Here is a 55,492-nt window from a genome sequence, read left to right on the forward strand (position 1 = left end):
TACGCGGCGGGCGTTTCGATCGGCTGCCGCCGACCGAGTCACTTTTCTTTTGCTGGCCCAAAAGATCCCACGGGACTAGCTTCGCGTCGAAAGTAACCCAAAGAAAATGGCCTGATAACGCCCGCAGCATCGTGTTGGGATAAGCCCGAACGTTTGAGGCGCGTCGTTGTGGGACAACCTCCGAGGGTACACAGCGGGTACTGCAAAGCGCTGCGCAACGCGCCCGAATCGCTGAGGACTTAAGGCGGGGCCTCGCTGCGCATCGGCTTTAGCCCCGCACATTGCGAACTGGGTACCGGGCCTGGCGGTTGTCTGTGGGAGCGCACCCTGTGCGCGACCGTCACGCTGCGGTGTGCCGCTCCGTAGGCTTGTCGCGCACAGGGTGCGCTCCCACAGTTTTTTTCTCCCTCTCCCTTTTGGGGAGAGCTCTGGGGTGAGGGGGGCTCGTGGCGGCGTTGCAATCGAAGCCGTTTATCAGGCTTGGGCTTTTGCCGATATTTTCTGGTCTTGACCTCAATTTGCCCTGCGCCAAAGCCCCATGCGTGGCAGACTTGCTGCATCGCCACATGCGTCCCTTTCCATGCCTGTCGCTCCGATCGTGTTGCCTCCTTTGCCACGCCTGCCTGCGGCGGTGCCGCGTTCGGGTGTGTCGGCGGATGCGCGGCGGGCGCTGCGGCAGCTGCTGGGTGATGTGGATCGCGCGCTGGCGACGGCGTTTCGCGATGGTGCGGATGCGGCGGCGCTGGCCCAGCGGCGCGGGGAGTCGGTGCAGCGGATCGTGGTGCATGTGTGGTCGGCCTGCCTCGGCGACGTGAGCGATGCTGCGTTGTTTGCGGTTGGCGGGTTTGGCCGCGGCTTGCTGTTTCCGCATTCGGACGTCGATCTGCTGGCGCTGGTCGGGCCGTCCGAACCGGCACGACTGCGCGCGCTGGAGCAGTGCTTCGCTACCCTGTGGGACATCGGCCTGAAAGTAGGTCACGCGGTGCGCGATCTGCCGCAATGCCGCGTACTTGCCCAGCAAGACGCCAGCGTGTTCACCAGCCTGCTCGATGCGCGCCGGCTGGTCGGTGATCCCTCGATGGAGGAAGGGCTCAAGGCGATCGTCAACGATCCTGCCTTGTGGCCGCCGGCCGAGTATCTCGCGGTGCGCCTGGCCGAGCGCGATGCACGCCACGCGCGCTACAACGACACGGCGTACAACCTGGAACCCAATCTGAAGGATGGCCCCGGTGGCTTGCGCACGCTCGATGCGTTGCGCTGGCTTGGGCGTCGTCTCGCGCATGCGGACGACTTCGACGACATGGTTGAAGAAGGCCTGCTCGATCCCGCTGAAAAGGACACGCTGGAACAATCCGAGGCCACGCTGCGTCGCTATCGCTACGCGCTGCATCTGGAAGCGGGTCGTGCCGAGGAACGCCTGCTGTTCGACTATCAGCGTGCCTTGGCGGCGCGGCTGGGTTTCCAGGACGAGCACGAGAAGAACCTCGGCGTTGAACAGTTCATGCAGGGCTACTATCGCGCCGCCAGTCAGGTGGAGCGTCTGGGCGTGCAGATTGCCGAGCGCTTCGAGGAAATGCTGGAACCGCTCGCGCCGCCGCAAGCGGTAGGCGAGGATTTCGTGCGCTACGGCAAGCGACTTGCCGTGCGCGATCCGGACCTGTTCATGCGTCGGCCGGCAGCGCTGGTCGATGCATTCATCGCGCGATTGGGCGAGCCGGGCATCACCGGCTTCACCGCCGACACCATGCGTCGCATGCATCAGGCATCGGCCGCGCTGGATCGCGAGCTCGCCGACGATCCGGAGGTGCTGGCAGCGTTCCTGCGCCTGCTGCGCCTGGGGGCGCCGGCGGTCGAGGCGATGTGGCGGATGAATCGCCATGGTCTGCTGGCGGCGATTCTTCCGGCCTTTGGCAAAGTCTTTGGGCGCATGCAGTACGACCTGTTCCACGTCTACACCGTCGACGAACACACGCTGCGCGTGCTGCGCAATATGGCGCGGTTTGCCGACGCGGATGCGGTGAACGATTTCCCCATCGCCTGCAAGATCTGGCCAGGTTTGCCCAAGCCGGAACTGATGCTGCTGGCGGGGCTGTTCCACGACATTGCCAAGGGGCGCGGTGGCGATCATTCGGTGCTTGGCGAAGAGGAAGCGCTGGCCTTCGGTCGACGACTGGGTTTGCCGGAGGACGATACGCAGCTCATCGCATGGCTGGTGCGCTGGCATCTGTTGATGAGCACCACGGCGCAGCGACAGGACATTACCGATCCCGACGTCGTGCATCGTTTTGCCGAGACGGTGGACACGCCCGAGCGGCTGGACTATCTCTACCTGCTGACCATCGCCGACATCATTGGCACCAGCCCCAAGTTGTGGAATGGCTGGAAGGATCGTCTGCTGGCGGATCTCTATACATCTACGCGCTACGCGCTGCGCAGCGAAGACGAGCTGCCGTCCGATGCCGCCGCGCGTGTGCGCGCCTGCAGCGAGCAGGCCCTGGCGCTGCTGGAACAGGAAGGCTTTACGGCGGACGCCTGCCAGCGTGTATGGCGCGGCTTCCCGGAATCGAGCTTCCTGCGCCACCGACCCGAACAGATTGCCTGGCAGACCTCGGCGATCCTGCGCGCCAAGGGCGCAACGCCGCTGGTCGAGGTGCATCCGAAATCCGTGCGTGGCACCACCGAGTTGTTCGTTTACGTACCCGATCGCGATGGCTTGTTTGCCGCCGTCACGGCCATGCTCGATCGCCTGCATCTATCCGTGATGGAGGCGCGCATTCTCAGCTCGCCCACCGGCATGGCGCTGGATACCTTCCTGTTGCTCGAAGCGGACACGCAGCAGCCGGCCACGCCGGAGCGTGCCGACGAGCTCAAGCAGCGCCTGCATCGCGCCTTGTCGCAGCCGGGTCATGTGCACCAGCCGTCGCGCCGCAGCATGTCGCGGCACCTGAAGCATTTCCAGGCGGCGCCGAAGATTGCCTTCAGCACCGTCAACGGCCGCACACGCCTGGCCCTGGTGTGCAGCGATCGCCCCGGCCTGCTCGCGGCGGTGGCGCAGGGCATGATGGATGCCGGTGTGCGCGTGCACGACGCGCGCATTGCCACCTTCGGCGAGCGCGTGGAGGATTTTTTCCTTATCACCGACCGTCACGACGCGCCCTTGAGCATCGAGTTGCAGGATCGATTGCTGCATGCCTTGCTCGAACGGCTCGGGCCCGCCAAGGAAAAACGCGCCTGAGGCGGCGACGTGGCATCGACTCGCGGCGCACGCCTTTTCTTGTCAGAATCGCTTGTCCCTTGCGGCACCTTGCGTTGCCGCTCACTCCCGACCCCTTTGCCGTGACTGCCATGCAACCCATTGAAACCCTGATCAACGACGCCTTCGAACGCCGCAACGAACTGACCCAGGCCGAGATCGACACCCATCTGCGTCCCGCCGTGGAGCAGGTCATCGACCTGCTGGAAGCGGGCGAGCGCCGCGTCGCCGAGCCCGATGGCCATGGCGGCTGGACGGTCAATCAGTGGATCAAGAAAGGCGTGCTGCTGTATTTCCGCATCAACGGCAATCGAGTGGTCGATGGTGGCCCGGCCATGGCCTTCGACAAGGTGCCGCTGCGCTTTGCGCATGGCAACGATCAGGAATTGGAAGGGCTGGGCGCGCGCGTGGTGCCTGGCGCGTTGGTGCGTCGTGGCGCCCACGTGGCGAAGGACGCGGTACTGATGCCGAGCTACGTGAATATCGGCGCCTATGTCGGCGCCGGCAGCATGGTCGACACCTGGGCCACGGTCGGTTCGTGCGCGCAGATTGGCGCCGGCGTGCATCTATCCGGCGGCGTAGGCATCGGTGGCGTGCTGGAACCACTGCAGGCCAATCCGACCATCATCGAAGACAACTGCTTCATTGGCGCGCGTTCGGAAGTGGTCGAAGGCGTGATCGTGGAGAAGGGCAGCGTGATCGGCATGGGCGTGTTCCTCGGCCAGTCCACGCGCATCTACAACCGCGCCACCGGTGAAGTGAGCTACGGCCGCGTGCCGGCCGGCAGCGTGGTGGTGGCAGGCAGCCTGCCGGCGAAGGATGGTTCGCACAGCTTGTACGCCGCCATCATCGTCAAGCAGGTGGACGAGAAGACGCGCAGCAAGACCGGCATCAACGAGCTGCTGCGGAGCGCCGAATGAGCGTGACCCTGTATGGCCTTAGCACCTGCGATACCTGCCGCAAGGCGCGCAACTGGCTCGATCGCTTCGAGGTGGCATACACCTTCGTCGATTACCGCGCCCATCCGGTGCCGGCGGCCACGCTCAAAAGCTGGGCGCAGCAGCTCGGCGGCTGGGAGAAACTGGTGAACAAGGCGTCTACCACCTGGCGCACGCTGCTGCCGCAGCGCAAGAATCCCAGCAGCGATCCGGAGTGGACGCTGCTGCTCAAGGAATATCCCGCGCTTGTGCGCCGTCCGGTGGTGCTGCAGGAAGACGGTTCGGTCAGCGTGGGGTTCACCGACAACGGCTTCAAGAAACTGTTCGGGCGCTGAGGTCGCGATCGCCATGGTGGTGCGCCTGTCACGGATCCTGCTGCTCGCCGCCATCGCGCTCTGGCTCAGCCTGGTGGCGTTCGGCAACCTCACCGATTACGGCAGCAATTGGCCGTTCGTACGGCATGTGCTGGCGATGGACACGATCTTCCCAGGCGCGGGCATCCATTACCGCGCCATCACCTCGCCGCTGTTGCAGCACCTTGCCTACGGCCTGATCATCGCCACGGAAACGCTGGCCGCCGCGCTGTGCTGGCTGGGCGTGTGGCGGCTGTGGCGTACGCGCGCGGCGCCGGCTGTGGTATTCCATCGCGCCAAGCGTATGAGTGTGCTCGGCCTCACCATCGGCATCATGTTGTGGCTGGGCGGCTTCATCGCCGTGGGCGGCGAATGGTTCGGCATGTGGATGTCCACGCAGTGGAATGGACTGGAGAGCGCGTTCCGCTTCGTGGCGGTGTTGCTGCTGGCGCTGGTCTATCTGGGGCAGCGCGATGGCGAGCTCGACGAATGAGTCACATGGAGGCGGCATGACAGCCCGTCGCGCACGGCACTACCGTAGCAATCTTCGGATCGAGCGTGACAATGCGGCGCTGTATGAGCATCTGTCCGAGCTAGCCTCCGACCAGCGTCTGCGGCGGGCCTATCGACGGATTGCCGACGGCGAACGAGCCAACGCAACGTTCTGGGAAGAACAGCTCAAACACATGGGCGTCGAAGTGCCGCCGGTGCGGCTCGGCGTTCGCGTCAAGGTGCTGACCTGGTTTGCGCGACGCTTCGGCACTGAGTTTGTGATGCCCACGGTGGTACGGCTCGAACACGCCGATCATCTGCCGACTCCGGTCGACCGCGAAGGACACCGCGACCATTTCCTTGAGCCACACACGCCGTCGATGCGCAGCGGCCGTCATCGCACGCAAAGCGGAAACACTTTGCGCGCGGCCGTGCTGGGCGCGAACGATGGACTCGTTTCCAACGGCAGTCTGGTGATGGGCATGGCGGGCGCAGCCGCCGGCAACCACGCGATCCTGCTCGCCGGTTTCGCCGGGCTGGTGGCCGGTGCATGTTCGATGGCGCTGGGCGAATGGCTGTCGGTCAACAGTTCGCGCGAGTTCTATCAGGCGCAGATCGCGGCGCGCGCCGAGCGTCTCGCCGTATCGCCGGAAGACGGCAAGCGCAGCCTCGCCAGCCTCTATCGCCAGAAGGGCATGGACGCGAAAACGGCGGACGAACTGGCCGAACAGATCGCCGAACGTCCGCGCAATGCGCTCGATACCCTGGTGCGCGAAGACCTCGGCATCGATCCGGACGAACTCGGTGGCTCGGCATACGGCGCAGCCATTTCCTCGTTCTGCCTGTTCGCCCTGGGTGCGCTGTTTCCGGTGGCACCCTACCTGTTTCTGAAAGACCATACGGCCTTCGTCGCCAGCATCGCCTCGACCATCGTGGGGCTGGTGCTGATCGGCATGGGCACGGCGCTGTTCACCGGGCGGAGCATGGTGTTTTCCATTGCCAGGCAGTTTGGTATCACGTTGGCGGCCGCCGGCATCACCTATGTGGTAGGTCATGCCTTGGGAACGGTGTTGGCGGGCTAAGTGGCACAGTAGTTCACGGTTTGCATGATTTGAGGCAAAGCATGTCCAAGGTTCTCGATTTAGCCGTTGATCTCATCCGCCGCCCTTCGGTGACGCCGCACGATGCCGGCTGCCAGGCAGTGATCGGCGAACGCCTGGAGGCTGCAGGCTTCCAGGTGCAGCACCTGCGCTTTGGCGAAGTCGACAATCTGTGGGCTACGCATGGCAAGGGCGGTCCGCTGCTGATGTTCCTGGGCCACACCGATGTGGTGCCTACCGGACCGGTCGAGGGATGGGCGAGCGATCCGTTTGAGCCGGCGATACGCGATGGCCTTCTATACGGCCGTGGCGCGGCGGATATGAAAGGTTCGGTGGCGGCGATGGTGGTGGCGCTGGAAGCCTTCGTGGCCTCGCATCCCGCTCACAGCGGTCGAGTTGGTTTGCTGTTGACCAGCGACGAGGAAGGGCCGACCAATCTCGACGGCGTGCGTCGCGTGGCCGAGCATTTTCGTGCCACGGGCGAGCGCGTCGACTGGTGCGTGGTGGGTGAGCCGTCGTCGAAACAGCAGCTCGGCGACCTGATACGCGTGGGGCGCCGCGGTTCGCTTTCCGGCACGCTGGTCGTGCGTGGCATCCAGGGGCATGTGGCTTACCCGGAGAAGGCGCGCAATCCCATCCATGCGTTTGCTCCCGCACTGGCAGCACTGGCGGCGGAGCGTTGGGACGAAGGCAACCGGGACTTCCCGCCTACTTCGTTCCAGGTATCCAACCTCAATGCGGGTACGGGCGCCAACAACGTGATCCCCGGCACGCTCACGGCCTTGATCAACTTCCGCTACAGCACAGCCAGTCGCGCCGCGGATCTGCGCACGCGCACCGAAGCCATCCTCGACAAGCACGGCGTGGATTGGCAGATCGAATGGTCGCTGTCGGGCGAACCGTTTCTCACGCCGCCGGGCGGCGCGGTGCGCGATGCGGTGATTTCGGTATGCCGTGAGTTGTGTGGCATCGCACCGGAGGAGAGCACGGGCGGCGGTACCTCCGATGGCCGCTTCATTGCGCCGCTGGGCGCCGAAGTAGTGGAGCTGGGGCCGGTGAACGCCACCATTCACAAGGTGGACGAATGCGTGTCGGTGGCTGATCTGGAGAAGCTGCCGTCGCTCTACGAGGCGATCTGCGAACGCCTCTTGCGTTGACCCTGGCTTCCAGCATGGCGCATTGAAAAAGCCGCCCTGAGGCGACTTTTTCGCGTTTAAGACTTGGTGGGCACCAGTGTCAGCGTGTGCTGGTCAGGCCCCGGCAGCAACGGTGTCGGCCGACCGTTGACCCAATCCTCCTCGCCTGCACCGTGATACGGCGACAGCGGGTTGTCGCTCTGGCCGCCGGGCATGTGGAGGATGCTCTGCGCTTCATGGCCGGGCATGGCATCGAGACGCTCGGAGGCGCCAAAGCCGGGCGAGACGACCCGCGGCATATTGTGATCGCCAGCCACAGGCTCGTCGGGCATGTCCAGGTAGCGGCCGAGGAAGCCGGGCAGGGCGCGCGACAGCGGATGGCGGATGGCCGTTCGGTTGTATTCGCCCCAGGTGCGCGCCGCCAGGCCGCCGGGCTGCTTACCAAGCTCGTCGACCACGTCGTGCGCAGCGGCGTTGAGCAGGGCGTTCCAGTTGTCGTAGGCCGGATCGAGCAGGTTGGCGGGACGGTCGCGCAGCAGGGTCCACACGGCTGCCTCGGTGTCGACCAGACCGGGCCAGGCGAAGTCCTCGTGCCTGGCCTTCACCTGGGCGACGAACGGCGCCAGCACTTTTTCCTTCACCTTGTCGCGGAACGCGCGCACCAGGCGATAGTCGACGCTGTCCGTCGCGGCGCGGCCCGCCCAGCTGGCCGTGAGCTGGCGCAGCTGTTCCAGCCCGGGGTCATGCGTGCCCGCCAGCGTGTCCTGCAGCAGACGCTGCCAGCGCGTGAGCAACACGGCGCGGTTGTCCAGTTGCACATCGAGCATATTGCCCGGGGTGAAGCTGTTGCGCGCACGCAGGTCGTCGCGGATCTGCTGCGCACGCGCGCCCAGGTCGTGGCCGCCGTTGCCAAGCAGTTCGAGTTCGGCGCCGTCGACGGTGCGGTTGTTGGCGGTCCACAGGCGGCCATCGGCGGGATCTTCAACGCGCGGATACTGCGAGGCCTCGGCGCAGCCCAGCCAGCCCGTATCGGCGTTCGACCAGTCGGCAGGGAGTTGCGCATCGTAGCCCTTGCGCAGCGGAATGCAGGTGCCGGTGACGGTCCAGCCGATATGGCCGGCGCTGTCGCCCACCAGCAGGTTCTGCGGCGGCATGCCCATGCCGGGGGCGAGATCGAGCGCGGCATGCGCACTGTCGATGTGCTCCAGCTGCATCACGCCCAGGTTGTAGCCGCGCGGACGATCGCCGATCCAGGCCAGCGCCAGCGGCGTGCCGTCGATGTCCTTGCCCATGACCGGACCCCAGCGCGTCGCTTCCACTTTCAGCGTCTGGTCGGGCGCGTCCTTGATATGGATGACTTCGTCGTGGGTTTCGAGCGCGGCCCAGCCTTCGGGCACCTTGTAGCGCGTGGCGTCGTTGGGATCGCGCTGCACGCGCACCCAGTCCGCCCAGTCGCCGTAGCTGTTGGTGAAACCCCAGGCCACCTGGCCGTTCGAGCCGACCACCAGCGCGGGCGTACCCGGCAGCGACACGCCGTTGGCATCGCGCTGGCCGCCCGGCGCCGTGGCATCGGGATAGCGCAGGCGCACGCGGTACCAGATATTGGGCACGCGCAGCGTCAGATGCATGTCGTTTGCCACGATGGCGGCGCCCGATTCGGTGAGGCTGCCTGCGACGGCGAAGTTGTTGCTGCCCGGTCGCGCGGCATCCAGCGCGGGGAGCAAGGCGGCGGTCAGAGCCGTCTTGTCGCCGGTGGTGGACGGTGCGGCCTTGCGCAGGTCGAACACGTCCGCGCCGGGAATCACCGGCGGATGCGAGAGGTCACCCTGCAATGGTGCTTCCCAATCCGGATCGGGCGACAGCAGGAAATCGGCTACTGGCGCGGGCAAGGCATCGCGCAGCTCGGCCATGTGCAATTCGCGATCGTTGCGGCCGTCGCCATTGAGATCCAGATACATCGCGGCAATCACCAGAAAGCTGTCCTCTGGGCGCCAAGCCTGCGGCTTCGCGTTGAGCAGCAGGTATTCCCACGGCTTGACGTGCAGGTGCGCGAGGCCGGCGTTCACGCCGGCGGCATACAGATCCAGCGTGCGCTTCTGCTCGGGCGGCAACGCGGCATAGGCGGCCTGCGCCACGCTGCGCAGGCGATGGCGACGATGATTGAGGTCGGTATCGAGCGCCTTGGCGCCCACCAGTTCCGACAGCTCGCCTGCGGGCAGGCGACGCATCAGATCCATCGCGAAAAACCGCTCCTGTCCGTGCACATAACCCATGGCATAGGTGACGTCGTCACGACTCTTGCCTTGCAGCGTAGTGGTGCCGAGCGCATCGCGCGTGATGGCCACGGCGTCGCCCAAGCCGTTGATCTGCACCTCCCCGTCGAGTTGCGCGCGGCTGCCGGCCAGCAGGAACCAGGCGGCGATGAAGACGCCCAGTGCCAGCACCAACAAGGTGCCAAGCAGGTAACGGAGCCAGCGGAAACGGCGGGGTTGATTCATGGCGCGAGTGACTCGATGCGTTGGAAGAAAACCGCCAGCGTGCGCGGTCAGGGCGTGGTTGACGAGAACACCGCGAAAATGCCGGCATACGGCTTCACCATGAACGTGGGCGCGCCGGCATAGCCTTCACCTTCCACGTAGAACTGCGAAATGGTGCCGTCCAGGTAAAGCGCATCGCGGCAGCCGAGTTCTTCCTTGAACAGCCGCGCGAAGGTATGGAAATTCACCGGCGCCTCGCTCACCGCAAACACCACGTGGTGCGGCGTTTTTGCGCACACGCCGCTACGCCACTTGAGGCTGTTGGAGTCGTCGATGAACTGCTCGTTGAGCTTGCCGTCGATCACCAGCATGGGGCCGGACTGGCTGGCCCATTGCGCGGGCTTGCCGGCCGCCTTGAACGCCGCGCTGGTCTGCACGGCAGCGTGGCCGTCGGCATAGATGGCGAACACGCCATTGGGCAGCAACGAGAAATTGCCCGATGCCGGGTTGCCGTGCGCGAGGTTCAACGGCACGGCGGTCTTGCCGTTCTCCACATACAGGCCCAGTGGCGCAAACTGGCGGTCGTAGATGCCGGCGTTGGCGGCAAACAGCATGCGGCGGCTGTGCGTCATGCCCCATTGGCGCAGCGCGTTGATGGTGCCGAACGGCTCGCCGCTTTCCGGGTCCTTCCAGTGCAGGCTCAGCGATTCGCGTTTCAGGTCGATACTGACTACGCGGAAGTTCTGGTTGTCGAACACCGTCTCCCTGCTGGCCACGGCCTGCGCCTGGCGATCGCAGCCGGCCACCAGCGCCAGTGCCAGCAGCAGCCAGCACAGTGAGGGGCGCAGACGGGATGACGGACAGCCTGGAGCGGTGGACATGTCCTGATGGTCGCCGCCCGGGCCGGGCCGGCGCAAGCCCATGCAGATGCATCGGCAGAAATTTTGTCGCAGCGATTGCCTGACGGGTGGGCGACTGCCCGCACGAATCGAGCAGCGGCAACGGGTGCGTGACTATACTGGCCGCTTTCCTCCCCAGCACTGCAGCGTACCGATGCCTTACACCCCCATCGTGGCGACCCTCGGCTATGTGTTGTCGCCGGATCGTCGGCAAGTCCTGATGATTCACCGCAATTCGCGCCCGGACGACATGCACCTGGGCAAGTACAACGGCCTGGGCGGCAAGATGGAGCCGGGCGAAGACATTGCTGCCTGCATGCACCGCGAAATCCTCGAAGAGGCCGGCATCACCTGTGAGTCGATGTCGCTGCGCGGCACGCTCAATTGGCCGGGCTTTGGCAAGCAGGGTGAGGATTGGCTGGGCTTTATCTTCATCATCGATGGATTCAGCGGGACGCCGCTGACTTCTAATCCCGAGGGCACGCTGGAGTGGGTGGCGGTGGACCGGCTGATGGAACTGCCGATGTGGGAGGGGGATCGCCATTTCCTGCCGCTGGTGTTTGACGAGGATCCTCGGCCGTTTCATGGGGTGATGCCGTACAAGGATGGCCGCATGCAGTCGTGGTCGTACTCGCGGTTTTGATTGGGGTGGTGATCGTGCGCATCGGGTAGCGCCAACGCCCGCTTTCGTTGTGCGGGTCTTTTGTAGGGGCGCACTTGTGCGCGACCAGCCGACGGAGCGGTACACCGCAGCTCTGCGGTCGCGCACAAGTGCGCTCCTACAAGGAGGGCGCAGGTCCGTGGATGGCGGATCAATCTTGCCGGTCGGCTCGTCTGTGGGAGCGCACCCTGTGCGCGACAAACCTACGGAGCGGTACACCGCAGCGTGGCTGTCGCGCACAGGGTGCGCTCCCACAGACAAGCGGGCGCGGCGGACGGAAAGAGAGATGCCGAAGGCGATGCAAAGCGAGGCCCTGCTTTAAGTCCTCAGCGATTCGGGCGCGTTGCGCAGCGCTTTGAACTACCCGCTGTGTACCCTCGGAGGTTGTCCCATCAGACGCACCTCAACCGCTCGGGCTTATCCCAACACGATGCTGCGGGCGTTTTAGGCCATTCTCTTTGGGTTACTTTCGACGCGAAGCTAGTCCCGTGGGATCTCTTGGGCCAGCAAGAGAAAAGTGACTCGAGCGGCGGCAGCCGTTCGAAACGCCCGCCGCGTCCCACAGGGACTAGCTTTGCGTCGTAGGCGGCACCCTGGCCGCAAGGTGACAATCAGAAGCCAAGGATCTGAATGGTCAGCCATGCGACGGTTGAAAAGCGCCTCCGGCCCACGCCGGGATGACGATTCCTTTCGCGCCGCGCGTCAGTAAGCGGCACAACAACCCACCCTCACCCCATCCGCCTCACCGCCACCACCGCATTCAACCCCCCAAACGCAAACGAATTGCTGATCGCCGCATTCACCTTGCGCTCGCGCGCCACATTCGGCACATAGTCCAGATCGCAGGCGGGATCAGGTTCGAGGTAATTGATGGTGGGCGCCACGATGCCATCGTGGATCGCGCCGATGGCGGCGATCAATTCCAGTGCACCGCCCGCGCCCAGCGCATGGCCATGCATGGACTTGGTGGATGACACCAGCATTTCGCGCGCATGCGCGCCGAACACGCGATGGATGGCGCGCGTCTCGGTGCTGTCGTTGGCCACCGTGCCGGTGCCATGGGCGTTGACGTAGTCGACGTCTTCGGGCGCCAGGCCGCCATCGCGCAGCGCCATGCTCATTGCGGCGGCGGCGCCGATGTCCGATGGTGCGGCGATATCGCCGGCGTCCGAACTCATGCCGGTGCCGGCCAGCTCGCAGATGATTTCCGCGCCGCGTTTCTGCGCCGACTCCAGCGTCTCGATCACATACATCGCCGCACCTTCGCCCAGCACCAGGCCGCGGCGGCCCTTGCTGAAGGGGCGGCAGGTATCGGGGGCGAGCACGCGCATGGCTTCCCAGGCGCGCAGTGTGCCGAGCGTGATGCAGGCCTCGGTGCCACCGACCACGGCCGCATCGACGATGCCGGATCGGATCATCATCGCCGCCTGCGCAAACGCATGGTTGGAAGATGCACACGCGCTCGCCACCACGAATGCCGGGCCGGTGATGCCGTGCACCATGCTCACCTGGCTGGCGGGCGCGTTCATCATCATGCGTACGATGCTTAGCGGGTGGAAGCGGCCCTGGTGTTCGCCATACAGGCGTTCATAGAGATCGTCGCGGGTGGTCTCGCCACCGGCACCGGTGCCGATGACGACGGCCGCGCGCGAGCCGACTTCGCCCTCGAAGCTTATGCCCGACTGGCGGATCGCTTCGTTGGCTGCGATCAACGCGTATTCGCTGAACGTATCGAGCAGCGCGCGACGGCCTTCGTCAAAAAAGTTGGCGGGGTCGTAATTCGCCACTTCGGCCGCGATGCCGCCATTGCGCAGCTGGCCCACTTCGATGTGGTGGATCGGGCCGATGCCGGACCGACCCTCAGTCATCGCCTTCCACACGGAAGGTGCGTCGTGGCCGAGCGCGCAGATCGCGCCCATGCCGGTTATCACGATGCGGCGCATGAATTATTCGCTGGTCTTCTGGGCGAGCTGGCGCTCGATGGCTTCCACTAGCTGTCCGACGGTGCCGCCGTCGAAGTCGGTGTCTTCGTTGGGCAGGTTGATGTTGAAGTGTTCTTCGATATCAAAGATCACTTCGATGGCATCCAGTGAGGCGATACCCAGGTCCTTCAGGGTGGACTCCGGCTTGATCGTGTCGAGCTCGATCTTGGCCTGCTTGGCGATGATGTCGAAGGTTTCCTGCTGAACGTTGCTCATGTGTGCTTTCCTGGGGTCCATGGCGCCGGGTCACACGGCATCCGCCGGATGCCGTTTCACAAGCCTGACGAACCGCCAGGACAAAGTCCAGAACGCCACCGCATGGAACGGCTGTCCTCATGCTCCGCCGGGTTGCCTTTCACCAGCCTTTTAAGCGGGAAATCGTGGGCAGGGCGGGGCGGGAGTCGTATCCTATGGCCTTGTGACTCGTGGGACTGTCGCGTGCGGTACCTCAATCAGCTCGAGCCGGACGCACTGGTCGCCCGGTTCGCCGAACATCCCCCCATCGATTTCAGTGTGATGCAGGTCGCGGACACGCCGGCCTTCGTAGCGCCGTTCGACCTGCTCACCACCGCCGATGACGAGGCCCGCGCCAAGGTGACCGGCGCGCCCGGCTATCGCTGGTGGGGGCGTCTGCTGCGCTGGCGCACGGCCTTCGTGGGAACCACGGTGTCCGAATATGCGCTGTTTCCGCGCGATGCCCAGCCCGATGCACTGGCTAAGGCCTTGCGCGACCAGCTGGGTCGGCGCCAGCGCCTGATGATCGTGAAGGACATACCGCAGGCCTCGCCCTTGTTCGACGCCGCCACGGGCGACTGGTGCAAGCGTTTCGCCGATGCCTGCGACGCCGCCGGTTTCATCCTGCTGGAAGGGCAGGCGCTGGCTTATGTGACCATCGATTTCCAGGGCGAGGACGATTACCTCGCCCGCCTGTCGTCGAGTCGACGCAAAGACATCCGCCGCAAACTGCGCAAGCGCGATGATGTGGCGGTGACTTCGCTGCCATGCGGGGATGCGGCGTTCATCGATGACACGCTGATTGACGCCTATTACGCGCTTTACGAAAACGTCTACGCGCAGAGTGAAGTCCATTTCGACAAGCTCAGCCGCGAGTTTTTCGCCGCCGTGTTGCGCGATGCCACCAATGGCGGCGTGGTGTTTGTCTATCGCCACCAGGACGAGATGATCGGCTGGAATCTGTGCTTTGTGGTGGAGGGCAAGCTGATCGACAAGTACGTGGGTTTTGCCTATCCGCAGGCGCGGGAGCAGAACCTGTATTTCACCAGCTGGTTCCACAATCTCGCTTACGCTCGCGAACACCATCTCACCCACTATGTGGCAGGCTGGACCGATCCGCAGATCAAGGCCTATCTGGGTGCACAATTCACCCTGACGCGGCACGCGATCTATCTGCGCAATCCGCTGCTGCGGCTGGCCGCGCGCCGCTTAGGCAAATTCTTCGAGAGCGATAGCCAATGGGCAGCGCATGAACCGGCGTGAACCACTGATCCTGGATTTCGACAGTTCGGTCGGGCAGATCCCGGGCGCGACTACGCTGGCGCTCACCGACTGGCAGGAAGCGATCCGCTTTGGCTGCACGCTGCGCACGTTTCACCGGCTGCGCGACTATCTCGACACGCGTCTGCCGGAAAACTACGGCACCGTGCTGATGGGCTCGGGCGACTATCACCATCTCACCTGGCCGCTGGTGCAGCGTCAGCGCGCCCGCGGTCCGTTCCAGCTGGTGGTGTTCGACAACCATCCGGACAATATGCGTTTCCCCTGGGGCATCCATTGCGGATCGTGGGTGCGTCGGGTGGCCATGCTGCCGTTCGTCACGCACGTGCACGTGGTGGGGATTACCTCCGGCGACATCGGCGCCAGGCACGCCTGGGAAAACTATTTGCGTCCGCTGCAGGCCGGCAAGCTCAGTTATTGGTGCATGGACGTGAACGTGGACTGGGCGGCGAAGCTTGGGCTCAGCGATGCCTTCCATCGCTTCGATGATCCCGACGCGCTGACCTGCGCGTTCGTGCAGCAATTGAAGCAGGCACCGCAGCCCACGTATCTGTCCATCGACAAGGATGCGTTCAGCGTCGATACGGCGCGCACCAACTGGGACCAGGGCCTGCTGGAAGAATCGCACGCCATGGCGATCATCGAAGCGCTGCGTGGACGCATCGTGGCCAGCGACATCAACGGCGAAGTCTCGGCTTATCAGTACCGCACGTGGTGGAAGCGCTTGTTGAGCGGCATGGATGGCCAGGAGCCGGTGCCGCAGGCCGAGCTGGATGCCTGGCAGGCGCAGCAGCGGGCGTTCAATGCGCGACTGTTGGTAGCCATCGCCGAAAGCAGCGTGTAAAGCATTGGATTGAAGATCGGCGCCGCATTCACGCCGGCACGGCGTTGAACGGGCAAGGATGCCGCAGGCGTATCGAGAGCCGGCTCGTTCCGGCAACGTTCGAGGCGATGCCATCGTATGACCGAGCACTTTCCCGCCAGTCGTCGCGCGTTGATCTTTCTTGGCGTCACCTTCGCCATCACCTGGTTGGCCTGGGGCGCACTGGTCGCGCTGGCGCAGGCGCAGGCCACCAGCTATGGCACATGGCCCTTCATGACCTTGTATGTGCTGGGCGGCTTGGGCCCGACCATTGCCGCCTATGTCGCCGTGTGGTGCACGCGCCATGAATCGCCGCTGCGCGAGTTCAATCAGCGGGTTTTGCGTTGGCGGGTGCGGCCCGTGTGGTATCTGGTGGCGCTGGGTTTACCGGTCGCGCTGGGCTTGTTCGCGATCGGCGTCGCCGTGGCCTTGAAGCCCGCGCTGGCGTCGCTCGTCAGCATTCGATCGTGGTATCAGTTTCCGCTCTACCTGCTGCTGACCATCATCGGCGGCGGCCTGGAGGAGCTGGGCTGGCGGGGCATCACGCAGGAGGAGTGGGCACGGACCATCGGTGCCGCTCGTGCGGCCCTGCTGATCGGGCCGATCTGGGCGGTTTGGCATCTGCCGCTGTTCTTCCTGCCGGGCGTGGCGCAATACCACGCGGGCTTCGCGCTGTTCCTGGTGGGTGTGATGGGCAATGCGCTGCTGTTTGGCTGGCTATACACCCGCACGCGCAGCATTTTGTTGTGCGTGTTGATGCACGCCGCGTCCAATGCGGCGGTGATGATGGGGGTGAGCATTCCTTCCGGCATGGGCATGTCGGTGGTTGGTCCGTGCCTGAGCCTTGGTGTGGGTGCGCTGTTGTTTCTGTCCACGGGACAGCGATTGGAAAGTCATGAACGACCGACGCGTTGAACGTGGTGTTCAGGCCGTCGCGCGTTCCAGCTCGACGCAAATGGCTTCAAACGTCGCGTCATCCAGCCAGGGGCTGTTGGTGATGGTGAGCGAGCGCGCGGCAAAGGCACGCGCATTGGGCAGCTCGGCATCGGCGACGATGTCGCGCAGGTAGCCGTAGTCGGGCAGGGCGTGGATAAAAAGCCGGCTGACGCCGAGGCCGGCCGTCCACAGCGTCTTCAGCGCCGCATCGCGCCTGGCCTGGTCGGGCAAGGTGAGCAGCAGGAAGGGCCACACGCCTTGCTGGCCCTGCGCATCGTCGAACACGGTAATGCCGGGTATGCGCCGCAGACGTTCCACCCGACGCAAGGCCTGTATGCGCGTGGCATCGAGAAAGGCCGGAAGTCGGGGCAGCGCACGCGCACCCACCGACTGCCGCCAGTCGCTCACGGTGTGCATCGGAATATCGGGGCCAAAATCGTCGCCGACCGCTGCCACCGGGTCGTTGGCCGCCAATGCTTTTCGCAATGGACGTCCATACGCCCAAGCCAACAGCGACGGGCGATAGGCCAACGCGTAGCCGATCAGTTCGAGCGCACGCTGCCAGTCCATTTTTGTGTCGGCGTGAATATTGGCCTGGTGGCTGGCAGCAAACGCCGCGCGCAAGACAGGATCGCGCGTCAACAGCAGGCCGCCTTCGAACAGGGTGAGTCCCTTGCCGACGGCGAGGCTGAAGAAGCCGGCATCGCCCAGCAGGCCGACGCTGAGGCCGTTCTGCTTTGCGCCCAGCGCCTGCGCGGCGTCTTCCAGTACGTAGGCGCCCACGCGATGGGCTACGTCGAGCACCGCATTGACGTCGGCTACGCGACCGGCCAGATGCGTCGGCACGATGGCCAGCGTCTTGGCGCTGCCCAATGCGCAAAGCTGGGCGACATCCATATCGAAGTGATTCGGCGCGAGGTCGCACAGGCGCAGCTTGAGGCCTGCACGATGAATGGCCAGCGCCACCAGCGGACACGTCCACGCGGGGACGATCACTTCGTCGCGCTGCGGACGCAGGCCATGCATGGCCTTGAGCGCCACCACCATGGCCGCCGTGCCCGAGCATTCGAGCTGCAGCTGTTCGACGCCCAGCCACGCAGCGACCTGGTCCGCGAACGGCGCACGGCCCGGCCACAGATCGCTCAGCTGTAGCGGCAGGCCGGCGGTGGGCGGTAGCTCGCGGGACATGGGGGATGTCTGGTCAGTCGCCGGCCACGACGCCGAGCGCGCCCTTCGCTTCGGTCGGCGCATCGCCTTCCGGATGCGCGCCACTTTCCGCGAACGCCAGGCAGATGATGCCGGCCACGATGGCGACGGCGCCGATGATGCGAGAGGCGGTCAGCGGCTCATGGAACAGCCACACGGAGAACAGCATCACGCTCACCACTTCCAGGTGCGTGACGGCGAACGCAGGGCCGATCGGCGCGTGCTTGAGCAGGGTCATCCAGGTGAAGAAGTTGCCGACGTAGCCGATCACCGCGACATAGATCCACGGATGGCCAAACACACGCAAGATCCACGCCCAGTTCGCCTCGGGCGGAAACGCATGGTCGCCGGCGTATTTGAAACTCAGCTGCACCAGCGTGTCGAACAACACCAGGATGGTGAAGCCGATGGCGTAGAAACGGGCTAGCTTCATCGACATTTCTCAGCCTCCGGCCATGCCGACAATGGCTACGCCCGCGGTCACCAGCAGCATGCCGGTCACGCGTAGCGGCGTCAGCTTTTCTTTGAACAGGATCCGGCCGGCGATCATCACCACCACGATGTTGATCGAACCCAGCAGCACGCCTTCGGACAAATCGACCAGCGACAGGAAGGCGATCCAGACCAGGAATTCGGCCACGTAGGAGAGCACGCCGATCCAGATCCACGGACGCGCCGCCATGTACTTCCAACGCGCAACGCCATCACCGGCTCGCGGATCGCCGGCCGCTGCCTTGAAGGACAGCTGGCCGACGGTATCGAGCGTGACGTTGAGCAGCCACAACGCGACAACCAGGGGACTCATGGCGAGTCCTCAGGCCGCAGCGCGCGCGACGGGTTCGTAGGTGGCGGCGATCTGGCGGAAGAACTCCGCCGAGCGGTCGGTCAGCAGGCGACGTTCCCGGTCCACCGTGATCATGTGGTAGCTGTCCTTGAGCCACAGCGTCTCCACCGGGCCGGACACGCCGCGCTGCACGAGATAGGCGTTCTCGATGCTGGCGATGTCGTCTTCGGTGGCGTGGGCGATCAGGCAGGGCGCCGCCACCTTGGGCAGGTCGCGCTTTACCACCGCAGCCATGTTGTACATCTCGCCCAGCGACGGCCACGGGTTGCCGGGCAGGCCGGCGGCGGCACTGTCGCCGCTCAGCATGGCGCTGCTGATCTGCGCGCGCAGGCGCTCGTCGCGGATGCCGTACGGTTCACCCTCGTGCACCATGCGGTGTTTGCCGATGCCCAGGCGGTGCAGCAGGGGCAGCAGGAAGGAGAACTTGCCGATCCACGGAATGGCCCAGCCGTCATAGCGGAAGGTGGCGCCGTAGACGCCCACGCCCTTGACCCATTCCGGACGCTCGGCGGCCAGCTTGAGCGCCAGCACGGCGCCCATCGACAGGCCGGCCACGAACAGGTGATCCACCTCGTGGCGGAACTTGTCGGCGGCAGCTTCCACGCTGGCGTACCAGTCGCGCCAGCCGGTCTTCAGCAGGTCGTCGACGTCGCCGCAATGACCGGCCAGCTGCATGCCATACACCGTGTAACCGGCGCGATTGAGGCCCTTGCCGAGCAGGCGCATCTCGGTCGGGGTGCCGGTCAGGCCATGAATGAGCAGCACACCGCTGCGACCGCCTTCATAGCGGAACTCGACGTCTTGAATCACTGGGGAGCTCCGCAGCAGCCAATCGGGGAAGTCCGGGGCATGCGCCACGCGGAAAGATGACAGTAAATCATGGGGTCAGTCTGACCACCGACCCTTTCCAAGAACTTTCGACCCCGGCGGCCCCAGGCGGGGCCGGATGCGAGTCCAGGCAGGGCCTGCCGGCGCTCAGCGGCCGAAGTGGCCCTGGGTGCCGCCCACGGAGATGCTCATGCCGCCGGTCGGGTGTTCGCAGCTGCCGAAGGCCTGGCTGAGCGTGACGCCGCCGCCGGTGTAGTTGCCGCTGAAGTGGTTGCCGGCAACCACGCCCGTGGTGACCGAGCCATGCACCTGCGGCTGGTTGTAGGTGGCGTCGTCGCAGGTCACGGCCGGCGCAACGCCGACGGCCGCCTGGGTGTCGCCCATCGCGCCGCTGGTGTCGCCGTAATAGGTCCCCGGCGGATCCTTGGTGTAGCTGCCGTTCTGGTTGGCGGCCTGCGCGGTGGCGTTGCCGTTGGACTTGGTCGCCTGGCCCGTGCTGTTGGCCACCGTGGTGGCCGGCGGTGGCGGCGGTGCCGCGCTGGCGCTGGCGGCGGGAAGGTTGGCCGGCAGCTTCAGGTTCAGCGACTGGTCGGCGCTCTGTGCCCAGGCCGTTGCCGCCAGCAGGCTGGCGGCGGCGAAAACGGTGGTGCGGACGATCTTCATGGAAAAACTCCGGGGACGTGAGGCCTATAACGCGCCACCGTCGCCGGTGTGGACACGTCCCCCTTTGGACGACGCGTGGCGACGGGAGTTCCCGCCGCCACGCGGGGTTGCTCAGGGCTTGTACGGCGTAAAGCTGCCGATCGCCTTCAACTGCGGATCGATCGCCTTGGGGTCGCCGACCAGGATGATGCTCTGTTTCTCCGGCGCAAAGTACTTGCGCCCCATCGCCTGCACCTGCTCGGCGGTGACCTTGCCGGTGTCGGTGACGTACGTGGTCATGAATGAGGGCGGCATGCCGCTCACCCAATAGCGCGCCAGCGTATTGGCCAGGGCCGACTGGATCTGGTTGCGCAGCAGGTAGATGCCCGCGATGAGGCGCTTGGCGCGCATCAGTTCTTCCGGGCTGGCCGGCTCGGTGCCCATGCCTTGGTAGAGCCTGGACAGTTCGCCCAGCGTGGCGCCGGTGACTTCGTTGCGCACATCCACCACGGCGAGCGTGTTGCCGCCGTTGCGGCGCACGTCCAGCGTGGAATAGGGGCTGTACGAATAACCCTTGTCCTCGCGGATGTCCTGCGTGATGCGGCTGCTGAAGCCGCCGCCGAGCACGGTGTTGGCCACGGTGAGCGGGATGAAGTCCGCATCGCGCAGGGGGACCGTGGGCTGGCCAAAGCGGATATTGGTCTGCACCGCGCCAGCACGCGCCACCAGCAACTTTTGCGCGGGCACATCGGTGGGCACCTGGGCCACATTGGCGGGCGCGGGTCCTTGTGCCTTCCAGCTGCCGAACTGCTGCTCGACCGTCTTGAGCACCTCGTCCGCATCGACCTTGCCGACCACCACCAGCAGCGCGCGCTCCGGCCGCATGCGTTGATCGTGCAACGCGTGCAGCGATTCGGACGTGACGGCCTGGATGCTTGCCTCGGTGAGTTCGTCGCGCGCATACGGGTGATCGCCGTATACCGCGTGATTGAACGCGCGCATCGACTGCCAGTCCGGGTCGGCTTCGTTCACCTTCAGCGACTGCAGCGCATTGGTCTTCTCCAGTGCGACTTCCTTGGCGGGGAAGCTGGGATGCAGCGCCGTGTCGGCGACCAGTTCGAGCAGTTCGTCCGAGTGACTTGCCAGCGCGCTGGCGCTGACGCCGATGGAATCGCGTCCCGCGCTTGCACCGTAGTCGCCGCCGATGGCTTGCAGCTTTTCGGCGATCTGCCTGGAACTGAGTTTGTCGGTACCTTCGTTGAACAAGGCGGCCATCAGCTCGGCCTGGGCAGGATGTTTCGCATCGTCGTACGACGTGCCGCCCAGCACCGCCAGCTGCACGTTCACCTTGGGCAAGCCGTTGCGCGGAATCACCCACACGGTGAGGCCATTGGGCAGGGTGCGCTGCGTGATCTGCGGAACGGGCAGCGGTCGCTCGGGACCGTAGGGCGGCAGTTCCCTGGGCATGGGCGCTTCGGTCGCATGCGCGGCCATGGCGAAGCCGAGGGCGGCAGCGAGCAGGGATGCTTTCAGAGTCGTCGTGATCATGACCTTCGCTCTCCTCAGTGCTTGGCCGGCTTGGCGCCGGCATCCTTGGCATGGGCCGTCACCGGGCGGCGGATGATCACGCTGCGATTGGCGTCCGTGAGATAGGTCTGCGCCACGCGGCGTACGTCGTCGGACGTCACCTGGTTGATCCAGCCGGGCACTTGATTCACCACGTTGGCATCGCCCCACAGCGTTTGCAGTTTGGCCAGCGTGTCGGCGCGGGAGAGGAAATCCTCCATGCCGCCGTACCAGTCCGAGAGCATCTTGGTTTTCACGCGCGCCAGCGTGGCGTCGTCGACACCGTCGTGGGCGACCTTGGCGATTTCCTCGTTGAGCGCAGCCAGCACCTGGTCGGGCTGGGCGTTGGGCTTGTAGATGGCAAACAGGCCGAACAAAGTGGGGCCCGCGTAATCGGTGCCGCTGCCCAGCGCGAAGTTCACGCCACCCTGGATTTGCAGCAGTTGTTCGCGTCCCTTCACCAGGCCCTGGTAGAAGCGCGAAGCGTCATCGCCCACCAGCAGTTGGGCCAGCACCAGCATCGGCATCTGGTCCTTGCTGCCGCGATCGGGTGCTTTCCAGCCGACGGCAATCGCCGGCGCCTTCGCCAACGCGTCGGTCTGTTCGAGGTGCCGACCTTTGTTGTTCAGCGGTTCGGAAACGTCGGTGCCGGCCGGGAGTGGCCGGGCCGGAATCGCGCCGAAATATTTCTGCGCCAGCGCGAAGGCCTGCTCGGGCGTGACGTCGCCGGAGATGCCGAGCACCGCATTGGCGGGCTGGTAGAAGGTGTCGTGAAAAGCCTTTACGTCGGCGATGCTGGCGTGGTCGAGATCCTCGAACGAGCCGTAACCGTCGTGCTTGTTGGCCCATTTGTCGAAGGCCAGCGCGTCCAGGTCGGTCCAGAAGAACAAACCATAAGGCTGGTTCTTCACGTTGACGCGGATTTCTTCCTTCACCACGTTGCGCTGGTTGTCGAGATTCTTTTCGCTGAAATCCAGCGTCTTCATGCGGTCCGCTTCAATCCACAGCAGTGGTTCCAGGGCGGAGATGGGCGCGGAGGCAATGTAGTTGGTGTAGTCGGCGCGGGTGGATCCGTTGAAGACGCCACCGCCGCCCTGGATCACCCGATCGAACGTGCCCTTGGGTGCATTGGGCGTGCCTTCGAACATCAGGTGTTCGAACAGATGCGCAAAGCCGGTGCGGTTCTGCGGCTCCAGCCGCATGCCCACGTGGTAGACCGTGCTGATGCCTACGGTGGGGGAGCTGTGATCTTCGGAAACGACAACGGTGAGGCCGTTGTCCAGTTTCTTCACGGCCACCGGCACCTGCCAGTGGTCGGTATCCGCGGCGTGAGCCGTTACTGCGAACAACAGGCCGGCGATGAGCGCCGGCAGTCGTGACGTGCGCATGGACCATCCTTGTGCTGCGGCGGGAGCACATTGGATACGGCGCAGGCGGGGCATCCGTCAACAGGAAGGATGGTCTAGGGCCGGCAAACAACACTGTGGGAGCGCACCCTGTGCGCGACGGGGGCCTGAGGCAGGCCAGTCGCGCACAGGGTGCGCTCCCACAGGGGTATGGAAGGAAGGGATGGAAGGGCTGGATCAGCCCGTCGTCTCGATCCGCTCCACCCGGCGCAGGCCCTGCGGCAGCAGGCCGCCGCGGGTGGCGCGGTTGCCGCCGTACTCGACCAGGTTCGACCATTTCAGCGTGAGCTTGCGCTGGCCGGCATAGAGCGTCACTTCGCCCTTGCCTTCAGTGACCACGGCGACGCCGACGACCTTCACGCCTGCACTCAGCTTGGCCTTGGGCACGTCGATCAGCTTGTTGCCCTTGCCCTTGTCGAGCTCCGGCAACTCGGCCACCGAGAACATCAGCAAGTGGCCTTCGGTGGTGACGACGACGATGCGGTCGCGTGCCGGATCGGCGCTGACCTGCGGCGCCAGCACCTTGGCGCCATCGCCCAGCGTGATGATCTGCTTGCCCGCCTTGTTGCGGCCGGTGAGCGCCTCGAAGCGCGTCACGAAGCCGTAGCCGTGGTCGGTGGCCAGGATCAGGCGCGTGTCGTTGTCGCCGGCGGCAAGTGCGTCAAAGCTGGCGCCCGAGGGCGGACTGAAGCGGCCGGTGACCGGCTCGCCGTTGCCGCGCGCCGAGGGCAGCGTGTGCGCTGCCATGGAATAGCTGCGGCCGGTGGAGTCGATCACCGCGACCTGCTGCGTGGTGCGCGCCTTGACCGTGGCGAGCAGGCTGTCGCCTTCGCGATAGTTGAGGCCGTCCGCATCGACGTCGTGGCCCTTGGCGGCGCGGATCCAGCCCTTGGCGCTGAGCACCACGGTGACCGGTTCGCTGGCGACCAGCGCGCTTTCATCGAGCGCCTGCGCGGCATTGCGCTGCACCAGCGGCGAGCGGCGGTCGTCGCCGAACTTGGCGGCGTCGGCGCGCAATTCTTCCTTGATCAGGCCCTTGAGCTTGGCCGGCGATTTCAGCAGCACGTTGATGCGTGCGCGTTCTTCCTCGAGCTGATCGCGCTCGGCATTGATCTTCATTTCCTCGAGGCGCGCCAGCTGGCGCAGCTTGGTCTCGAGGATGTAGTCAGTCTGTTCGTCGCTGAGGCCGAAGCGCGCCATCAGCACGGGCTTGGGCTCGTCCTCGGTGCGGACGATGCGGATCACTTCGTCCAGGTTGAGGTAGGCGATGCGCAAACCTTCCAACAGGTGCAGGCGACGCTCCACCTTGGCCAGGCGATGGTTGAGGCGGCGGGTCACCGTATCGGTGCGGAAATGCAGCCACTCACTGAGGATCCGCTTGAGATCCTTCACCTGCGGACGGCCGTCCAGACCGATCATGTTGAGGTTGATGCGGAAGCTCTTCTCCATGTCCGTGGTGGCGAACAGGTGCTGCATCACCTCGGCGGCGTCGATGCGGTTGGAGCGCGGCACCACCACCAGGCGGATCGGGTTCTCATGATCGGATTCGTCGCGCAGGTCTTCGACCATCGGCAGCTTCTTCGCGCGCATCTGCGCGGCGATCTGCTCGAGGATCTTGGACGGGCTCACCTGATGCGGCAGCGCGGTGATGACGATGTTGCCTTCGTCCAGGTGGTACACGGCGCGCGCGCGCACCGAGCCGACGCCGTTCTGGTACATCGCCAGCAGTTCGTTGCGCGGCGTGATGATTTCCGCTTCGGTCGGATAGTCCGGACCCTGGATGTGCTCGCACAGGTCGGCGACGGTGGCGTCCGGATCATCCAGCAGACGGATGCATGCGCTCACTACTTCGCGCAGGTTGTGCGGCGGAATATCGGTGGCCATGCCCACGGCGATGCCCATCGATCCGTTGAGCAGCACATGCGGCACGCGCGAGGGCAGCCAGCTGGGTTCTTCCAGCGTGCCGTCGAAGTTGGGCACCCAATCCACCGTGCCCTGGCCAAGTTCGCCCAGCAAGGCCTCGGCGATCGGGCTCAGGCGCGACTCGGTGTAGCGCATGGCAGCGAAGCTTTTCGGATCGTCCGGCGAGCCGAAGTTGCCCTGGCCGTCGACCAGCGGGTAGCGGTACGAGAACGGCTGGGCCATCAGCACCATCGCCTCGTAGCACGAGGTGTCGCCGTGCGGATGGAACTTGCCGATCACGTCGCCGATGGTGCGCGCGGACTTCTTGGGCTTGGAGGAGGCGGCCAGGCCGAGCTCGCTCATGGCATAGACGATGCGGCGCTGCACCGGCTTCAGGCCGTCGCCCACGAAGGGCAGGGCGCGGTCCAGCACCACGTACATGGAATAGTCGAGGTAAGCCCGCTCGGCGTATTCCTTGAGCGGGATCTGTTCGAAATTGGCTTGCAAATTCATGGGTTTGCGTCGTTGGGCTGCGCGCAGAGGGCGCGCTTAACCGGACGATGGTGCCAGAAAGGGGGACCGGCCGGCGAGGGGTGATGGCGCCAGCCCTGTGGGAGCGCACCCTGTGCGCGACAGGCGGCGGAGCGGTGAAGCCGGGTGGTTGGGGCGCGAAAGCCGACCATTGAGGATGGGTGGGGCGTGGCAGTCGCGCACAGGGTGCGCTCCCACAGGAGAGGCGGTCTGGGCCTGCTTTTAGTTCTGGATACGGGTGGTCTTCACACCCAGCTTGCGCAACTGCTCCTGCAAGCTGTCAGGCCCTGCCAGGTGGCCAGCACCCACGGCGACAAAACTCACCCCCGGCTGCTGCATGCGCTCAGCGATGGTCTTGGCCCAGGCCTGGTTACGCTCGACGATCAGCGTTTGGTAGAGCATCGGGCTGTCCTTGCGCAGGTCTTCGTCCTCGATCTTGGCGATCGCGTCGGTGTCGCCGTTGCGCCAGGCATCGATCAGCTCGTGCAGCTTGACCGGGCCGTCGGCCACGTCCTTGAAGGACTGGCGCAGGAATTCCAGCTGCATCGCCTCGGGCAGGTCAGCCAGCATGCGGATCTGCTTTTCCGCGGTTTCCAGCCCGTCGATGGGTTTGCCGGCCTGCTGCATGCGTGTCTTGAGCAGTTTGTCCACGCCTTGGTTCGGGTCGAGTCCGGCCTGCATTAGTGGCGCCATGGTGAGCTCGAGCGCAGCCAGCCACGGGCGCATTCGTTCCAGCACGGCGATACCGCCGGGCAGCTTGGCTGCTTCTGCGGCCTTCTCCAGTTCGCCGCGATCCTTCTCGTCGAGTTTGCTGGACAGCGATTCGCTCAGGTCGACGCCGTGCTGCATCAGCAGAGCCTGCATGGACGCCGAATCGTCGTCGACCACCTCGATGCTCAGGCGCTGGCTCTCGTCCAGCGCCTTGTCCAAGGCGGGCGACTGCCAGTTGGTGTCCGAGGGCAGCAGGTGCACGGTGCCGAAGAGGTAGACCGTGGCGTGCTCGTTCTTGGCCACCCACAGGCCGGGCTGGGCCACCGCGACTGTGACGAGCAACAGGTTGAGGGCCAGGGCGGCCGCGTATCGACGAAACAGTTTCAAGGGGAAATCCCGGATCAGGAGCGGACCACGTGTCGTAGCGGGCCATGACCATCCGGCCCGCTGATATGCGCACTATCGTGCTCGAAGTGGCTTGCTGCAAGCATTCTCAGCGCGGCACACGGTATCCGCCAGGCACGCCGTGCGGGCTGAGGGTGAGCTGCCACAGCTGGTCGCGGCGGCTGCGGAACACGGCGGCCGAGACGGACAGGTAGAAGCGCCACATGCGGCGGAAGCGATCGTCGTAGTTGGCGGCCAGCTGCGGCCACGCCGCATCGAAGTTGGCCCGCCACGCCGACAACGTGAGGTCGTAGTCGCTGCCGAAGTTGTGCCAGTCCTCCACCACGAACAGATTCTGCAGCGCCTCGGCCACCTGGCTGGCGGCGGGGATCATCGAGTTGGGGAAGATGTATTTCTCGATCCACGGGTCCGGCCGGCTGGGCGAACCGTTGCTGCCGATGGAATGCAGCACGAACAGGCCGTCGTCGTGCAGGCAGCGTCGCGCGATCTCGAAATAGGTGCGGTAGTTGAGCGCGCCCACGTGTTCGAACATGCCGATCGAAAAGACCGCGTCGAACGGTTCGTTGATCTCGCGATAATCCTGCAGGCGGATATCGATCGGCAGGCCTTTGCACAGCTCACGCGCGTATGCCGCCTGTTCCTTGGAAACGGTGACGCCCACGCCCTGTACGCCGTAGCGTTCGGCGGCAAACTTCAGCGCCTCGCCCCAGCCGCAGCCGATGTCCAGCACGCGCTGCCCGGGTTGCAGGCGCAGCTTGCGGCAGATCAGGTCGAGCTTGGCTTCCTGCGCATCATCGAGATTGTTCGCCTGCGCCCAGTAGCCGCACGAATACACCAGCCGCTTGCCGAGCATGGCCTGGAACAAATCGTTGCCCAGGTCGTAATGCACGCGGCCAATATCGAACGCATGGTCGCCGCGCTGCAGGTTGACGAAACGCGCCTTGAGATGCGCGAGCAGCGTGTCCAGCGACTTCAGCTCGGTGTCCAGCTGCGCGCCGAGTACCCGGGTGAACAGGCCGGGCAGGTCTTCGCTGTCCCACCAGCCGTCCATATAGCTTTCGCCAAGGCCCAGCGATCCGTGCGAAAACACGCGTGCGTAGAGCCGTTCGTCGTGCACCCGCATGTCGGTAGGGCGCGAACCATCGAGAAGAATGCCGGCGTGTTCGAGCAACCTGGCGGCGCGTACCTTCAATGAATCCTGACTCATGCGGTCCTCGTATGCCATGGTGACGAGAAGGGCAGGATGGCGCCGCCTGATCAGCGGGAGTGCGGCGTCCTGCCTAGTATCCCAAAGCTTGCAGGAGCAATTGCAAAGACTGCGTCGACGCCGCTTTCGCGAACCGTTTGCAGCAGCGCCTGCGATTGCGCCTCGCTGAGCAGGAATTCCACTTTGATGGCGAGATCGTCGGTCAGTTCGAAGAACTGTTCTTCGCGCAACACGCCGTGCCTGCCGAAGCCGCAGATGGCGCGAAACGCCGAACCGCCGCCGACGCCGTGGCTGCGGGCGTGCTCGAGCAACCACTCATAGACCAGTTTGCCGTCGTGGCGCGCCCGCGTGTGGGTATAAAAACTGAGCTGGACGCCTTGTTGTGTCGTTTCCATGGGGCCTCCTAGCGCAATACAGCGCGGGTGATGGCGATACCTGCCACGGTCAGTGCGATCGAGCCGACCAGGTGCAGGGCCAGATGGCCACCGAACCACAGGTATTGCTCACGCAGCAGCAGGGTGGTCGATTCGGCCGAGAAGGTGGAAAACGTGGTCAGTCCACCCAGGAAGCCGGTGGCGACGAACAGGCGAAGTTCGGGCGGCAGGGTCTGGAAGTGATCGAACACGCCCAGCACCACGCCCATCAACAGGCCGCCGACCAGGTTGGCGGCCAGGGTACCCAGGGGCACGGTGGGGAACAGGGGGTTGAACATGACGCCGAGCATCCAGCGCAGCCAGCAACCCAGCACGCCTCCCACGCCGACGGCGAGAAAACCGGTAAAGCCCACGTTGTCGTCTCCTTCTGAAGAACTTCGGAAGGACTCCCCGGAAACAGGCACGCGCCTGCGCCCCGGGAAAATCCGGCGGTGCAGGCATCATCAACCCGAAGGTGGTTCGCCGCGGCACATGGCCTGGGCGGGAGGCATGCCATCTCCCTGTGCCATTTATCCTAGCCCATGATCCCTCGAACGTCATGGCTCAGCCGCGCAGAGGGCACCGCTATACTCATCGCTCCTCGCCAGCATGCCACGCCCATGACCCCCATCCCGCGCCCTGTCCGGCGCAGCCTGCCGTTGCTGCTGGCGGGCTTGTCGATGATCGGCCCGTTTTCGATCGACGCCGTCTTCCCGGCGTTTCCGCTGATCGGCGCGCGCTTTGGCGTGGACAGCACCGGCTTGCAGCAGATGATCAGCATGTACCTGATCACCTATGCCGTGATGAGCCTGTTTCATGGCGCGATCTCCGATGCGATCGGGCGCAAGCCGGTGATCGTCGTCGGCATGCTGGTGTATGCGCTGGCCTCCGCGGGCGCTGCGGTGTCGACCTCCTACGTGATGCTGCTTAGCTGTCGTGCGCTGCAGGGCGCGTGTGCCGGTGCCGGCCTGGTGGTGGGCCGCGCGATCGTGCGCGACAGCCTGGAAGGGCCGGCGGCGCAGCAGATGATGTCGCGCGTGATGATGATCTTCAGCATCGCCCCGGTGATCGCGCCGATCGTGGGCGCGCAGTTGCTGTTCCTCAACGGCTGGCACGGCATCTTCTGGGTGCTGATGGGATTCACCCTGGTGTTGGCGGCGGCTTTGGCGCTGTTTCTCGATGAAACTCATCCCGTCGCGGCGCGCACGTCGTTTCGCGCGGGCACGCTGGTGCGTGGCTACATCAATTTCGGCAAGGACCGGCCGTTCTGGCCGCTGCTGATTTCCTGTTCGGTGAATTTTGCCGGTTTGTTTTTGTACATATCCTCGGCGCCGCACATCATTCGCGACCTGCTGCATCTGTCCGCGCAGGGTTTCCCGTGGCTGTTCCTGCCGACGGTGGCGGGCCTGATGGCCGGCGCATGGATGTCCGGACGCCTCGCCCATCGCCGCAGCGCGGCGTATACGGTCAACCTCGGCTACGGCTCGATGTTGCTCGCGTGCGCGCTGCATCTGTTGATTGCGCTGGTCACCACCGAGCCGGTATTGCCCTGGTCGATGCTGCCGCTGGTCTTGCATGGCATCGGCGTGCAGCTGGCGTTTCCCACGCTCACGCTGTTATTGCTGGACCGCTTTCCGCATCGACGTGGCGGCGCTTCATCGGTGCAGGCGTTCGGCAGCCTGCTGATGTGCGCGGTGGTCGCCGGCGTGCTGTCGCCGCTGCTATCGGGCCATATGGTGTATCTGGCGCTGGGTGCCAGCGCGCTGACCGTGACCGGCTGGCTTGCCTGGCGCTGGTACCGGCATCTGACCAGTCAGCCGCGCGTGCCGCATACCAGCGCAGCCGAGGTCGAGGTGGAGATGCAGACGGAAATCACCGAGCCGCGATAACCGGTGGAAGACGCGGCGCGGGCCCGAGCCCGCGCCTGCCTGCTCAATGTTCGTTGACCTGCAGCTTTTCCAGCAGCAAATTGAGCTTGCCCTTCATCGCATCTTCGGGGCGCGGGCCGTCTACGCCGTAGAACGCGGTGTACAGCACATCCGGCTTGGTCTCGCCGCTGGTCTTGGTGCCGCCCACGGTACCGATGTAGGTCATGTCGTTTTCGCTGTACGGCACGCCGTCGTCCGGATGATCGCGATGGACGATCTTGCCCCAGTGGTTGCGGAAGCTGTCGTCCAGGTCGTCGGTGGGGGCGACATGACGGTTCACCATCACATGCTCGGCGTTCTCCACGTTGGACTTCACTTCTACCTTGGAGACATCCCACACCGTCTTGCCGTGATCCTGGAAGTAGGACATGCCCAGCACGAGCTGGCTGTCCGGGTCGATCTTCTGCAGCGACGGCGTATAGGCAAAACCCAGGCGCTTGGACTGGTACTTGAAGTCGTCGCCATAGTCGAAGCGGATGGCGATGTCGGAGAGCACGCTGGGCAACAACTCGGTATTGGCCAGGAATTCCTTCCATTGCGCCAGCGTGCCGCTATAGGACACGTCGACGAAGTTGGCCAGCTGGGTCAGGTCGGCCATGTCTTCGTGTTCGGTGCGGTTCTCGGTGACCCGGCCCATCGCCGCGTAACCATCAGGCACCGGCAGCAGGAAGACGATCACCAGCTGGTTGTCGTACGCCATCTGCCATTCGCGTATCTGCCAGCGGCGCTGGTAGGCGTCGGTGTAGCTGCGTTGCAGCGACGGCGCGCCCAGCGAGGTGATCTTCACCAGCTCGGAGCCCACGCGTCGCTGCATCGGCGCGCCTTTCAGCAGGAGGTCCATGAACAGCTTGGAATCGCCATACAACTGCTTGCTGGTCACGTCGTCGGGCTTGCGCAGGTGAAACATCACCTGCTGACCCACCAGCGCACGGCTGATGAAACCGTTGTGGGGCAGCTGGGCCTTGTTCTCGTTCGCCCGGGCGCTGACCCAGTTGCCGTTGCTGTTGCGGTGTAGCAGGGTCGGAAAGGCGCTCAGATCGGAATTGACGTGCAACAGCCGGTTGGCGCCCTGGCCATTGGGGAACATGGTGGCGGCGTTCTCGGTGAGCAGATCGTGCAGTTTCTGGTCGACGTCGGCGTTGTGCAGCTTCTGGTAGGTCGCGCTGAAGTCCGCAAAACTCTTGGGCAGCGGGAACTGCGCCTTGAACGGTCCAGTGTGTTTGTCCTCGATCACGTCCAGCTGATAGCTCTCGCGCGTATCGATCTGGCCGAGGTTGGCGGGCGCCTTCAGCACCAGGTCGATCGGCAGCGCGTAATTGAGGTTTTCGTCGGGCGACTTCATCACCACCACGCCGATGACCTTGCCGTCCTTGTCCAGCAGCGGGCCGCCGCTATTGCCGGGCGAGGCGGCGGCAGAGAAGCGCAGCCACTTCCAGCGGCCGTCCTGCTCCTCGGGTGTCTGCGAGGTGTAGAGACCGTCGCGTATCACGATGCCGGTACCCAGTGCATTGCCTACGGCGTAAACCGCTTCATTCATGGCCGGCTGCGTGTTCACCGCCAGCGGCGTCACCTTGGGCGGATCCTTCAGCGAAAACTCCACAAAGTCTTCGTGCAGCGAGTAACGCGTGATCTTGTCGATCGCATAGACATGGCCGCCGGCATCGCGCACGGCAGGTTCGCCCATCAGGCTGTCGATGCCCATCGCGAGCACGTGGCCGGCGGTGACGTAGCGGTTCTCGCCAATCGTAAAGGCGGTGCCGACCGAGTAGTACTTGTCAGTGCGCTGCTGGTAGGGGAGCTGGTCGAACGGCAGCGGCTTCTCATAACTCAGGGGGTCGTTCACCGGTTTGGGAATGACCACTTCGAACGTGGCGCCCTGCACCTGGGGCAGCACGGCCGGATCCAGGGTGGCCGCATGCAGCGACGGCAACGCCAGGCACGCAAGCGCGGCCAGCCACGCGGCGGGACGCCATGCGTGTGACCGTTTCCAGGTGAGCGCGTGCGGTGCACGGGTTGCCGGCTGATCCATGTGCTGCCTCGTTTGGTGATCGGCGCGCTCTGGTGACGCCATCCCCGGGTGCCAAACCCGTTGTTCGCTGAGTTTATCCAACGCCCCACGCGTTGGAACGGTGTACGCCGTAAGACATATCGATGACTTCCCGCCCTGGCGGTGCAGCAGCGTTTTCGCGGCAGAATGACCGCGGCGGTTTAAGCTGCCGTTCGTCGATGCGGAGTTGCCGATGTCTGTTCCTCCCGCTGCCAGCACGGTGCACTTGCCCCAGGGATCATGGGGCACGGTGCTGGACGGACTGTGTGCGCTGTTTCCCCGTATCGAAAGAAGCGTATGGCAGGATCGCTTCGCCCGCGGCCGCGTGCTCGACGAGACGGGTCTGCCGCTGGATGTCGACGCGCCGTATCGCGTGGGGCTGTGCGTGCGATATTTCCGCGAAGTGCCGCAAGAAATGCCGATCCCCTTTCACGAAACCCTGTTGCATGTCGACGCGCACCTGGTGGTGGTGGACAAGCCGCACTTTCTGCCGGTCACGCCGGCGGGCGGTTTCGTCGACCAAACGGTGCTGGCGCGGTTGAGGCGCACCCTGGGCAACGCCGATCTGGTGCCGCTGCATCGTATCGACCGCCATACCGCCGGGCTGGTGATGTTCTCGGCCGATCCGGCCAGTCGCGATGCCTATCAGGCACTGTTTCGCCAACGCCGGATCAGCAAGCGCTACGAGGCCTGGGCGGCGGCACTGCCCGGGTTGTCATTTCCTCATGTGCGGAAATCCCGTATCGCAGCAGGTGAGCCGTTCTTCCGCATGCACGAGGTGGCGGGCGAGCCCAACAGCGAAACGGTCATCGACGTGCTTGAACGGCGCCCGGAGCACTGGCGTTATGCGCTGGAGCCGGTCACCGGCAAGAAGCATCAGCTGCGCGTGCACATGGCCGCGCTGGGCGCGCCCATCCTGTACGACCCGTTTTATCCGGACCTGCCCGAGCAGCAAGCCGACGACCACGCGCGGCCCTTGCAGCTGCTGGCCCGCCGGCTGCACTTCGTCGATCCCATCAGCGGCATGCCGCGGGAGTTCGTCAGCGAGCTGGAGCTGCTCGCGCCTGAATGACGGAGCGCGTCGGTTGGTAACATAGGGCGCCCACCCAAGGACCCGCCTGTCCGATGCCCGTCTCTTTCTCTCCCGCAGCCCAGGACGCGGCGCTGGAGGCCCTGTTTGTGCCCCTGGAAACGGGCGAACTGGCGCAGCCGGCCGATGGCCGCGTGCTGTTCCTGCGTGCCCGCGACGGCTTTCGGCTGCGCGAGATGGCGCGCAAGTCGTGGGTATGTGAGCAAAGTTTCAAGCCGTTCGCCGAGGCCTTGGCGCGCAGCGGTCTCACCGTGGCGGCGCCGGGCGGGGCGGAACGCTATCCGCTGGTGCTGGTGCTGCCGCCGCGCCAGCGCGACGAGGCCCGCGCCTTGTTCGCGCAGGCCGTGCGTCGCGCCACGGACGGCGGCGTGGTGCTTGCCGCCGTTCCCAATGCCGAGGGCGCCAAGTCGGCCGAGGGTGATCTGGCCAGTGTGGCCGGGCCGCTCAGCCAGCTGTCCAAGCACAAGTGCCGCGTGTTCTGGACCCGGCCGCTGGGCTCGCAGGTGAACCTCGATCTGCTGGAGAGCTGGACATCGCTGGACGCGCCGCGCCTCAACGACGCCGGCTTCGTCAGCCGCCCCGGACTGTTTGCCTGGGATCGCGTGGATGCTGCCTCCGCCTTGCTGGCTTCGCATCTTCCCGCCGATCTGGCGGGTAGCGTCGCGGATCTGGGCGCCGGCTATGGCTATCTGTCGACCCAGCTGTTGGTGCGCTGTCCCGCCGTGTCGTCCGTCGATCTGTTCGAAGCGGAGGCGCGCGCGCTTGAACCCGCGCGGCAGAATCTGGAGCGTGCACAACAGGACAGCGCCCGCGATGTGACATGGGCCGCCCACTGGCACGACGTCACCCAGGGATTGCCGCGGCGCTACGACGCCATTGTGAGCAACCCGCCGTTTCATCAAGGCCGCGCCGATCTCCCCGAGCTGGGTCGCGCCTTCATCGATACCGCCGCCAACGCCTTGCTGCCGCATGGCCGCTTCTGGCTGGTGGCCAATCGCCATCTTCCCTATGAGGCCACTCTGGCCGCACGTTTCAATGAGGTACGCACCGTGGTGACGCAGGACGGATTCAAAGTGATCGAAGCACGCGGAGTGCGCGCATGAAACTGGTCAAGCTGATTGCCAACCTCGGCTATGGCAGCCGCAAAGAAGTCACGGCGATGTTTCGCGAGGGACGCATCACCGATAGCGACGGCGACGTGCTCTACGCCGACGACAAGCTGCCCCACGAACACATCCGCATCGACGACGAGCCGCTCGATCCGCCGGCCGGCCTGGTGTTGATGATGAACAAGCCACTGGGCGCCACCTGCTCACGCAAGGACATCGGGCGTGTGGTGTACGACCTGTTGCCGCCGCGCTATCGCGTGCGCGATCCAGCGTTGTCCACGGTGGGACGTCTTGATCGCGAGACCTCGGGCCTGCTGCTGTTCACCGACGACGGCGCCTTGCTGCACCGGATCATTTCACCCAAGGCGCAGGTGGCCAAAGTGTACGAGGCGACGTTGGCCTCCGATCTGCGCGGCGACGAAGCTGCGCTTTTCGCCAGCGGCACGATGATGCTCGAATCGGAAAACGAACCGCTGGAACCGGCCAGGCTCGACGTGCTGGCGCCGCGCCTCGCGCGCGTCACGCTGACCGAAGGTCGCTATCACCAGGCCAGGCGCATGTTTGCCGCGGTGGGCAATCACGTGGAGACCTTGACGAGAGTGTCCGTGGGCGCACTCACGCTGGACGGACTGCCGCCCGGCGAATGGCGCGCGCTTGAAGATCACGAGATCGCGCGCATCTTTGAAGCACCATCAGGTGCTTGATGCGCGCGGAGCGTTGCGTGGTTTTCAGCCGAACGGAGTCTGGCGACGTCGAGCGAGTTCGTCCTCGCGGCGAGAGTGCGCGCCCGGTTGCCAGGACACCAGCTGAAAATTGCTGCGGTCCTGATCGTTGTGGTGGCGGACGTCCTGCGTGTCCCGATGATTGAGCATCCCTGCTACTAGCTGCATTCCGCGCTCTAACGCAGAACGGGCGAGAAGCATGTGCATGTCGTAGCTCCGGACCACCCCTGCGTGGCCGTTCAGGCTACATATAAGCAGCTTCACACGCGATACACAAATGCCAATAGGCCATGAAAAACGTCTTAAGTCCAACGCAAGCAAGCGTCATATTCTTCACAAAGGTGAATAGCGCAATGATCTGCGATTTTCCCGCTCAAGCACCGATTTCCATGGCGCGGAACCGCGCTTCCCTTCGCGTCTTTTGCACGATCACGCCATGACTCATTTGAGCTTCGACAACGCCTTTGTGCGCGACCTGCCGGGCGACCCTGAACAAGGCTCCCGGCAGCGTCAGGTGCTGGGCGCTTTGTACTCCCGACTGGCGCCCACCCCGGTGGCCTCGCCGCGCGTCGTGGCGTGGTCGCCGGAGATGGCGCAGGCCCTGGGCCTGGACGCCGCCGACCTGGAAAGCCCCGAGCTGGCGCAGGTGTTGGGCGGCAATGCCTTGCTGGAGGGCATGCAGCCGTTCTCGGCCAATTACGGCGGGCATCAGTTCGGCGTGTGGGCGGATCAGCTGGGCGACGGGCGCGCGATTTCGTTGGGCGAAGTACTCACGCGTGATGGCCAGCGCTGGGAGCTGCAGCTGAAAGGGGCGGGACCGACCCCGTTTTCGCGCGGCGCGGACGGACGCGCGGTGCTGCGCTCATCGATCCGCGAGTTTCTCTGCAGCGAGTCGATGCATCACCTGGGCGTACCAACCACCCGCGCACTCAGCCTGGTGGTGACCGGCGACATGGTGGTGCGCGACATGTTCTACGACGGACATCCGCAGCAGGAGCCGGGTGCCATCGTGTGCCGCGTCGCGCCATCGTTCATACGCTTCGGCAATTTCGAATTGCCGGCGGCGCGCGGCGACGTTGCGCTGTTGCGACAGCTGGTCGATTTCACCATCGCACGTGATTTCCCCGAATGCCGGGGCGAGGGCGAGGCGTTGTATGCGCAGTGGTTTGCGCAGATCTGCGAACGCACCGCGCTGATGGTCAGTCATTGGATGCGCGTGGGCTTCGTGCACGGCGTGATGAACACGGACAACATGTCCATCCTTGGACTGACCATCGACTACGGCCCGTATGGCTGGATCGACAACTTCGATCCGGAGTGGACGCCCAACACCACCGATGCCGGTCGTCGCCGCTATCGATTTGGCCAGCAGCCCAATGTCGCGTGGTGGAATCTCAGTCGTCTCGCCATGGCGCTGGCGCCGCTGTTCAGCGGTACCGAGCCCTTGCAGGCGGGACTGGATCGCTATGCCGCCGTGTACGCGCAGGCCGATCGCGACATGATCGCGGCCAAGCTGGGTCTTTCAGCCTGTGACGACAGCGACGTGGAGCTGATGCGCGAGTTGTATACGCTGCTGACCGAGGCGGAAGTGGACATGACGCTGTTCTTCCGTGCTCTGGCGGACGTCGATCCGGCACAGCCGTCAATGGCGCCGTTGCATGATGCGTTTTACGACGAAGCCAAGCGGCAGGCATTCGAGCCTGCGTTCCAGGTGTGGCTAAACAGCTATGCGGCACGCGCGCGCCGCGACGCTCTTTCAGCAGGGCCGCGCCGGTTGCGCATGCACGCCGCCAATCCGCGTTACGTGCTGCGCAACTATCTCGCGCAGGAAGCGATCGACCTGGCCATGCAAGGCGACTACAGCGGCATCCACGAACTGCTCGAGGTGATGCGCCATCCCTACGACGAGCAGCCCGGTCGTGAACGCTACGCGCAGAAGCGGCCCGCCTGGGCGATGCACAAGGCGGGCTGCTCGATGCTGTCGTGCAGTTCGTAAGTCTTTAGCGCAGCGCGTTGGCGAGGAACTGGCGCAGCTGCATGCCATTGAGCGCACCGGCCTGGCGCGCCACTTCACGGCCATTGCGCAGCACCAGCAGGGTGGGAATGCTGCGGATGCCGAAGCGCTGAGCCAGGGCCGGTTGCGCCTCGGTATCCACCTTGGCCAGCCGCAGCTGCGGTTCCAGGCTGTTGGCGGCCTCGGCGAACACCGGCGCAAAACTCACGCACGGGCCGCACCAGGGTGCCCAGAAATCGATCACCACCGGCAGGTCGCCACGGGTCGCCACGGCGTCGAAGTTGTTGGCGTCTAGCGCCATCGGCCTGCCTTCGAACAGCGGCTGCTTGCAGCGTCCACAGACGGGATGCTGGCCGAGGCGATCCTCGGGCACGCGATTGAGAGCCGCGCAGTGGGGGCAGGGAACAGTCAGCGGAGTGGACATGGCAGGCCTCGATGGCCAAAACTCGATGCAGCATCAGATGGTGTCCACCGACGCGGTAAACAAGGAGCCCTGGCGTGCGCAAGCGTGAAGGCCGGAACACGGCAGCTCGCCGGCTCGTCTTGCTGGCAGGCGCGCTATGGACGCTGCCCAACAGTGTGCTGGGCCTGCTCGCCGGCCTTGCCTGCGTGCCATGGGGCGCCCGGCCTCAGTGGCGCCGCCGTGAATGTGCCTTGGCGTTTCGGCGGATGCCGCATCGGGGCAGCGGCGGGGCGCTGACCCTGGGCAATGTGATTCTGTATTCGTGCGACGAGCTCGACACGCCGTGTTTCACCTATGCGCATCGCGCGGGCCATCGCCAGGAGCCGTGTATTTCGCTGGCGGACCACGAGCGGGCCCATGTCTACCAGTACATGGTGCTGGGGCCGTTGTTCCTGCCCTTGTACGCCTTGTGCGGCGGCATCAGTGTGCGCAATCGCTTTGAGCGTGCCGCCGATCGCTACGCGCAGCAGCGTGCCGGCTGGTGGCCGTGGTCCTCAGCGCGAATAGTCGCGTGACCGACGCGTCAGAAGTCCGGACAGATAGCCCATCACGCTGGCCGGCTTGAGCACCAGGCCGTACAGCACGGCGTAGCCAAGCAAGCCGAATGGGTTGCGCCGCACGGTCAGTCCGAGGTCGCGGAACATGCGCGCCTGCACGGCGTAGATGACCCCATGGGCGAGCAAGGCCGCGGGCAGGACGAAAGCCAGCATCGCGGCAGCCAGGCCATAGATGCCCATGCAGGCCAGCAGTACGGCGGGCAACACCGCGATGGTGTAGACCAGATCCATATAGGGAAACAGCAGGTTCCACCAGATCAGGAAAGTGCTCAGGCGACGACGGAACAGCAGGGAGCCGTGCGCCTTGAAAGCTTCCATGAGGCCGCGCGACCACCGGCCGCGTTGCTGCAGGAACGGTGTGAGCGACGCGGGTACGCGGGCGAATGCGATGGCGTCTTCGCAATAGCCGACGCGATGATGGTCTTTCAAGAAAGCCCAGGTCAGCACGGTGTCTTCGCCCGCGCCCGCCGGCCAGCCGCCGATCACCCGAAGGATGTCGGTGCGGTACAGCGAAAACGCGGCTGGCGCGACGAGCGTGCCCTGAAACAGACTTTGCAGACGCTTGTTGGCAGCGATGCCCTGGAAGTAATCCCACTCCTGCATGCGCGTCACCAGGCTTTGCCGTGAATTGCGCACGAGTACCGCGCCCGCCACCGCCGCTGTGTTCGGCGGATCGCTCATGTAACGCGTCACCAGTCGACGCAAGGCCTGGGGATGCAGGTGCGCATCCGCCGCCAGCGTCACCGTAACGGGGTAGGACGCCAGCCGCAGACCCGCATTGAGCGCATTGGCCTGGCCACCGGTGGATTTGAGGTCGAGCACTTCCAGCCACGGATAGGACTCGCCGCGCAGCCGCTCAAGCGTGGCATCGGTGGAACCATCGTTGATCACCATCACTTCGATGGGCGCGGGATAGCGTTGCATCGCAATGCTGGCCAGCGTGCCGAGTATCGTGTCCTGCGCGTTGTGCGCGGCGATCAGGATCGTCACGCTGGGAAAGTCGCTGTCGGCGAAGTGCGAGCGTGGCGGCCGCCGGTCGAGCAGCAAGCCCACGGCGAGAAAGGTGTTCATGAAGGCGGGCAGTACCGCGATGCCGAGCACCAGCAGATGCGCCATCAGCTGCTGGCCGGACGTTTGGAATTCGCCCAGCCAGTGCTGCGCCGTGGCATAGGCAAACGCGGCCCAGCTGAGCGAGACGGCAAGGGCGAGCACAAACTTCAGTCCAACCGGCATGTAGCGACGTCGATGCAGCTGACCGTCGTTCGCCGCAGCCAGAGGCAAGCGGACCGTGACGGAGAACGGTCGTCGCCTTGACCAGACGGGTGCGTTGACGCTCATGGCTAAGTCCGCTGCTGCGGCATTGCGCTTGCAGGTCACGGATGAAGCGTCCCACCTCAGGGGCTGAGCGCAACTCCGCAGGCCCGAACACGCATGCCTGGATGAACCGACGGCGTCCTGCCCAAACTCCGTTCCTTGCTGGAATCAGGGGCAAGAGTCATGCCACACGCGCTGTGTGGCAATTGCGCCATAACGTCGGGAAACACCGGCGTTCCGGGCTGATCCGCACAGCGACGGCCAGGCAGGGACCGACGTGCGCTGACACAAACCGACGCGCGAGGGCGGCCGGCTTGGTCAGCACAGGGAGCGGCATCAGGCGGCTTGTTTGCCCGACTCAGGATGCGGTTTCGGCGCCGGTTTGCTGTTGCCATGACCCGACGGCGGCCGGTTGCCACCCTGGTTCGGCGGCGGGTGACCGTCCTGATTGGGCGGCGGGCGATGGCCTTGCGGCGGTGTGCCCCCCGGCGGCCTGGTCTGGCCCGGCGGATGCGTACCCGGATTCTGCGGCGGCCGGTTGTTCGACGGCGGCCGGTGTCCCTGATTCGGAGGCGGCCGGTTGCCCTGCGGCTTGCCCTGCGGCGGCGGTCGGTTGCCCTGCGGCGGCGGACGATGGCCACCGTTCGGCGGCGGACGATACCCGCCATTGGGCGGTCGATAACCATGCGCCGGCGGACGCGAACCCGGATGCCAGCCCGGCGGACGCGGCGGCGGACGCGGCGCATATGGACGGCTATACCAGTAATCGCGATTCCGATAGAACGGTCGATTGGTGTAGTACGAGCCCCAATACGCGCCGATCGAAAACGCGACGATGGGAATGCCGATGCGCGCGCCGTAATCGGCCACATAGACCGGCTGGCTCTGATAGGTGTACTGCACGAAGGTCGCAGGCACCCAGCCGCGCAAGCCCTGTGTGATCACATCGCACCAGCCCCAGCCTTGCGTGCACCCTTGAATGGCTACGGCCGTGCCCGGTGGGAGCTGCGCAATGGTGGGATAGCCGGCGTCCGGACCCGCATAAAGGTCGGCATACGTCGTCACCACGCCGTTCAAACCCTGCGCAAAAGCGGCAGGGGTGGCCAAGCCGAACAGCAACAGCACGGACCAGACTAGCCGCTTCATGAGTGCCTCTCCTGGATATACGACCCGATGAGACTGCGTCTTCCGCGAAGGACGCGTCAACAACGCGTCAGCTTTGCTGATCGTGAGTTCGTGCGTTCAGCGCGCGGTGCGGCGAGCATGGTGTTCAGGCTTGGACGAGCGATTCGCGATACGCGCGTCGCACCATCTCGTGGAAATGATGCACGGCATTCTCTCTCAGCGGATTGAGCCGGCCCGCTTCGTACGAGCCCGATGCAAGACCGCGCTGCACGTCCTCGCAAATGGTCACGTCCTCATCCTGCACTTCGTCGCTGAACTCCACATCGCGTGCGCGACGCGCATGCGCGGCATCGCTGTCATCGGCTGGATAGTAGAAATCAAATTCCACCCGGCAGCGATCCACGCCCAGCGGCAATACGCGATTGGTCTGCAAACGCGAAGGCAGGATGTTGAGCATGGTGTTGGGATGGATGCAGTAATACAGCGCTTCGCCGCTGCCGTACAGGTCGCCGGCGCTTTCCAGCGGGCTGTACTGGAACGAATACCACGGCGCCGTTTCGGTGATGTAGCTGCGATAGTCGAGCAGGCTGTTGAGGCCGGGATGGATGTGCGGCACGTGGTAACCCTCGAGGTAGTTGTCCACGTAGACCTTCCAGTTGCACGCCACCTCGTAGCTGGCGCGGTGATGGAACACGTAGTCTTCCAGCGCACGCGCCGGCCCCAGCCGTTCGTCGATGCCGGCGACCAGCTCCGCAAACGGCGGCGCCTCGCCAAGGGCGACAAACACCAAGCCCTGCCATACCTGCACGCGCACTTCGGGGAGGCGGATATCGGAGGGATTGAAGTCCTGCGTGCGGCCCATCTCCGGCGCGCCGCGTAGCACGCCGTCGAGCCCGTAGGTCCAGCCGTGATAACGGCAACGCAGCGCCTTCGCGCCCTTGCCATCGCAACTGGCGATCGGTCCTGCCCGATGGCGGCAGACGTTGTGGAAGGCGCGGATCACGCCGTCTTCGCCGCGCACCACGATCAACGGCAGGCCGGCAATCTCGGTCACCACGTGATCGCCCACTTCGGGCACCTGCGAGCGGTGGCAGACCAGCTGCCAGCTGCGCGCAAAGATGGCGCGTGCATCCAGCGCCAGCATGCGCGGGTCGGTGTAGAAGCGCGCGGGCAGGGTCAGCGCAACCTCGAGGGGTTGCGGTGCCAGAACGGATTCGTCGAACAGATCGCGCATGGACATCACATCGGCAGCGGTTTGCCCGAGTATCGGCCCGCACACGCCCCCGTGGAAGAGGGCGGGCCGCTTCAGGCGCTCGCCAGCTGCTGTTGCACGTCGTTGATGGAGTTGCGGATGCGCTGGCTGAAGATCGAATCCTCGTGGTGGATCAGCACCAGTTGCTCGGTCGCACGCGTCATCGCCACGTAGAGCAGGCGTGCCTCTTCCGCCTCGTTCTTGCCGGGTTTGGGCAGCGAGCCCAGGCCGGGGATGATCACCAAGGGAAATTCCAGGCCCTTGCTGGAATGCATGGTCACCAGCTTCACGGTGTCGTCCACCACGAACAGCGAGCTCTTGCCATTGCCCTCGGCGAGCTGGCTGGCAATACCGGCACGCTGCAGCGCTTCCTGCAGCTTTTCGCCTTCCCAGCTGTTGCGGAAGATCACCGCCATGTCCGACAGCGGGCGACCCGCACCCAGCTCATCGCGCAGCCGCTGGATGATCGCCGGCAGCTGATCCTCCTGGCGCTCCACGCGGATCAGCTCGGGCAGGGCACCGCGACGCCCGGCGCTTTCCGGTGCGATCAGCGGCACTCCGTCGTCATCGTCGCTGCGGCCCAGCAGCAGTTCGTTGGCGAAGCCGCGCGCCACCGAGAGGATTTCCAGCGTGTTGCGGTAGTTGAGCTTGAGGATGGTGGTGCGGCCCTGTGCCTGCACGCCCAGGCTTTTCCAGCTGAGCTTCTTGCGATTGGCCTGGCCGTAGATGTTCTGCGCGTCGTCGTACAACACCAGCAGCGAATTGGTGTTGGGATCGATCATCTGCACGATGAGCTTGTACCACTCGGGCTCGAAATCATGGCCTTCGTCGATCAGCACCGCGCCGTACTGGAAGCGCGGAATCTGCCCGCTGTCCACGCCCGCGATGACGGCCGGCGGCAACGCTTCGGCGAAATGCGGGCCGTCTTCGGGCAGGGGCACGTGGTAGGCCGTCAGCATGCTGCGGCACCACTTGTGGAAGTTGTAGACCTGCACCTTGTCGCTGAGGCCGCGTTCGCCCATCAGTTGTTCAAGGCGCTCGGCCAGCGTTTTGTTGTAGCACAGCACCAGGATCGGCTTGGACAGCGCACGCGCCAGTTCCATCGCGCGAAAGCCCAGGATCATGGTCTTGCCCGAGCCGGCCACGCCGTGAATGATGCGGTGCTCGTCGCCCAGCGAGCGGGCCAGCAGCTCCTGCTGCGCGTCCATCACCTTGATCAGATCCGGAATCGCCAGCTTGGTCGAGCTGCTGCTGGCGGAGGCGAACAGGCCGAACTGGCCCTCGCCGGGCTCCACGCGGATTTCCGGGAACAGATGCCAGCGCACGCGATCGATCTGCGGCAGCGTGAGCGCGGTGGGGAAGACCTGCGGAAACATCGCCCACAGGCGCTCCTGGAACGCTTCGGACTCCACCGATTCGTACATCTCGTCCTGGCAGATCACCAGATGGGCGGGGATCACCGCTTCGAGCTGTCCGGCCTCGAACTGCTTGCGGCTGATATTGGCCAGCACCACGCCGTAGCCCCACGGCATCAGCAACTTGCCCTCGTAGGTGTGGCCGGGCGGATGGCGCAGCGCCGGGTCCTGCGCCAGCACTTTGTAGATTTCGTTGGCGCCGTCGCGCGCCTGCATCAGCGGGTTGTGTTCCTTCACGCTGCTGGTGCCGGTGATCAGCGTGAACAGGGTGCGGTCGGCCTGCTGGATGGTGCCTGGCTTCCAGTCCTTCACTTCGAGCACCAGCAGGCCGCGGCGCGGATGGAACACGATGAAATCGGGGCGGCGTTGCCTGGGGCCGATCGCCACGTCGTACCACAGCAGGTAGTCGTCCTCGAGCTTCTGCTCCAGGCGTTCGGAGAAGCGCTTCTCGCCGCTGGTCATCTGCGGCAGGCTGCTGTTGCGGGAGGGGATGAGCGTCGCCAATGAGAGCCTGCCTCGTGCCGTGCCTTTGTACGCGCCATGCGTTCAGGTCCGGCGACGTTAGCGGATCGGTGGGGCGTGTCAATCTCGCGGGCCCGGGCGACGCCCTGCTGGGCTTGGATTTTCACCAAGACGACCACGTGCAGGGGGCATAGTGTCCGGGCTGCCTGTCCTGCCCTGGGAGCCCCCGATGAATACCACCAAGCCACCCGTCATCAAGGAAATGTTTCCCTATCTGCGCGTGCGCAACGCCGAGGCCGCGTTGGCGTACTACCAGGAAGTATTCGGTGCGACCCTCAAGATGCGTCTGGACGAGCCCGGCACCGGCCGCATCGGGCATGCCGAACTGGCCATGGGTCCTTCGGTGCTGATGCTGTCGGACGAATACCCCGAGCATGGCATCGTCGGTCCGCAGAGCATCGGCGGGACCAGCGTGTCGATCCATCTGCATGTCGACAATGCCGATGCGGTACTCGCGCGCGCCGTCGAAAAAGGCGGCTATCTGGTCAGGCCGGCCACGGATTTCTTCTACGGCGAACGCGGCGGCACCGTGCGCGATCCCTTCGGTCACGAGTGGCTGGTAGGCCACGAGATCGAGCAGGTGAGCGCCGAAGAAATGCAGCGGCGCTACGACGCCGCGATGGAGCAGGGTTGAATCAGCGCCAGTGTTGCAGCGTGTCGGTGGGCACGCCGACACGCATGCACGCATGGCTGCCTATGCCGTCATGCAGCGCCATGCGAAAGACCGGCGCCACCGACCACAGAGCCCGTGCAGCCAGTCGCGATTGCGCGCGCTGCAGCGGCGTGCGCTCCAGCAAGGTGTCGGCCCACGGCGGCAGCAAAGCGGCGCCTGCCTGCAGAAAGACATCACGCGACAATCCCGCCACCGGTACCGGCAGGCGCACGCGATACAACACATCGAGCACGGCACGCGAGCGTTCGGTGAAACGAAGATCAGGGCGTACGCGCCGGAAATAAGCGGTGATCTGCGCTTCCGATGCCGGCACGTCGCGCGCGCCCAGCGCCTCGGCGATGCGACGCACCTCGTCGTAGTAGCGGTCGGCCGCGCCTGCCGGCATCGCGATATGGCTATAGCGCCGATAGCCCTGCAGGAAACTATAGGCCTCAGTGACATGCACCCAGGTCAGCAGATGCGGATCGTCGGCCGCATAGGGTCGCCCATCTTCCGCCGTACCCTTTACCTGCGAGTGAATGTGCCTGACGCGTTCGATCAAGGCCTGTGCCTGGTCGGCCGGCGCATACGTCGTACCGCTGACGAATGACGTCGTGCGACGCAGGCGGCCGATCAGGTCGTCGCGGAAGTTCGAGTGATCCCATACACCGGCGAGCGCCAGCGGATGCAAGGTCTGCAGCATCAGCGCCGCAAGACCGCCGGCGAGCATGCCCGGAAAATCCGAATGCACACGCCAGGTGGCACTGTCGGGGCCAAAAAGCCCGGGATCGCCTATCGGATGATCGTAGTCCACATGGCCGCCGCCACCGCGAGGAAATGCGCTCAGCACCCAGCGTCGGATGGGCTCGCGGGCGGGGCGGGTAAGGAGATTCCAAGGTGACGACATGCTGACCAGTGTAATGCTTGGTTTCACATGCATCCTTTGCACACTCGAAAATCCTGTGTTATCTCTATCGACCATGACCTCCCACTCCGCCCGCCAGTATTTTTGGTATTACGGCTATCCGATGCCGCTGGCGGAGGGTTGGTCTCGACTGTCGTAACGACAAGACACCATTCCAAAAAAAGGCCGCCAGCCACCACTGGCGGCCTTTTTCATGGTCGCGAGTGGAACCTCCCAGGAGATCCCCGTGAACCCTTCCACCGACGATTTACGTATCCGCGCCATCACGCCGCTCACCGCGCCGGCCGAAGTGATGCGCGACTGCGCCGCGAGCGTGCATGCCGCGCATACCGTGAGCGCCTCGCGCGAGGCGCTGCATCGCATCCTTGTCGGCGAGGATGACCGGCTGGCCGTGGTGATCGGCCCGTGTTCGATTCATGACACCAAGGCTGCGCTGGAATACGCCGGGCGGCTTGCGGAACAGCGCAAGCGGCATGCAGGCGAGCTGGAAATCGTAATGCGCGTGTACTTCGAAAAGCCGCGCACCACGGTGGGCTGGAAAGGTCTGATCAACGATCCCGATCTCGATGGCAGTTTCCGCATCGACAAGGGCTTGCGACTGGCGCGCGGTCTCTTGCGCGACATCAACGAACTGGGCGTGCCGGCCGGCTGCGAATTCCTCGACATGATTACGCCGCAGTACATCGCCGATCTGGTGGCGTGGGGTGCGATCGGCGCGCGCACCACCGAAAGCCAGGTGCATCGCGAGCTGGCCTCGGGACTGTCGTGCCCGGTGGGTTTCAAGAACGGCACCGATGGCAATGTGAAGATCGCCGTTGACGCGGTAAGCGCCGCATCGCAACCGCACCATTTCATGGCCGTGACAAAGGAAGGCCACACCGCCATCGCTGCCACCACCGGCAACGAGGACTGTCACGTGATCCTGCGCGGCGGCAAGACGCCCAACTACGACGCCGCAAGCGTAGACGCGGCGTGTGCGGCCATCGTCAAGGGCGGCCAGCCGGCGCGGGTGATGGTCGACGCCAGCCATGCCAACAGCCTCAAGCTGCCGGAGAACCAGCCCCGCGTGATCGACGATCTTGCGACGCAGCTTTCTTCCGGCGAGCAGCGCATCGTCGGCGTGATGGTCGAAAGCCATCTCGTGGGCGGTCGCCAGGATCTGATCCAGGGCCAGCCGCTGCGTTACGGCCAGAGCATCACCGATGGCTGCATCGACTGGGAGGCCTCGCTGCAAGTGCTCGATCGTCTCGCCCAGGCCGTACGCGCTCGGCGCACTGCACTGGCGGCGACGCCGCGGCCAGTGCGCGCGAGTTGCGCGGGTTGACGTGCGCGACGGACCTCAGCTGGTGAGTTGGGCGTCGAGATTGATCGTCGCCTTGAGCACCTTCGACACGGGGCAGCCTTCCTTGGTGGCCTTGGCGATCTTGCCGAAGGTGGCGGCATCGATGCCGTCCACTTTCGCGCGGCAGGTGAGATCGACCGTGGTGATGGAAAACCCGTCGCCATCCTTGTCCAGCGTCACCACCGCCTTGGTCTCGATATGCGTGGCCGCATGGCCGGCCTGTTCCAGGCCCAGCGCCAACGCCATCGTGTAGCAGCCGGCATGAGCCGCACCGAGCAATTCTTCGGGATTGGTGCCCGGTCCATCCGCGAATCGCGACTGGAAGCCGTAGCGCGCTTCATGCAGCACGCCTGAGGCGGTGGAGATGGTGCCGGTACCTTCCTTGAGCCCGCCCGACCAGACGGCGGATGCGTTTCGTTTCATGTTCAGCTCCCTGGAGCAGGCGATGGTGTCCGGGAAGCTTGCCGAAAGAGTCATGCACGAAATGCGAACGCTAGCGCCCGAGGTCTTCACGCGTGGTTCGCTGCCACTTGCTTTACTCTCCGCGCCGTTCACCCCGACGAGGGCGCGTTTCATGTTCGCCGAGATCAACCACAACGCCAGGACGCACCGCTTCGAAACAAAAGTGGACGGCGTGCCCTGCGTGCTCGACTACACGCTGGAAAATGGTGTGATGACCATCACCCACACCATCGTTCCGTCAGCGGTGGGTGGTCGCGGCATCGCGTCCCATCTGGTGCGCACGGCCCTGGACATGGCGCGGGAAGAACACTGGCGGGTGGATCCCGCCTGCTCGTATTCAGAGATCTGGATGACCCGCCATCCGGAGTATCAGGACCTGCACGTCTGAACTGCGGCATTGCGCCGGGCGTCGAGAACGCGTTGCACAAGCTCTAAGATGCGCCATGCCCGCCACCGGGTCATGGAGAGAGCGTTTGCGATGAAGAGCTGGCTGAGCGCAGGAACGTGCGCATGAGCACCGCGTCCGGAAAGACCCGTCCCCGCAAGAATGGCTTCGTCCCTTTCCGCATCCTGCGCGCCCGTCCGCGCCTGATGATCTCGGGCGCCGTCGCGCTCATCGTCGGCGTGGGGCTGTGGTACTGCCTCCGGCTGACGCCTGCGGAGGCGCTGCTGCTGGGCTTTGATCTGGGCGTTGCGGTTTACCTCACGGCCCTGACCATCCTGTTCTGCCGCACGACCTCGCCCGACCTCATGCGCGGGCAGGCGCGCAAGCAGGACACCGGCCGCTGGGGCGTGCTGTGGACCTCGCTGATCCTCACCGGCTTCGTGTCGCTGGCGCTGACCACGGAAATGGGTGGCGCCAAGGGTGGCGATGCGAAAGCGCTGATCGTCGCCGCCGCCAGCATCGTGCTGTCGTGGCTGTTCTTCAACGTGATGTTCGGCATGCATTACGCGCATGGCTTCTACGGCGATTTCGGCAAGAAGCATGAAGGGCTGGATTTCCCCGGCACCGAGCAACCCGATTACTGGGACTTCATGTATTTCGCCATCGTCATCGGCATGACCTTCCAGGTCTCCGACGTGCAGATCAGCAGCCGTTACCTGCGGCGCGTGGCCTTGCTGCACAGCGTGATCGCGTTCTTCTTCAATGTGTTCATCATTGCGATCAGCGTGAATATTGCGGCCGGGTTGGCGGGGTAACACCCCTGTGGGAGCGCACCCTGTGCGCGACTGCAACGTGCCATGACTTCGCATCCTGGGCGCCAGTCGCGCACAGGGTGCGCTCCCACAAGATCAAGGCATCGCCTTAATCGCGGAAATTATCGAACTGCAGCGGCAGCTCCACGTCGGCCTTGCGCAGCACGGCCATGGCCTCCTGCAGGTCGTCGCGCTTCTTGCCCGTCACGCGCAGCTTGTCGCCGTTGATCTGTGCCTCGACCTTGAGCTTGGCCGCCTTCAGCGAGGCCACCAGCTTCTTGGCAATCGGTTGCTCGATGCCTTGCTTGACGGTGACCTTCTGGCGCGAACCGCCAAGATTCGTCTCGGCATCGCCCACGTCCAACGCGCGGATATCGATTTTGCGCGAGGTGAGGCGGCCGCGCAGGATGTCCAGCATCTGCTCAAGCTGGAACTCGCTGGGGGCCGTTTGGGTGATCACGAACTCGTCCAGCTCGAACTTCGCGTCGGTGCCCTTGAAGTCGAAACGGCTCGAGAGCTCCCGATTGGCCTGATCGACGGCATTGGTCAGTTCGTGCTTGTCGACTTCGGAAACGACGTCAAAAGAAGGCATGGTGGCGGTCCGGTCCAGGAAAAAGCCGAGTCTAAGCGATCTGGCGCATCCTGTCGGATAATGTCGGGTCAATGGATCGGGAGCAGGGCATGGCGGCGGTGCGCGCGTGAAAGTGGATGTACTGGTCATCGGCGGCGGCGCGGCCGGACTGATGTGCGCCATCGTGGCCGGCCAGCGTGGGCGCAGCGTGCTGGTGGTCGACCATGCCAACAAGGTCGGCAAGAAGATCCTCATGTCCGGCGGAGGGCGCTGCAATTTCACCAACCTGGGCGTGACGCCCCATGCTTATCTGTCTGCCAATCCGCACTTTCCCAAATCCGCCTTGGCTCGCTATACGCCGTGGGATTTCATCGCGATGGTGGAGAAACACCGCATCGCCTACCACGAGAAGGAACTGGGGCAGCTGTTCTGCGATGACTCCTCCAAGCTGATCGTGCGCATGTTGCTGGACGAGTGCGCCCAGGCCGGCGTTCGCATCGAAACCAGCTGCGGCGTGCAGCGCGTGCGCAAGACCGACGAGGGTTTCAACGTGGTCACCGCACACGGCGAAGTGCACGCGCAATCCTTGGTGATCGCCTCCGGCGGCTTGTCGATTCCCAGCATGGGGGCCACCGGTTTTGGCTACGAACTGGCGCGACAGTTCGGTCATGGGGTGTTGCCCACACGGGCCGGCCTGGTGCCGCTCACGTTGAGCGGCAAGCATCAGGAGCGCTATCAGGATCTTGCGGGCGTGGCCTTGCCATCGGTGGACGCAAGCGTGGGCAAGCGATCATTCCGCGCCGGCCTGTTGTTCACACATCGCGGCATCAGCGGGCCATCCATCCTGCAGATTTCCTCGTATTGGCAGCCCGGTGACGACCTGCGCATCAACTTGCTGCCGGAGCTCGATCTTGGCCGGTGGCTGCAGGAACAGCGCACCGCGCGTCCCGCGGCGGAGCTGAAGAATGTGCTGGGCGATGTACTGCCTCGCCGCCTCGCGCAGCGCTTGTGCGAGCTCTGGTTCGAGAGCCGGCCGATGCGGCAATACCGCGAGGCCGAACTGAGCAAGATCGGCGAACAACTGCACGACTGGCCGATGGTTGCCAGCGGCACGGAAGGTTATCGCACAGCCGAAGTAACACTGGGCGGTGTGGATACCGATGGACTTTCATCGACCACGATGCAATCGAAGCTAGTGCCGGGCCTGTACTTCATCGGCGAGGTTGTCGACGTGACCGGCTGGCTCGGCGGCTACAACTTCCAGTGGGCATGGGCTTCGGCGCACGCGGCCGGCGAAGTGGTGTGATTTCGCACAAGGTGAACATGCCGCGTGATCCACTAGGCGGATCATTCTGTGTGGAGACCATCGCATGAAAGTGGGTTTTATCGGCCTCGGTGCCATGGGCAGCGCCATGGCGAGCAACCTGATCAAGGCCGGGCACGAGGTCACCGTATGGAATCGTTCGCCGGGCCCCACCGAGCCCCTGGCGTCGCTGGGCGCCAAGGTGGTGAAGACAGCCGACCGCGCGGCGCAGGGCGAGGTGCTCTTCAGCATGCTGGCCAACGACCAGGCCGTGCGCAGTGTGTTTGTCGACGGCCGCCTGCTCGATGGCATGGACCAGGGCACGGTGCACGTGAATCACGCCACGATTTCCGTCGCCTTGGCGCGCGAACTGGCGGAGGAACACACGCAGCGTGGCCTGGATTACCTGGCCGCTCCCGTGTTCGGTCGTCCTGATGTGGCAGCAGCGGGCAAGCTCAATATCCTGGTGGCCGGCAAGCCGCACGTGATCGAGCGCGTGCGCCCCTTGCTCGAGGTCATGGGCAGTCGCATCTGGCCGCTGGGCGAGTCGCCCGAGCGGGCGAACGTGGTGAAGATCGCCGGCAATTTCATGATCGGCGCCGCCATCGAAAGCATGGCCGAAGCTTCGGCGTTGACGCGGGCGCATGGCGTGAGCGCGGCGGATTTCCTCGAGGTGATGACCAACTCGCTGTTCGCCACGCCCGCTTACCAGGGCTACGCCAGGCTCATCGCCGAATCGCGCTATACGCCGGCCGGCTTTGCTCTGCCGCTCGGCTACAAGGACATCGGCCTTGCGCTGGCAGCAGCGGATGCGACGCGCGTGCCCTTGCCGCTGGCAGGCGTGCTGCGCGACAGCCTGCTCGAGGCCTTGTCCACCGGCGACGAAGACGTCGACTGGTCGATCATGGCGCAGGTGGCAGCGCGCCGTGCGCATCTGGATGAGCGCAAGCTCTGAGCGACTGCGCCAACTAACCTTGTAGGAGCGCACTTGTGCGCGACCGCGGCGTGTTGCCATACATCAACGCCACCAACGCAGCGCTCGGTTACGACGCAGCGTGGCGGTCGCGCACAAGTGCGCTCCTACAAGGGTTCGCTCAACGCGTCTTGCGAAACTGCACCAGCCACCGATCCAGCTGATTGGCAAACGCCTGCTTGTCGCGCACATGAAACGCCGCCGGTCCGCCGGTATCGACGCCCGAGCCGCGCAACTCATCCATGAAATTGCGCATCGAAAGTCGCTGCGCAATCGTGTCCGGCGTATACAGCTCACCGCGCGGATGCACCGCAAGCGCGCCTTTTTCAATCACCAGGGCCGCCAGCGGAATATCCTGCGTCACCACCAGGTCGCCCGCGCTCACGCGCTCCACGATCTCCGCATCCGCCACATCGAAACCGCCCGGCACCTGGATGGCGCGCACGAAACGTGACGGCGGCGTGCGCAGCCATTGATTGGCGACCAGGGTCACCTGCACCTGCTCGCGTTCCGCCGCACGGAACAGCACTTCCTTGATCGGCGCAGGGCAGGCGTCGGCATCGACCCATATCTGCGGCCGCGTGCTCACTCGTGGCCGCTCCAGTGCAACGCGCCATCGATGATGGTGTTGGTGTGACCGCCGATCCAGACGGTCTTGCCGTCGATGCGCACGCAGAGGCTGGCATCGTGGCCGATCTCGCGGCCCTGGCTTACCACGTAGCCGCGCGCCAGCGGGCCGTCGGGTTCGGCATGGGCGATATAGGCGGCGATCAGGCCGTTGGCGGCGCCCGAGGCCGGGTCTTCCACCAGGCCAACGCCGGCCGGCAGCGCGCGCACCACCAGCTGATAGTCCGGGTGCGAGCTGCGCGCAAACACGCACAAGCCCATGCTGTCGGTGGCCTTGGCCAGGGCGCCGATGGCGGCGTGGTCGGGCTTCCACTGGCGCAGCGATGCTTCGTCGGCGCATTCGGCCAGCCACCAGTGGCGTCCGCCCGATACATAGGCCGGCGGCAGCGTGCCCAGATCGATGCCGGCCAGCGCGGCGTCGAGCAGCGGATGGGCGTCGCGGCCGGTTTTCTCGACAGTGGATGGCGGCGATTTCAACAGCAACTGGCGTGAGCCGTCGCTGCCTTCCACGCGGATGGGCAAGACGCCCGCACCGCATTCCTGCCACAGCACACCGTCCACCGGCTCGGCCAGGCCGCACAGCAGGACGGCGTGCGCGCTGCCGATGCTTGGATGACCGGCAAAGGGAATTTCCTTGTGCGGCGTGAAAATGCGCACACGGTAGCTGGCGCCGGGCTGGCTGGGCGGCAACAGGAAAGTGGTTTCGACCAGATTGGTCCAGCGGGCGAAGGCTTGCATGCGGGCATCGCTCCAGCCGGTGGCGTCGGTGACGACGCCCAGGTGGTTGCCGCCGCCGGGCGCGGCGGCAAAGACGTCCAGATGCAGGTAACGGATCGACATGGGGAGTGCCTGGGGCGTGGGGAAACGCTTGAAGCCGGGCATGATAGTGCGGAAAGCCGCTCTGCGCTTGGACTTTCCGGGGGCTGCAGTGTCGACAATCGCCCGCGCCGCCGCCAAGATGCGGATTCTTTGTCACCGCCTCCTGCCCGTCACGGAAGTACGCATGATCACCCTGATCATCATCGCCATCACCTCGATCGTGTCCTTCATGGCGTTCAAGAACGCCCGCCTGATGAATGATCTGATCCTGTGGCCGCCCGCCATCACCCGCAGCCGCGAATACCACCGGCTGGTGACCTACGGCCTGGTGCATGCCGATTTTGGCCACCTGCTGTTCAACATGATCACGCTGTACTTTTTCGGCCGCAGCATGGAAGGGTTTTTCACGGCGACGCTGGGCACGCTGGGTTTTGCGCTGTTCTACATCCTGGCGCTGCTGGTCTCGATCCTGCCCACCTATCTGAACAACAGGAACAACCCCAATTACCGCAGCCTTGGCGCGTCGGGCGCCGTATCGGCCGTGCTTTTTGCCTATGTTCTGCTGTCGCCGTGGTCGCGCATCATCGTATTCGTGATACCGCTGCCGGCGATCGTCTATGCCGTGCTCTACGTGGGCTACTCCATCTACATGGACCGGCGCGGGCAGGGCAACGTCAACCACAGCGCGCACCTGTGGGGCGCCGCGTTTGGCGTCGCGTTCACCGTGGTGGTTCGACCGGAAGTGATCTCGCATTTCCTGGCGGCACTCTCGCAGCCGAGGTTTTGATCACGGGCATGACTTCGAATTGCGGTTTTGCTCACCCCTGATACATGTTGTTGGTGTTACTTGTCGGTTAGTCCGGCGTGATGGGGCGTCGGGCATTCTCGACCACCGCAGGAGTGAAGACGCATGGCAACGAAGCGCAAGCCGGCCGCGAAGAAATCCTCGGCCAAGAAAGCAGCCACCCGCAAATCCACTGCCAAGAAAACCACCGCACGCAAGCGCGCCACCGTCAAGCGCGCCGTCCGCAAGACGGCAGCCAAGAAAGCGACACGCAAGACCGCCGCCAAGAAGGCAACGCGCAAGACCGTAGCGAAAAAGGCCACGCGCAAGACCGTAGCCAAGAAGGCAACCCGCAAGACGGCAGCCAAGAAGGCGGCGCGCAAATCACCCGCGCGCAAGACAGCGACACGCAAAGCCGCCGCGCGCAAATCGACGCGCAAGACCGCGACCAGGAAGGCGGCGCCGCGCAAGACCGCGGTAAAGAAGACCGCCGCCAAAAAGACCACCCGTAAACGCGCCACCGCCAAGAAGGCGGCCAAGAAAACCGCCACACGCAAGGCGGCGGCTCCCAAGCGCGCAGCACCTCGCAAGGCCGCCGCCGCACCGCGCAAGACAGCCGCCAAGACCGCACCGGCGGCGGGACGCAGTCGCACCACGTCTACGACGCGGCCACGCCGTCCCGCACGCGAGCACCTGACCCCGCAAGAGGCCGCCGAGCATATCCAGGCACTGCTTGAGGCCAAGCAGGAGCGGGTACGCCAAGGGCCAACCTGGCCAGGCGCCGATGAACACCCTGGCGGCAACAACGGCCACCTGGATACGGGCACCAGCAATGGTGGCGTTTCCAGCGAGGCGGTCTACGGGCATATCCGCCAGCCGCCCGAGCGCAGCGGCAATAACTGAACCGACGACGCAAGGTCGGTCCCCGGCATGGCTGGCAGGTAAATATCTGCCAGTCATGTCGGAAGCGTTCAGTGCGCACTTACCAGCACAGGTTCAAAGTGAGGCTGTCTTCCCCCTGAAGGCCTTACGTCATGAAACGCGTGCTTGCCGGTCTCGCCTTGGCGGTTGCCACCGCAGCGCTATCCGGTTGTTACTACGATCCTGGCTACAGCTACACACGTCCAGTCGCTACCGGCGGCGGCGACGCCTACTACGGTACCGGCGTCACCTATAGCAACGGCTACTACCCCGGTTACTACTACCCGAGCTATGGCTACTACGGTTACGGCTGCTGTTATGGCCCGGCCGTGAGCATCGGCATTGGTGGCTACTACGGCGGCTACCGCGGAGGCTATTACCGCGGCGGTGGGTACTATCGCGGCGGCGGTTATTACCGCGGCGGCAACGGCTATTACCGCGGAGGCCGAGGCAACTGGAGCGGTGGCCACGGCAATGGCGGCCACGGCGGCTGGAACGGCGGTCACGGCCACTGAAATAGCGGCACAATCGCGGCATGACGTTGCCACGCTTCGTGCCGATCATCCCCGCCATCCTCAGGCCCATCGTCACCGTGACGATGGGCTTGTTGCTTTGTGCCTGCAGCACCGTCGATTACTACGCGCACGTGGCCAAGGGCCAGAGCGAGCTGGTGATGAGCCGCCGCGACGTGCGCGAGGTGCTGCGCGATCCCTCGACCGATGCCGAAATCCGCAAGCGTCTGCAGCTGGCCCAGCAGGCGCGCCAATTTGCTACCGATCGCCTGGATCTGCCGGATAACCGCAGCTACACCAGCTACGTGAAGCTCAACCGTTCCTATGTGGTCTGGAACGTGTTCGCGACGCCGCGCTTTTCCATCTCGCCGATCCAGCACTGCTTTCCCTTTGCCGGTTGCGTGGCCTATCGCGGCTATTTTTCCAAGGACAAGGCCAAGGCTGAATCGTTGCGACTGGAGGCACAGGGCGACGACGTCTACGTGGGCGGCGTGCCGGCGTATTCCACGCTGGGCTGGTTCTCCGATCCCATCCTCAGCAGCATGATGCGCTGGGATGACGACGAGCTGGCCGGCACCATC

54 protein-coding genes and 1 riboswitch (1 of these 55 cut by a window edge) are annotated in these 55,492 nt (G+C 64.8%); of the genes, 26 read left to right on the forward strand and 28 right to left on the reverse strand.

The genetic code is table 11. The features are described from left to right. The first annotated feature begins 580 nt into the window (after positions 1-580). Genes glnD through dapE form a run of 6 tightly spaced genes read left to right on the forward strand, consistent with a single transcriptional unit; the run spans position 581 to position 7,293 of the window. Positions 581-3,235: a [protein-PII] uridylyltransferase gene (glnD, locus tag AB4Y82_RS17690; protein ID WP_441605060.1), complete on the forward strand. Its 2,655-nt coding sequence runs from the start codon at positions 581-583 to the stop codon at positions 3,233-3,235. Beyond that, positions 3,181-4,173, forward strand: coding sequence for a 2,3,4,5-tetrahydropyridine-2,6-dicarboxylate N-succinyltransferase (gene dapD, locus AB4Y82_RS17695; protein ID WP_441605127.1), 993 nt, complete (start codon positions 3,181-3,183; stop codon positions 4,171-4,173). The genes glnD and dapD overlap by 55 nt, the downstream gene beginning before the upstream one ends. Next, positions 4,170-4,526 (forward strand): Spx/MgsR family RNA polymerase-binding regulatory protein, encoded by a 357-nt coding sequence (locus AB4Y82_RS17700; RefSeq protein ID WP_441605061.1) that lies wholly within the window; start codon positions 4,170-4,172, stop codon positions 4,524-4,526. Before dapD ends, AB4Y82_RS17700 begins: the two co-directional genes overlap by 4 nt. A 13-nt stretch (positions 4,527-4,539) precedes the next feature. Beyond that, positions 4,540-5,037, forward strand: a complete 498-nt coding sequence (locus tag AB4Y82_RS17705) for a DUF2165 family protein (protein WP_441605062.1) — start codon at positions 4,540-4,542, stop codon at positions 5,035-5,037. A gap of 16 nt (positions 5,038-5,053) precedes the next feature. Then, positions 5,054-6,118 (forward strand): VIT1/CCC1 transporter family protein, encoded by a 1,065-nt coding sequence (locus tag AB4Y82_RS17710; RefSeq protein ID WP_441605063.1) that lies wholly within the window; start codon positions 5,054-5,056, stop codon positions 6,116-6,118. 41 nt (positions 6,119-6,159) lie between these two features. Beyond that, positions 6,160-7,293, forward strand: coding sequence for a succinyl-diaminopimelate desuccinylase (gene dapE, locus AB4Y82_RS17715; RefSeq protein WP_441605064.1), 1,134 nt, complete (start codon positions 6,160-6,162; stop codon positions 7,291-7,293). 56 nt (positions 7,294-7,349) lie between these two features. Here the strand turns inward: dapE and AB4Y82_RS17720 are convergent, their stop codons facing one another. Both AB4Y82_RS17720 and AB4Y82_RS17725 read right to left on the reverse strand, forming a co-directional pair. Beyond that, positions 7,350-9,770, reverse strand: a complete 2,421-nt coding sequence (locus AB4Y82_RS17720; protein WP_441605065.1) for a penicillin acylase family protein — start codon at positions 9,768-9,770, stop codon at positions 7,350-7,352. Between the two features lie 47 nt (positions 9,771-9,817). Then, positions 9,818-10,630 (reverse strand): phosphodiester glycosidase family protein, encoded by an 813-nt coding sequence (locus tag AB4Y82_RS17725; protein WP_441605066.1) that lies wholly within the window; start codon positions 10,628-10,630, stop codon positions 9,818-9,820. 172 nt (positions 10,631-10,802) lie between these two features. Between AB4Y82_RS17725 and AB4Y82_RS17730 the strand changes: the two genes are divergently transcribed. Then, positions 10,803-11,291: an NUDIX hydrolase gene (locus tag AB4Y82_RS17730; protein WP_441605067.1), complete on the forward strand. Its 489-nt coding sequence runs from the start codon at positions 10,803-10,805 to the stop codon at positions 11,289-11,291. 746 nt (positions 11,292-12,037) lie between these two features. On the opposite strand, the gene AB4Y82_RS17735 is transcribed toward AB4Y82_RS17730, so the two are convergent. Both AB4Y82_RS17735 and AB4Y82_RS17740 read right to left on the reverse strand, forming a co-directional pair. Further along, positions 12,038-13,252, reverse strand: coding sequence for a beta-ketoacyl-[acyl-carrier-protein] synthase family protein (locus AB4Y82_RS17735; RefSeq protein ID WP_441605068.1), 1,215 nt, complete (start codon positions 13,250-13,252; stop codon positions 12,038-12,040). A 3-nt stretch (positions 13,253-13,255) separates the two neighbouring features. Continuing rightward, on the reverse strand, positions 13,256-13,507 hold the full coding sequence (locus tag AB4Y82_RS17740; protein ID WP_046971921.1) for an acyl carrier protein: 252 nt from the start codon (positions 13,505-13,507) through the stop codon (positions 13,256-13,258). A gap of 222 nt (positions 13,508-13,729) precedes the next feature. Between AB4Y82_RS17740 and AB4Y82_RS17745 the strand changes: the two genes are divergently transcribed. From AB4Y82_RS17745 to AB4Y82_RS17755, 3 genes are all read left to right on the forward strand, one after another. Beyond that, a complete protein-coding gene (locus AB4Y82_RS17745) occupies positions 13,730-14,788 on the forward strand; it encodes a GNAT family N-acetyltransferase (protein WP_441605069.1) in 1,059 nt (352 codons plus the stop codon). Next, a complete protein-coding gene (locus AB4Y82_RS17750; RefSeq protein ID WP_441605070.1) occupies positions 14,775-15,650 on the forward strand; it encodes an arginase family protein in 876 nt (291 codons plus the stop codon). The genes AB4Y82_RS17745 and AB4Y82_RS17750 overlap by 14 nt, the downstream gene beginning before the upstream one ends. Before the next feature lie 117 nt (positions 15,651-15,767). Further along, positions 15,768-16,583: a CPBP family intramembrane glutamic endopeptidase gene (locus AB4Y82_RS17755; RefSeq protein WP_441605071.1), complete on the forward strand. Its 816-nt coding sequence runs from the start codon at positions 15,768-15,770 to the stop codon at positions 16,581-16,583. A gap of 9 nt (positions 16,584-16,592) precedes the next feature. Here the strand turns inward: AB4Y82_RS17755 and AB4Y82_RS17760 are convergent, their stop codons facing one another. The 12 genes from AB4Y82_RS17760 to crcB form a co-directional block, all read right to left on the reverse strand. Beyond that, positions 16,593-17,792, reverse strand: a complete 1,200-nt coding sequence (locus AB4Y82_RS17760; RefSeq protein WP_441605072.1) for a DegT/DnrJ/EryC1/StrS family aminotransferase — start codon at positions 17,790-17,792, stop codon at positions 16,593-16,595. Between the two features lie 13 nt (positions 17,793-17,805). Continuing rightward, positions 17,806-18,249, reverse strand: coding sequence for a DMT family transporter (locus tag AB4Y82_RS17765; RefSeq protein ID WP_441605073.1), 444 nt, complete (start codon positions 18,247-18,249; stop codon positions 17,806-17,808). Positions 18,250-18,252: 3 nt separating this feature from the next. Beyond that, complete coding sequence (locus AB4Y82_RS17770) at positions 18,253-18,615, reverse strand: EamA family transporter (protein ID WP_441605074.1); 363 nt, start codon at positions 18,613-18,615, stop codon at positions 18,253-18,255. A gap of 9 nt (positions 18,616-18,624) precedes the next feature. Continuing rightward, the gene (locus AB4Y82_RS17775; protein ID WP_441605075.1) at positions 18,625-19,464 is read right to left on the reverse strand and encodes an alpha/beta hydrolase; all 840 of its coding nucleotides are present in this window, start codon (positions 19,462-19,464) and stop codon (positions 18,625-18,627) included. Positions 19,465-19,629: 165 nt separating this feature from the next. Continuing rightward, positions 19,630-20,145 (reverse strand): hypothetical protein, encoded by a 516-nt coding sequence (locus tag AB4Y82_RS17780; protein WP_441605076.1) that lies wholly within the window; start codon positions 20,143-20,145, stop codon positions 19,630-19,632. 111 nt (positions 20,146-20,256) lie between these two features. Then, entirely contained in the window at positions 20,257-21,672 is a 1,416-nt protein-coding gene (locus AB4Y82_RS17785) for a M16 family metallopeptidase (protein ID WP_441605077.1), read from the reverse strand. A 14-nt stretch (positions 21,673-21,686) separates the two neighbouring features. Further along, positions 21,687-23,078: a M16 family metallopeptidase gene (locus AB4Y82_RS17790; RefSeq protein WP_441605078.1), complete on the reverse strand. Its 1,392-nt coding sequence runs from the start codon at positions 23,076-23,078 to the stop codon at positions 21,687-21,689. Positions 23,079-23,273: 195 nt separating this feature from the next. Beyond that, entirely contained in the window at positions 23,274-25,511 is a 2,238-nt protein-coding gene (parC, locus tag AB4Y82_RS17795) for a DNA topoisomerase IV subunit A (RefSeq protein ID WP_441605079.1), read from the reverse strand. A gap of 240 nt (positions 25,512-25,751) precedes the next feature. After that, a complete protein-coding gene (locus AB4Y82_RS17800) occupies positions 25,752-26,627 on the reverse strand; it encodes a TraB/GumN family protein (protein WP_441605080.1) in 876 nt (291 codons plus the stop codon). A 106-nt stretch (positions 26,628-26,733) separates the two neighbouring features. Further along, positions 26,734-27,852, reverse strand: a complete 1,119-nt coding sequence (gene cfa, locus AB4Y82_RS17805) for a cyclopropane fatty acyl phospholipid synthase (RefSeq protein ID WP_441605081.1) — start codon at positions 27,850-27,852, stop codon at positions 26,734-26,736. A 50-nt stretch (positions 27,853-27,902) separates the two neighbouring features. Next, the gene (locus AB4Y82_RS17810) at positions 27,903-28,247 is read right to left on the reverse strand and encodes a DUF190 domain-containing protein (RefSeq protein WP_441605082.1); all 345 of its coding nucleotides are present in this window, start codon (positions 28,245-28,247) and stop codon (positions 27,903-27,905) included. Positions 28,248-28,255: 8 nt separating this feature from the next. Beyond that, positions 28,256-28,639 (reverse strand): fluoride efflux transporter CrcB, encoded by a 384-nt coding sequence (crcB, locus tag AB4Y82_RS17815; RefSeq protein WP_441605083.1) that lies wholly within the window; start codon positions 28,637-28,639, stop codon positions 28,256-28,258. A 74-nt stretch (positions 28,640-28,713) separates the two neighbouring features. Further along, positions 28,714-28,795: riboswitch (Fluoride riboswitch) on the reverse strand. A 90-nt stretch (positions 28,796-28,885) separates the two neighbouring features. Between crcB and AB4Y82_RS17820 the strand changes: the two genes are divergently transcribed. Further along, positions 28,886-30,154 (forward strand): multidrug effflux MFS transporter, encoded by a 1,269-nt coding sequence (locus tag AB4Y82_RS17820; RefSeq protein ID WP_441605084.1) that lies wholly within the window; start codon positions 28,886-28,888, stop codon positions 30,152-30,154. A gap of 43 nt (positions 30,155-30,197) precedes the next feature. Here AB4Y82_RS17820 and AB4Y82_RS17825 read toward each other — a convergent pair whose 3' ends face one another. Beyond that, the gene (locus AB4Y82_RS17825) at positions 30,198-32,222 is read right to left on the reverse strand and encodes a trypsin-like peptidase domain-containing protein (protein WP_441605085.1); all 2,025 of its coding nucleotides are present in this window, start codon (positions 32,220-32,222) and stop codon (positions 30,198-30,200) included. 211 nt (positions 32,223-32,433) lie between these two features. Between AB4Y82_RS17825 and AB4Y82_RS17830 the strand changes: the two genes are divergently transcribed. Genes AB4Y82_RS17830 through AB4Y82_RS17840 form a run of 3 tightly spaced genes read left to right on the forward strand, consistent with a single transcriptional unit; the run spans position 32,434 to position 35,143 of the window. Further along, positions 32,434-33,312, forward strand: coding sequence for a pseudouridine synthase (locus tag AB4Y82_RS17830; protein ID WP_441605086.1), 879 nt, complete (start codon positions 32,434-32,436; stop codon positions 33,310-33,312). 53 nt (positions 33,313-33,365) lie between these two features. Next, a complete protein-coding gene (locus AB4Y82_RS17835; protein ID WP_441605087.1) occupies positions 33,366-34,433 on the forward strand; it encodes a class I SAM-dependent methyltransferase in 1,068 nt (355 codons plus the stop codon). Next, positions 34,430-35,143: a pseudouridine synthase gene (locus AB4Y82_RS17840; protein WP_441605088.1), complete on the forward strand. Its 714-nt coding sequence runs from the start codon at positions 34,430-34,432 to the stop codon at positions 35,141-35,143. Before AB4Y82_RS17835 ends, AB4Y82_RS17840 begins: the two co-directional genes overlap by 4 nt. A 24-nt stretch (positions 35,144-35,167) precedes the next feature. Here AB4Y82_RS17840 and AB4Y82_RS17845 read toward each other — a convergent pair whose 3' ends face one another. Beyond that, on the reverse strand, positions 35,168-35,368 hold the full coding sequence (locus AB4Y82_RS17845; protein WP_441605089.1) for a hypothetical protein: 201 nt from the start codon (positions 35,366-35,368) through the stop codon (positions 35,168-35,170). A gap of 229 nt (positions 35,369-35,597) precedes the next feature. Between AB4Y82_RS17845 and AB4Y82_RS17850 the strand changes: the two genes are divergently transcribed. Continuing rightward, positions 35,598-37,157 (forward strand): protein adenylyltransferase SelO, encoded by a 1,560-nt coding sequence (locus tag AB4Y82_RS17850; protein ID WP_441605090.1) that lies wholly within the window; start codon positions 35,598-35,600, stop codon positions 37,155-37,157. 4 nt (positions 37,158-37,161) lie between these two features. Here AB4Y82_RS17850 and trxC read toward each other — a convergent pair whose 3' ends face one another. Further along, on the reverse strand, positions 37,162-37,599 hold the full coding sequence (gene trxC, locus AB4Y82_RS17855) for a thioredoxin TrxC (protein WP_441605091.1): 438 nt from the start codon (positions 37,597-37,599) through the stop codon (positions 37,162-37,164). Between the two features lie 74 nt (positions 37,600-37,673). On the opposite strand from trxC, the gene AB4Y82_RS17860 reads away from it, so the two are divergent. Then, entirely contained in the window at positions 37,674-38,153 is a 480-nt protein-coding gene (locus AB4Y82_RS17860) for a hypothetical protein (protein WP_441605092.1), read from the forward strand. Here the strand turns inward: AB4Y82_RS17860 and AB4Y82_RS17865 are convergent. From AB4Y82_RS17865 to AB4Y82_RS17880, 4 genes are all read right to left on the reverse strand, one after another. Next, entirely contained in the window at positions 38,133-39,533 is a 1,401-nt protein-coding gene (locus AB4Y82_RS17865) for a glycosyltransferase (protein ID WP_441605093.1), read from the reverse strand. The two genes, AB4Y82_RS17860 and AB4Y82_RS17865, sit on opposite strands and share 21 nt — an antisense overlap. Positions 39,534-39,845: 312 nt before the next feature. Next, positions 39,846-40,655, reverse strand: a complete 810-nt coding sequence (locus AB4Y82_RS17870; RefSeq protein ID WP_441605094.1) for an SH3 domain-containing protein — start codon at positions 40,653-40,655, stop codon at positions 39,846-39,848. A gap of 124 nt (positions 40,656-40,779) precedes the next feature. After that, a complete protein-coding gene (locus AB4Y82_RS17875) occupies positions 40,780-41,868 on the reverse strand; it encodes an aromatic ring-hydroxylating oxygenase subunit alpha (RefSeq protein WP_441605095.1) in 1,089 nt (362 codons plus the stop codon). A 71-nt stretch (positions 41,869-41,939) separates the two neighbouring features. Beyond that, positions 41,940-43,763, reverse strand: coding sequence for a DEAD/DEAH box helicase (locus AB4Y82_RS17880; RefSeq protein WP_441605128.1), 1,824 nt, complete (start codon positions 43,761-43,763; stop codon positions 41,940-41,942). Between the two features lie 229 nt (positions 43,764-43,992). Here AB4Y82_RS17880 and AB4Y82_RS17885 point away from each other — a divergent pair, with 229 nt between their 5' ends. Continuing rightward, entirely contained in the window at positions 43,993-44,457 is a 465-nt protein-coding gene (locus AB4Y82_RS17885; RefSeq protein ID WP_441605096.1) for a VOC family protein, read from the forward strand. 1 nt (position 44,458) lies between these two features. On the opposite strand, the gene AB4Y82_RS17890 is transcribed toward AB4Y82_RS17885, so the two are convergent. Then, complete coding sequence (locus tag AB4Y82_RS17890) at positions 44,459-45,382, reverse strand: oxygenase MpaB family protein (RefSeq protein ID WP_441605129.1); 924 nt, start codon at positions 45,380-45,382, stop codon at positions 44,459-44,461. A gap of 244 nt (positions 45,383-45,626) precedes the next feature. Between AB4Y82_RS17890 and AB4Y82_RS17895 the strand changes: the two genes are divergently transcribed. Further along, positions 45,627-46,724, forward strand: a complete 1,098-nt coding sequence (locus tag AB4Y82_RS17895) for a 3-deoxy-7-phosphoheptulonate synthase (protein WP_441605097.1) — start codon at positions 45,627-45,629, stop codon at positions 46,722-46,724. Positions 46,725-46,739: 15 nt separating this feature from the next. On the opposite strand, the gene AB4Y82_RS17900 is transcribed toward AB4Y82_RS17895, so the two are convergent. Continuing rightward, positions 46,740-47,165, reverse strand: coding sequence for an OsmC family protein (locus AB4Y82_RS17900; protein WP_441605098.1), 426 nt, complete (start codon positions 47,163-47,165; stop codon positions 46,740-46,742). Between AB4Y82_RS17900 and AB4Y82_RS17905 the strand changes: the two genes are divergently transcribed. Beyond that, the gene (locus AB4Y82_RS17905; protein ID WP_441605099.1) at positions 47,164-47,592 is read left to right on the forward strand and encodes a GNAT family N-acetyltransferase; all 429 of its coding nucleotides are present in this window, start codon (positions 47,164-47,166) and stop codon (positions 47,590-47,592) included. The two genes, AB4Y82_RS17900 and AB4Y82_RS17905, sit on opposite strands and share 2 nt — an antisense overlap. Positions 47,593-47,714: 122 nt before the next feature. Next, positions 47,715-48,404, forward strand: coding sequence for a DUF1345 domain-containing protein (locus AB4Y82_RS17910; protein ID WP_441605100.1), 690 nt, complete (start codon positions 47,715-47,717; stop codon positions 48,402-48,404). Positions 48,405-48,510: 106 nt separating this feature from the next. Here the strand turns inward: AB4Y82_RS17910 and AB4Y82_RS17915 are convergent, their stop codons facing one another. After that, a complete protein-coding gene (locus AB4Y82_RS17915) occupies positions 48,511-48,993 on the reverse strand; it encodes a YajQ family cyclic di-GMP-binding protein (protein WP_441605101.1) in 483 nt (160 codons plus the stop codon). 106 nt (positions 48,994-49,099) lie between these two features. Here AB4Y82_RS17915 and AB4Y82_RS17920 point away from each other — a divergent pair, with 106 nt between their 5' ends. Further along, entirely contained in the window at positions 49,100-50,278 is a 1,179-nt protein-coding gene (locus tag AB4Y82_RS17920; RefSeq protein WP_441605102.1) for an NAD(P)/FAD-dependent oxidoreductase, read from the forward strand. A gap of 64 nt (positions 50,279-50,342) precedes the next feature. Next, entirely contained in the window at positions 50,343-51,230 is an 888-nt protein-coding gene (locus AB4Y82_RS17925) for an NAD(P)-dependent oxidoreductase (RefSeq protein WP_441605103.1), read from the forward strand. Positions 51,231-51,369: 139 nt separating this feature from the next. Here AB4Y82_RS17925 and AB4Y82_RS17930 read toward each other — a convergent pair whose 3' ends face one another. Then, the gene (locus tag AB4Y82_RS17930) at positions 51,370-51,837 is read right to left on the reverse strand and encodes a YaiI/YqxD family protein (RefSeq protein WP_441605104.1); all 468 of its coding nucleotides are present in this window, start codon (positions 51,835-51,837) and stop codon (positions 51,370-51,372) included. Then, a complete protein-coding gene (locus AB4Y82_RS17935; protein WP_441605105.1) occupies positions 51,834-52,715 on the reverse strand; it encodes a PhzF family phenazine biosynthesis protein in 882 nt (293 codons plus the stop codon). The genes AB4Y82_RS17930 and AB4Y82_RS17935 overlap by 4 nt, the downstream gene beginning before the upstream one ends. 163 nt (positions 52,716-52,878) lie before the next feature. Between AB4Y82_RS17935 and AB4Y82_RS17940 the strand changes: the two genes are divergently transcribed. The 4 genes from AB4Y82_RS17940 to AB4Y82_RS17955 form a co-directional block, all read left to right on the forward strand. Further along, a complete protein-coding gene (locus AB4Y82_RS17940) occupies positions 52,879-53,481 on the forward strand; it encodes a rhomboid family intramembrane serine protease (protein WP_441605106.1) in 603 nt (200 codons plus the stop codon). 123 nt (positions 53,482-53,604) lie between these two features. After that, positions 53,605-54,381: a hypothetical protein gene (locus tag AB4Y82_RS17945; RefSeq protein WP_441611536.1), complete on the forward strand. Its 777-nt coding sequence runs from the start codon at positions 53,605-53,607 to the stop codon at positions 54,379-54,381. A gap of 131 nt (positions 54,382-54,512) precedes the next feature. After that, positions 54,513-54,914, forward strand: coding sequence for a hypothetical protein (locus AB4Y82_RS17950; RefSeq protein ID WP_441605108.1), 402 nt, complete (start codon positions 54,513-54,515; stop codon positions 54,912-54,914). Positions 54,915-54,934: 20 nt separating this feature from the next. Continuing rightward, positions 54,935-55,492 carry the 5' portion of an aminopeptidase gene (locus AB4Y82_RS17955; protein WP_441605109.1) on the forward strand. Its footprint extends 546 nt past the window's final position, so only the first 558 of its 1,104 coding nucleotides appear in the window; the start codon lies at positions 54,935-54,937; its stop codon lies off the right edge, out of view.

This window comes from Dyella sp. 2YAF14 (assembly GCF_052114725.1).
Taxonomy (GTDB): Bacteria; Pseudomonadota; Gammaproteobacteria; order Xanthomonadales; family Rhodanobacteraceae; genus Dyella.

Excerpts from the sequence above, each read along its gene's own strand:
- AB4Y82_RS17785 (WP_441605077.1), bottom strand. The coding sequence starts at position 21,672 with ATGATCACGACGACTCTGAAAGCATCCCTGCTCGCTGCCGCCCTCGGC.
- AB4Y82_RS17705 (WP_441605062.1), top strand. The coding sequence starts at position 4,540 with ATGGTGGTGCGCCTGTCACGGATCCTGCTGCTCGCCGCCATCGCGCTC.
- AB4Y82_RS17900 (WP_441605098.1), bottom strand. The coding sequence starts at position 47,165 with ATGAAACGAAACGCATCCGCCGTCTGGTCGGGCGGGCTCAAGGAAGGT.
- AB4Y82_RS17880 (WP_441605128.1), bottom strand. The coding sequence starts at position 43,763 with ATGACCAGCGGCGAGAAGCGCTTCTCCGAACGCCTGGAGCAGAAGCTC.
- AB4Y82_RS17885 (WP_441605096.1), top strand. The coding sequence starts at position 43,993 with ATGAATACCACCAAGCCACCCGTCATCAAGGAAATGTTTCCCTATCTG.
- AB4Y82_RS17835 (WP_441605087.1), top strand. The coding sequence starts at position 33,366 with ATGCCCGTCTCTTTCTCTCCCGCAGCCCAGGACGCGGCGCTGGAGGCC.
- AB4Y82_RS17870 (WP_441605094.1), bottom strand. The coding sequence starts at position 40,655 with ATGAAGCGGCTAGTCTGGTCCGTGCTGTTGCTGTTCGGCTTGGCCACC.
- AB4Y82_RS17720 (WP_441605065.1), bottom strand. The coding sequence starts at position 9,770 with ATGAATCAACCCCGCCGTTTCCGCTGGCTCCGTTACCTGCTTGGCACC.
- cfa (WP_441605081.1), bottom strand. The coding sequence starts at position 27,852 with ATGAGTCAGGATTCATTGAAGGTACGCGCCGCCAGGTTGCTCGAACAC.
- AB4Y82_RS17765 (WP_441605073.1), bottom strand. The coding sequence starts at position 18,249 with ATGTCGATGAAGCTAGCCCGTTTCTACGCCATCGGCTTCACCATCCTG.
- AB4Y82_RS17940 (WP_441605106.1), top strand. The coding sequence starts at position 52,879 with ATGATCACCCTGATCATCATCGCCATCACCTCGATCGTGTCCTTCATG.
- AB4Y82_RS17780 (WP_441605076.1), bottom strand. The coding sequence starts at position 20,145 with ATGAAGATCGTCCGCACCACCGTTTTCGCCGCCGCCAGCCTGCTGGCG.
- AB4Y82_RS17945 (WP_441611536.1), top strand. The coding sequence starts at position 53,605 with ATGGCAACGAAGCGCAAGCCGGCCGCGAAGAAATCCTCGGCCAAGAAA.
- parC (WP_441605079.1), bottom strand. The coding sequence starts at position 25,511 with ATGAATTTGCAAGCCAATTTCGAACAGATCCCGCTCAAGGAATACGCC.
- AB4Y82_RS17935 (WP_441605105.1), bottom strand. The coding sequence starts at position 52,715 with ATGTCGATCCGTTACCTGCATCTGGACGTCTTTGCCGCCGCGCCCGGC.
- AB4Y82_RS17825 (WP_441605085.1), bottom strand. The coding sequence starts at position 32,222 with ATGGATCAGCCGGCAACCCGTGCACCGCACGCGCTCACCTGGAAACGG.
- AB4Y82_RS17830 (WP_441605086.1), top strand. The coding sequence starts at position 32,434 with ATGTCTGTTCCTCCCGCTGCCAGCACGGTGCACTTGCCCCAGGGATCA.
- AB4Y82_RS17905 (WP_441605099.1), top strand. The coding sequence starts at position 47,164 with ATGTTCAGCTCCCTGGAGCAGGCGATGGTGTCCGGGAAGCTTGCCGAA.
- AB4Y82_RS17770 (WP_441605074.1), bottom strand. The coding sequence starts at position 18,615 with ATGAGTCCCCTGGTTGTCGCGTTGTGGCTGCTCAACGTCACGCTCGAT.
- AB4Y82_RS17925 (WP_441605103.1), top strand. The coding sequence starts at position 50,343 with ATGAAAGTGGGTTTTATCGGCCTCGGTGCCATGGGCAGCGCCATGGCG.
- AB4Y82_RS17915 (WP_441605101.1), bottom strand. The coding sequence starts at position 48,993 with ATGCCTTCTTTTGACGTCGTTTCCGAAGTCGACAAGCACGAACTGACC.
- AB4Y82_RS17730 (WP_441605067.1), top strand. The coding sequence starts at position 10,803 with ATGCCTTACACCCCCATCGTGGCGACCCTCGGCTATGTGTTGTCGCCG.
- AB4Y82_RS17750 (WP_441605070.1), top strand. The coding sequence starts at position 14,775 with ATGAACCGGCGTGAACCACTGATCCTGGATTTCGACAGTTCGGTCGGG.
- AB4Y82_RS17950 (WP_441605108.1), top strand. The coding sequence starts at position 54,513 with ATGAAACGCGTGCTTGCCGGTCTCGCCTTGGCGGTTGCCACCGCAGCG.
- AB4Y82_RS17845 (WP_441605089.1), bottom strand. The coding sequence starts at position 35,368 with ATGCACATGCTTCTCGCCCGTTCTGCGTTAGAGCGCGGAATGCAGCTA.
- glnD (WP_441605060.1), top strand. The coding sequence starts at position 581 with ATGCCTGTCGCTCCGATCGTGTTGCCTCCTTTGCCACGCCTGCCTGCG.
- AB4Y82_RS17740 (WP_046971921.1), bottom strand. The coding sequence starts at position 13,507 with ATGAGCAACGTTCAGCAGGAAACCTTCGACATCATCGCCAAGCAGGCC.
- dapE (WP_441605064.1), top strand. The coding sequence starts at position 6,160 with ATGTCCAAGGTTCTCGATTTAGCCGTTGATCTCATCCGCCGCCCTTCG.
- AB4Y82_RS17710 (WP_441605063.1), top strand. The coding sequence starts at position 5,054 with ATGACAGCCCGTCGCGCACGGCACTACCGTAGCAATCTTCGGATCGAG.
- AB4Y82_RS17850 (WP_441605090.1), top strand. The coding sequence starts at position 35,598 with ATGACTCATTTGAGCTTCGACAACGCCTTTGTGCGCGACCTGCCGGGC.
- AB4Y82_RS17725 (WP_441605066.1), bottom strand. The coding sequence starts at position 10,630 with ATGTCCACCGCTCCAGGCTGTCCGTCATCCCGTCTGCGCCCCTCACTG.
- AB4Y82_RS17890 (WP_441605129.1), bottom strand. The coding sequence starts at position 45,382 with ATGTCGTCACCTTGGAATCTCCTTACCCGCCCCGCCCGCGAGCCCATC.
- AB4Y82_RS17865 (WP_441605093.1), bottom strand. The coding sequence starts at position 39,533 with ATGAGCGTCAACGCACCCGTCTGGTCAAGGCGACGACCGTTCTCCGTC.
- AB4Y82_RS17820 (WP_441605084.1), top strand. The coding sequence starts at position 28,886 with ATGACCCCCATCCCGCGCCCTGTCCGGCGCAGCCTGCCGTTGCTGCTG.
- trxC (WP_441605091.1), bottom strand. The coding sequence starts at position 37,599 with ATGTCCACTCCGCTGACTGTTCCCTGCCCCCACTGCGCGGCTCTCAAT.
- AB4Y82_RS17875 (WP_441605095.1), bottom strand. The coding sequence starts at position 41,868 with ATGCGCGATCTGTTCGACGAATCCGTTCTGGCACCGCAACCCCTCGAG.
- AB4Y82_RS17840 (WP_441605088.1), top strand. The coding sequence starts at position 34,430 with ATGAAACTGGTCAAGCTGATTGCCAACCTCGGCTATGGCAGCCGCAAA.
- AB4Y82_RS17755 (WP_441605071.1), top strand. The coding sequence starts at position 15,768 with ATGACCGAGCACTTTCCCGCCAGTCGTCGCGCGTTGATCTTTCTTGGC.
- AB4Y82_RS17790 (WP_441605078.1), bottom strand. The coding sequence starts at position 23,078 with ATGCGCACGTCACGACTGCCGGCGCTCATCGCCGGCCTGTTGTTCGCA.
- AB4Y82_RS17735 (WP_441605068.1), bottom strand. The coding sequence starts at position 13,252 with ATGCGCCGCATCGTGATAACCGGCATGGGCGCGATCTGCGCGCTCGGC.
- AB4Y82_RS17810 (WP_441605082.1), bottom strand. The coding sequence starts at position 28,247 with ATGGAAACGACACAACAAGGCGTCCAGCTCAGTTTTTATACCCACACG.
- AB4Y82_RS17700 (WP_441605061.1), top strand. The coding sequence starts at position 4,170 with ATGAGCGTGACCCTGTATGGCCTTAGCACCTGCGATACCTGCCGCAAG.
- AB4Y82_RS17760 (WP_441605072.1), bottom strand. The coding sequence starts at position 17,792 with ATGTCCCGCGAGCTACCGCCCACCGCCGGCCTGCCGCTACAGCTGAGC.
- AB4Y82_RS17910 (WP_441605100.1), top strand. The coding sequence starts at position 47,715 with ATGAGCACCGCGTCCGGAAAGACCCGTCCCCGCAAGAATGGCTTCGTC.